General features: G+C 56.3%; 50 protein-coding genes and 1 pseudogene (2 of these 51 cut by a window edge). 33 read left to right on the top strand and 18 right to left on the bottom strand.

All coding sequences use genetic code 11. The features are described from left to right. From tssI to ABUK73_RS06520, 8 genes are all read left to right on the top strand, one after another. A protein-coding gene (gene tssI / locus ABUK73_RS06485) for a type VI secretion system tip protein TssI/VgrG (RefSeq protein WP_353576561.1) crosses the window boundary here: on the top strand, positions 1–1,982 show its 3' portion. 283 nt of this gene lie to the left of the window's left edge; only the last 1,982 of its 2,265 coding nucleotides appear in the window; the start codon falls outside the window, past its left edge; the stop codon is at positions 1,980–1,982. A gap of 14 nt (positions 1,983–1,996) precedes the next feature. Beyond that, positions 1,997–3,112: a DUF2169 family type VI secretion system accessory protein gene (locus ABUK73_RS06490; protein WP_353576562.1), complete on the top strand. Its 1,116-nt coding sequence runs from the start codon at positions 1,997–1,999 to the stop codon at positions 3,110–3,112. After that, a complete protein-coding gene (locus ABUK73_RS06495) occupies positions 3,109–4,587 on the top strand; it encodes a DUF4150 domain-containing protein (RefSeq protein ID WP_353576563.1) in 1,479 nt (492 codons plus the stop codon). The genes ABUK73_RS06490 and ABUK73_RS06495 overlap by 4 nt, the downstream gene beginning before the upstream one ends. Further along, entirely contained in the window at positions 4,587–5,702 is a 1,116-nt protein-coding gene (locus ABUK73_RS06500) for a hypothetical protein (protein ID WP_353576564.1), read from the top strand. Before ABUK73_RS06495 ends, ABUK73_RS06500 begins: the two co-directional genes overlap by 1 nt. A 128-nt stretch (positions 5,703–5,830) precedes the next feature. Beyond that, positions 5,831–6,475, top strand: coding sequence for a hypothetical protein (locus tag ABUK73_RS06505; protein ID WP_353576565.1), 645 nt, complete (start codon positions 5,831–5,833; stop codon positions 6,473–6,475). Then, entirely contained in the window at positions 6,402–7,505 is a 1,104-nt protein-coding gene (locus tag ABUK73_RS06510) for a hypothetical protein (protein WP_353576566.1), read from the top strand. The genes ABUK73_RS06505 and ABUK73_RS06510 overlap by 74 nt, the downstream gene beginning before the upstream one ends. 273 nt (positions 7,506–7,778) lie before the next feature. Beyond that, positions 7,779–8,396, top strand: a complete 618-nt coding sequence (locus tag ABUK73_RS06515; protein ID WP_353576567.1) for a hypothetical protein — start codon at positions 7,779–7,781, stop codon at positions 8,394–8,396. A gap of 41 nt (positions 8,397–8,437) precedes the next feature. Then, positions 8,438–10,402, top strand: a complete 1,965-nt coding sequence (locus tag ABUK73_RS06520; protein ID WP_353576568.1) for an AAA family ATPase — start codon at positions 8,438–8,440, stop codon at positions 10,400–10,402. On the opposite strand, the gene ABUK73_RS06525 is transcribed toward ABUK73_RS06520, so the two are convergent. Then, positions 10,358–10,939 (bottom strand): type II toxin-antitoxin system VapC family toxin, encoded by a 582-nt coding sequence (locus ABUK73_RS06525; RefSeq protein ID WP_353576569.1) that lies wholly within the window; start codon positions 10,937–10,939, stop codon positions 10,358–10,360. The two genes, ABUK73_RS06520 and ABUK73_RS06525, sit on opposite strands and share 45 nt — an antisense overlap. 460 nt (positions 10,940–11,399) lie before the next feature. Here ABUK73_RS06525 and ABUK73_RS06530 point away from each other — a divergent pair, with 460 nt between their 5' ends. The 8 genes from ABUK73_RS06530 (at position 11,400) to ABUK73_RS06565 (ending at position 20,017) form a co-directional block, all read left to right on the top strand. Next, a complete protein-coding gene (locus tag ABUK73_RS06530) occupies positions 11,400–12,509 on the top strand; it encodes a hypothetical protein (RefSeq protein ID WP_353576570.1) in 1,110 nt (369 codons plus the stop codon). A 330-nt stretch (positions 12,510–12,839) separates the two neighbouring features. Next, positions 12,840–14,249 carry a His-Xaa-Ser system radical SAM maturase HxsB gene (gene hxsB, locus ABUK73_RS06535; RefSeq protein WP_353576571.1) on the top strand — a complete coding sequence of 470 codons (1,410 nt, stop codon included), beginning with the start codon at positions 12,840–12,842 and terminating at the stop codon, positions 14,247–14,249. After that, positions 14,246–15,334 (top strand): His-Xaa-Ser system radical SAM maturase HxsC, encoded by a 1,089-nt coding sequence (gene hxsC / locus ABUK73_RS06540; protein ID WP_353576572.1) that lies wholly within the window; start codon positions 14,246–14,248, stop codon positions 15,332–15,334. Before hxsB ends, hxsC begins: the two co-directional genes overlap by 4 nt. Further along, positions 15,331–15,927, top strand: a complete 597-nt coding sequence (hxsA, locus tag ABUK73_RS06545; protein ID WP_353576573.1) for a His-Xaa-Ser repeat protein HxsA — start codon at positions 15,331–15,333, stop codon at positions 15,925–15,927. Before hxsC ends, hxsA begins: the two co-directional genes overlap by 4 nt. 20 nt (positions 15,928–15,947) lie before the next feature. Further along, complete coding sequence (locus ABUK73_RS06550; protein ID WP_353576574.1) at positions 15,948–16,628, top strand: vWA domain-containing protein; 681 nt, start codon at positions 15,948–15,950, stop codon at positions 16,626–16,628. Further along, complete coding sequence (locus ABUK73_RS06555; RefSeq protein ID WP_353576575.1) at positions 16,625–17,395, top strand: PP2C family serine/threonine-protein phosphatase; 771 nt, start codon at positions 16,625–16,627, stop codon at positions 17,393–17,395. The genes ABUK73_RS06550 and ABUK73_RS06555 overlap by 4 nt, the downstream gene beginning before the upstream one ends. Beyond that, a complete protein-coding gene (locus tag ABUK73_RS06560) occupies positions 17,392–19,302 on the top strand; it encodes a helix-hairpin-helix domain-containing protein (RefSeq protein ID WP_353576576.1) in 1,911 nt (636 codons plus the stop codon). Before ABUK73_RS06555 ends, ABUK73_RS06560 begins: the two co-directional genes overlap by 4 nt. Before the next feature lie 7 nt (positions 19,303–19,309). Continuing rightward, positions 19,310–20,017, top strand: coding sequence for an SH3 domain-containing protein (locus ABUK73_RS06565; RefSeq protein ID WP_353576577.1), 708 nt, complete (start codon positions 19,310–19,312; stop codon positions 20,015–20,017). On the opposite strand, the gene ABUK73_RS06570 is transcribed toward ABUK73_RS06565, so the two are convergent. The 4 genes from ABUK73_RS06570 to ABUK73_RS06585 form a co-directional block, all read right to left on the bottom strand. Beyond that, positions 20,018–20,608, bottom strand: coding sequence for a hypothetical protein (locus tag ABUK73_RS06570; RefSeq protein ID WP_353576750.1), 591 nt, complete (start codon positions 20,606–20,608; stop codon positions 20,018–20,020). 100 nt (positions 20,609–20,708) lie between these two features. Next, the gene (locus tag ABUK73_RS06575; RefSeq protein WP_353576578.1) at positions 20,709–21,743 is read right to left on the bottom strand and encodes a CHAT domain-containing protein; all 1,035 of its coding nucleotides are present in this window, start codon (positions 21,741–21,743) and stop codon (positions 20,709–20,711) included. Between the two features lie 183 nt (positions 21,744–21,926). After that, complete coding sequence (locus ABUK73_RS06580; protein ID WP_353576579.1) at positions 21,927–22,487, bottom strand: PIN domain-containing protein; 561 nt, start codon at positions 22,485–22,487, stop codon at positions 21,927–21,929. 241 nt (positions 22,488–22,728) lie between these two features. Further along, entirely contained in the window at positions 22,729–23,067 is a 339-nt protein-coding gene (locus ABUK73_RS06585; RefSeq protein WP_353576761.1) for a hypothetical protein, read from the bottom strand. 41 nt (positions 23,068–23,108) lie between these two features. On the opposite strand from ABUK73_RS06585, the pseudogene ABUK73_RS06590 reads away from it, so the two are divergent. Beyond that, positions 23,109–23,213, top strand: a pseudogene (locus ABUK73_RS06590) (transposase domain-containing protein); the annotation flags it as partial. On the opposite strand, the gene ABUK73_RS06595 reads toward ABUK73_RS06590, so the two are convergent. The 4 genes from ABUK73_RS06595 to ABUK73_RS06610 form a co-directional block, all read right to left on the bottom strand. After that, positions 23,164–23,790: a recombinase family protein gene (locus ABUK73_RS06595; RefSeq protein WP_454892331.1), complete on the bottom strand. Its 627-nt coding sequence runs from the start codon at positions 23,788–23,790 to the stop codon at positions 23,164–23,166. The pseudogene ABUK73_RS06590 and the gene ABUK73_RS06595 sit on opposite strands and share 50 nt — an antisense overlap. A 30-nt stretch (positions 23,791–23,820) precedes the next feature. Continuing rightward, complete coding sequence (locus ABUK73_RS06600) at positions 23,821–24,132, bottom strand: recombinase family protein (protein WP_353576580.1); 312 nt, start codon at positions 24,130–24,132, stop codon at positions 23,821–23,823. A gap of 927 nt (positions 24,133–25,059) precedes the next feature. Continuing rightward, on the bottom strand, positions 25,060–26,574 hold the full coding sequence (gene betC, locus ABUK73_RS06605) for a choline-sulfatase (RefSeq protein WP_353576581.1): 1,515 nt from the start codon (positions 26,572–26,574) through the stop codon (positions 25,060–25,062). A 16-nt stretch (positions 26,575–26,590) separates the two neighbouring features. Then, positions 26,591–27,544 carry a choline ABC transporter substrate-binding protein gene (locus tag ABUK73_RS06610; RefSeq protein WP_353576582.1) on the bottom strand — a complete coding sequence of 318 codons (954 nt, stop codon included), beginning with the start codon at positions 27,542–27,544 and terminating at the stop codon, positions 26,591–26,593. A 95-nt stretch (positions 27,545–27,639) separates the two neighbouring features. On the opposite strand from ABUK73_RS06610, the gene ABUK73_RS06615 reads away from it, so the two are divergent. Beyond that, on the top strand, positions 27,640–28,539 hold the full coding sequence (locus ABUK73_RS06615; protein ID WP_353576583.1) for a choline sulfate utilization transcriptional regulator: 900 nt from the start codon (positions 27,640–27,642) through the stop codon (positions 28,537–28,539). A 10-nt stretch (positions 28,540–28,549) separates the two neighbouring features. Here the strand turns inward: ABUK73_RS06615 and ABUK73_RS06620 are convergent, their stop codons facing one another. Then, positions 28,550–29,401 (bottom strand): AraC family transcriptional regulator, encoded by an 852-nt coding sequence (locus ABUK73_RS06620; RefSeq protein WP_353576584.1) that lies wholly within the window; start codon positions 29,399–29,401, stop codon positions 28,550–28,552. Positions 29,402–29,519: 118 nt separating this feature from the next. Between ABUK73_RS06620 and ABUK73_RS06625 the strand changes: the two genes are divergently transcribed. Continuing rightward, positions 29,520–30,725, top strand: coding sequence for an MFS transporter (locus tag ABUK73_RS06625; protein WP_353576585.1), 1,206 nt, complete (start codon positions 29,520–29,522; stop codon positions 30,723–30,725). Positions 30,726–30,781: 56 nt separating this feature from the next. Here ABUK73_RS06625 and minE read toward each other — a convergent pair whose 3' ends face one another. The 3 genes from minE to minC are packed head-to-tail and all read right to left on the bottom strand — an operon-like array spanning position 30,782 to position 32,615. After that, positions 30,782–31,042, bottom strand: coding sequence for a cell division topological specificity factor MinE (minE, locus tag ABUK73_RS06630; protein ID WP_113089075.1), 261 nt, complete (start codon positions 31,040–31,042; stop codon positions 30,782–30,784). Further along, positions 31,039–31,851 carry a septum site-determining protein MinD gene (gene minD, locus ABUK73_RS06635; protein WP_113089074.1) on the bottom strand — a complete coding sequence of 271 codons (813 nt, stop codon included), beginning with the start codon at positions 31,849–31,851 and terminating at the stop codon, positions 31,039–31,041. Before minD ends, minE begins: the two co-directional genes overlap by 4 nt. Positions 31,852–31,880: 29 nt before the next feature. After that, positions 31,881–32,615 carry a septum site-determining protein MinC gene (gene minC / locus ABUK73_RS06640; RefSeq protein WP_353576586.1) on the bottom strand — a complete coding sequence of 245 codons (735 nt, stop codon included), beginning with the start codon at positions 32,613–32,615 and terminating at the stop codon, positions 31,881–31,883. Between the two features lie 372 nt (positions 32,616–32,987). Here minC and ABUK73_RS06645 point away from each other — a divergent pair, with 372 nt between their 5' ends. From ABUK73_RS06645 to ABUK73_RS06675, 7 genes are all read left to right on the top strand, one after another. Beyond that, the gene (locus tag ABUK73_RS06645) at positions 32,988–33,761 is read left to right on the top strand and encodes an amino acid ABC transporter substrate-binding protein (RefSeq protein ID WP_353576587.1); all 774 of its coding nucleotides are present in this window, start codon (positions 32,988–32,990) and stop codon (positions 33,759–33,761) included. A 107-nt stretch (positions 33,762–33,868) separates the two neighbouring features. Continuing rightward, positions 33,869–34,549: an amino acid ABC transporter permease gene (locus ABUK73_RS06650; RefSeq protein ID WP_113089072.1), complete on the top strand. Its 681-nt coding sequence runs from the start codon at positions 33,869–33,871 to the stop codon at positions 34,547–34,549. Further along, positions 34,546–35,301 (top strand): amino acid ABC transporter ATP-binding protein, encoded by a 756-nt coding sequence (locus tag ABUK73_RS06655; protein WP_353576588.1) that lies wholly within the window; start codon positions 34,546–34,548, stop codon positions 35,299–35,301. The genes ABUK73_RS06650 and ABUK73_RS06655 overlap by 4 nt, the downstream gene beginning before the upstream one ends. A gap of 98 nt (positions 35,302–35,399) precedes the next feature. Then, positions 35,400–36,932, top strand: a complete 1,533-nt coding sequence (locus tag ABUK73_RS06660) for an acyl-CoA carboxylase subunit beta (protein WP_353576589.1) — start codon at positions 35,400–35,402, stop codon at positions 36,930–36,932. A 10-nt stretch (positions 36,933–36,942) separates the two neighbouring features. After that, positions 36,943–38,946 (top strand): acetyl/propionyl/methylcrotonyl-CoA carboxylase subunit alpha, encoded by a 2,004-nt coding sequence (locus ABUK73_RS06665; protein WP_353576590.1) that lies wholly within the window; start codon positions 36,943–36,945, stop codon positions 38,944–38,946. Between the two features lie 112 nt (positions 38,947–39,058). Then, positions 39,059–40,123, top strand: a complete 1,065-nt coding sequence (locus tag ABUK73_RS06670; protein WP_353576591.1) for a P1 family peptidase — start codon at positions 39,059–39,061, stop codon at positions 40,121–40,123. 10 nt (positions 40,124–40,133) lie between these two features. Then, positions 40,134–41,000: a D-amino-acid transaminase gene (locus ABUK73_RS06675; RefSeq protein WP_353576592.1), complete on the top strand. Its 867-nt coding sequence runs from the start codon at positions 40,134–40,136 to the stop codon at positions 40,998–41,000. A 21-nt stretch (positions 41,001–41,021) separates the two neighbouring features. On the opposite strand, the gene ABUK73_RS06680 is transcribed toward ABUK73_RS06675, so the two are convergent. Further along, positions 41,022–42,533, bottom strand: coding sequence for a serine hydrolase domain-containing protein (locus tag ABUK73_RS06680; protein ID WP_353576593.1), 1,512 nt, complete (start codon positions 42,531–42,533; stop codon positions 41,022–41,024). 118 nt (positions 42,534–42,651) lie between these two features. Between ABUK73_RS06680 and ABUK73_RS06685 the strand changes: the two genes are divergently transcribed. From ABUK73_RS06685 to ABUK73_RS06705, 5 genes are all read left to right on the top strand, one after another. After that, positions 42,652–43,689, top strand: coding sequence for a dipeptidase (locus tag ABUK73_RS06685; protein ID WP_353576594.1), 1,038 nt, complete (start codon positions 42,652–42,654; stop codon positions 43,687–43,689). Positions 43,690–43,904: 215 nt separating this feature from the next. Then, a complete protein-coding gene (gene mprF / locus ABUK73_RS06690; RefSeq protein ID WP_353576595.1) occupies positions 43,905–46,505 on the top strand; it encodes a bifunctional lysylphosphatidylglycerol flippase/synthetase MprF in 2,601 nt (866 codons plus the stop codon). After that, the gene (locus ABUK73_RS06695; protein WP_454892332.1) at positions 46,502–47,866 is read left to right on the top strand and encodes an AcvB/VirJ family lysyl-phosphatidylglycerol hydrolase; all 1,365 of its coding nucleotides are present in this window, start codon (positions 46,502–46,504) and stop codon (positions 47,864–47,866) included. The genes mprF and ABUK73_RS06695 overlap by 4 nt, the downstream gene beginning before the upstream one ends. 88 nt (positions 47,867–47,954) lie before the next feature. After that, a complete protein-coding gene (locus tag ABUK73_RS06700) occupies positions 47,955–49,097 on the top strand; it encodes a M24 family metallopeptidase (protein ID WP_353576596.1) in 1,143 nt (380 codons plus the stop codon). Positions 49,098–49,163: 66 nt separating this feature from the next. Continuing rightward, positions 49,164–50,501, top strand: a complete 1,338-nt coding sequence (locus ABUK73_RS06705) for a telomere resolvase TelA (protein ID WP_353576597.1) — start codon at positions 49,164–49,166, stop codon at positions 50,499–50,501. 2 nt (positions 50,502–50,503) lie between these two features. Here ABUK73_RS06705 and ABUK73_RS06710 read toward each other — a convergent pair whose 3' ends face one another. The 4 genes from ABUK73_RS06710 to ABUK73_RS06725 form a co-directional block, all read right to left on the bottom strand. Then, positions 50,504–52,108, bottom strand: coding sequence for an ABC transporter ATP-binding protein (locus tag ABUK73_RS06710; protein WP_353576598.1), 1,605 nt, complete (start codon positions 52,106–52,108; stop codon positions 50,504–50,506). After that, a complete protein-coding gene (locus ABUK73_RS06715) occupies positions 52,101–53,036 on the bottom strand; it encodes an ABC transporter permease (protein ID WP_353576599.1) in 936 nt (311 codons plus the stop codon). Before ABUK73_RS06715 ends, ABUK73_RS06710 begins: the two co-directional genes overlap by 8 nt. A gap of 4 nt (positions 53,037–53,040) precedes the next feature. Continuing rightward, entirely contained in the window at positions 53,041–53,955 is a 915-nt protein-coding gene (locus ABUK73_RS06720) for an ABC transporter permease (RefSeq protein ID WP_353576600.1), read from the bottom strand. 71 nt (positions 53,956–54,026) lie between these two features. After that, on the bottom strand, positions 54,027–55,535 hold the full coding sequence (locus ABUK73_RS06725) for an ABC transporter substrate-binding protein (RefSeq protein ID WP_353576601.1): 1,509 nt from the start codon (positions 55,533–55,535) through the stop codon (positions 54,027–54,029). Between the two features lie 288 nt (positions 55,536–55,823). On the opposite strand from ABUK73_RS06725, the gene ABUK73_RS06730 reads away from it, so the two are divergent. After that, complete coding sequence (locus tag ABUK73_RS06730; RefSeq protein ID WP_353576602.1) at positions 55,824–56,996, top strand: sialidase family protein; 1,173 nt, start codon at positions 55,824–55,826, stop codon at positions 56,994–56,996. Next, positions 56,993–57,671, top strand: partial view of a 4-hydroxythreonine-4-phosphate dehydrogenase PdxA gene (gene pdxA, locus ABUK73_RS06735; RefSeq protein WP_353576603.1) — the 5' portion only. 281 nt of this gene lie beyond the right edge of the window; 679 of the gene's 960 nt are visible here — the first part of the coding sequence; its start codon is at positions 56,993–56,995; its stop codon lies off the right edge, out of view. Before ABUK73_RS06730 ends, pdxA begins: the two co-directional genes overlap by 4 nt.

Raw genomic sequence — 57,671 nt, forward strand, 5'->3', positions numbered from 1 at the left:
AAGGCCCACCCATCACCCGTGGCCTGCGCTCATACTCGATGACCATCCGTCCGCAAATGTGGCTGCTATCGCGCCGCTCGGATTGCCGCATCTGGATGGACAAGACGAGCGTTGAGATTGCGGAAACACTGTTTTCCGAACACGGCATTCCAGCCCCGGATACATCGGGCATCATTTCTCCGCCACCACCGCAGCACTACAGCGTTCAGTTCAACGAACGGGACCTCGACTATCTCTTGCGCCGTTTCGAGGAAGACGGTCTTTTCTACTGGTTTAGCCACGAGGATGGTTCTCACAAGCTGCATGTAGCCGATAGCGCCAATGGCTGGCTCGGACCATCACCGTCTGCACAGGGCGAAGGCAAGGTGCGGCTGGCGCAGGGCTCATCGGACCGCAACCACATCAACGACTGGGCCCGCCGCTTTTCCTATGTGCCGGGCCAGCGCGCCGGTGCTGACTGGAATTTCGAGACACCGGGCATGGTACCGGGCACGATGACGCCATCACTGGTGCAGATGCCCGATGCAACCAAGCGCGAGCTTTACGAATACCCCGCCCGCATCAAGACGGTGGCCGAAGCAGAACGTGCGCAGAAACTCAGAACCCAGTCAACCGAAGCCGATCACGACCGTGTCTTCGGTGCCTCCACCTCCCGCATTCTCGAAGCTGGCCGCCGCTTTACCCCTTACGAGGTCGCGCATCCCGAACACGAATATGAAGAGCATGTGATCATAAGGGCCAGCCACACCATCGTGGACCGGTCATACGAAACCAACAGCAACGAACCAGAATACCGCAACGCCTTCGAGGCCATCCCCGCGCGTGTTCCGCTAACCCCACACCGCTCGACGAAGCGCCCTAAGATCGAAGGCACACAGGTCGCCATTGTTGCGGGCCCCGAGGGAGAGGAAATCCACCCGGATCAATATGGCCGCATCAAGCTGTGGTTCCCGTGGGACCGTAAGGCGAAGAAGGATGGGACGGACACGTGCTGGGTGCGAGTCAGTCAGGCATGGGGTGGAGGAACATGGGGTGCACAGGTCATTCCCCGTATCGGCATGGAGGTGATGGTGGCGTTTGTGGATGGTGATCCCGACAGGCCGCTGGTGACGGGTGTCGTCAACAATCCAGCCAATTCGGTCCCTTATGATCTCCCCGCCAATAAGACCCGCATGGTCCTGCGCTCCAATACCCACAAGGGCGATGGTTTCAACGAAATCACATTTGAGGATGAAGCAGGCAAGGAGAACCAGTTCTTCCATGCGCAGAAGGATCAGACGACACGTGTTCTAAACGACCGCACCAAGCGCATCGACCGCCACGAGGTGGCCTCGGTTGGCGGCAACCGTGCGGTGGAAGTCTCGGGCAATCAGAAGCATGAAATCGGCGGATCGGTGAATACGGTCGTAGGCGGCACAGGGCCGATGGCGATGATGGCGATGGCGGGCGTGCAGGCGCTATCGGGGCATACTGCAGGACTGTTATCTCAAGCCGCCCAAATCGCGGGCGGCGGTGGTCCCGGTGTAGCCTCTTTTGCGACAACTATCGCCTCGTCCGCACTCGGCTTTCTCGGTTCTGGCGGTCTATCCTCACGCGAAGGCGTTGTCGCTGGTTCCAGTCCCCGAGCGGACGCAGGTACGGCGCTTGCTGGTTCGGGCACAGGCATCGGCAACGATGCCTCCGGTCTATTCCCTCTCCCCGGCATTATGAACACGATCGTCAGCACGTTCAAATCGGACAGCGTCGGTGTCGCCCGCGCCGAACAAATCGGCGTCAGCAAGGTGACCAATGTAGGACAGACGTCTCTGGAGAGCGTCGGCAAGTTCAAAAAGATCGCCGTCGGAGAAGAGTTCGTCATTGAGTGCGGCGATTCCAAGTTCATCATGAAGTCGAATGGCGAGGTGATCATTCTTGGAAAGACGTTCAACTTCGTCGCCACGGACCATTTCCAGCTTCGCGGCAAGCCGATCGATCTGAACTAGGGGAGCGCTTGTTCGTGGAACTCGACAACCGTCTTCCTTTTCCAGCCATGGCGTTCCGCCAGTTCGATACCGAGGGCGATCTGGATTGCATCGTGTCCGTGCGCGCCACTTTCAATCATGTGCAGGATGGGGTGATGGAAATTGCCGATGAGCAAGAAAGCTTCCAGTGGGAAGACGCTTACGAAGGTGATCCCCACCAGACAGGTCTTCTCCGTCAGAGCGATTTGACCCCTGACAAGCCCGGCACCGACATCAGTTTTCTTGGGGATGCCTGGTCACCGTCGAAGGAGCCGGAAAAGTCTTGGCAGGCTTCCATTCGTGCCGGCGGCATCTACAAAGAGGTGGAGGTCTGCGGGCCGCGCTTCTGGCAGCCTGTGATCAAGGAAAAGTGGGCAGGATTTTCCGCCAAGGAGCCAAAGCGGGTCGTCAGTGATTGGACGCTGACCGATCCCGAGCCAACCCGCCAAGTCTCCGTCTGCTGGACAAACGCCTACGGTGGCGTCATCCCAGGCACGGGCGATGCTGCAACTGACACACCTGCCGATGTCGAACGCCGCAATCCACTGGGCTGCGGTATCGTCAATCTCGATATGCCCGCTGGCACGCCACCTGTCCATGCGCCACAAATCACGTCAGTCGGTGAACGGCTAGACTGGAAGGAAACGCCTGAACCACAGGGACTTGGCCTTGTATCGCCGTGGTGGCGATCCCGTCAGCAATACACCGGAACCTATGACGATACCTGGGTGGAGGAGCGGCATCCGTTTTTGCCACGAGATTTCGATAACCGGTTCTGGCAGGCGGCCCATCCTGACTTAATTGCTGCACCACATCTTCATGGTGACGAGGGTTACGAACTTCGCAACCTGCATCCAGAGCATCCCGTAGCCAAAGGCCAACTTCCGGGGCTAACGCTCGGGGTCCATTGCCAACGGGCCGATCGTGATGAGTGGTACGTCCTCAAGCTTGATGGTGTTCAGTTCGATTGGCGCAACTATGGGCGAGTTCTCCTAACCTGGCGTGCGAGATTTCCCCTTGCCGATGCTGGCGAGACGAAGCTGACGCTGACCCGAGTACGCCTGAAGGCTCCGGAACCCGAAGACCATCATGCTGAAAAGGAAACGGCATGAGTATTCCACGGGACAATTACATCGGCGATCCGGACTACCCAGCGCCATGGACGACGAAAAAGCCGCGCGAGGGCTTGAGAGATATCGATGAAGCGCGGATCGTTTCTCTGGCACCGGATGTATGCTTGACTCCGGTTGGCTCTTCGGTTGTTCCGATACCATACCCCGTTGTGGACTTTTGCGGTCACGACAAGAATTACACGCCATCCGTCCGCTTCACGGGCAAGAAAGCCATGGTCATGCGCTCGTGCACCACGCATGTCCATGGTGATGCACCCGGTGTTCGGAAAGGTGTAAAATCCGGCACGGTGGAGAGCATCTGCGAACCGATCGGCCACGCCGATCATGTCCGCGCAGAAGGCTCGCATGTTATTCGGCACCTCGACCGGTTCTGGATGAACAACAGGAATACACAGGGCGAAGCGATATTTGTCCGGGGAACAAAGACCTTCGATCCACCTCTAGACGATGATCATGTGCCTGGATCATTGAGGGCCGTTGAAGTAGCCGATGCTTCGCGCCCGGAAAACAAAGCGACCGACACTGGTGGTCCGGGCGGAACCTCACTTGGCTTTCTAGCTCCCGGTGCCGCCCGCGCATTGAGCGCAGTTGGTGGAGGTGGCGTTGGAACTGCTACCGCTTCGTCTACGGCGGCTGCGTCTTCCGGTGCAGGCGGTGCCGCCGCCGCTGCGGGCGGCGCAAGCTTGGGAACTATACTTGCTGGTATTGGCGTCTTCGCCGCTGGGATGCTGATCCCTACGAACAAAATGAATTTCTCCGACACAGTCCCGCAGGATGAATTCGAAGTAGAGTTGCTGCGCGATGCTCAAAAAAGAATCAACGGACTCCCCTTCTGGGACAGCGGCACTAATCTTAGAAACCAAACGATCGCAAAACTTCAAGAACATCGAAGAAAGAAGAAGGCTGCCGAAAGCACGGACCAATCACTGGCTCCCGTGTCACCGGCGGAAACGGTCCGGGTTGACGAGGAAGGTTCGCAACGTCGATGCATCGTCGGACCATACTCCGAGATAGAGCCGATGTGTAAGGGCAATGCTCACCACATCGTACCTGACATGGCTTATCGTTTAGGTAGACGTCCGACAAAGTCAGAATTTAACTCCACCGCAAATCGCATCCCTAATTCGCCGACGTTGAATCAGGGTATGTCAATCTGCCTTCTGAGCCGTCAGCACGGCAGCGATGCCGAAGGGCTGCATGGTCAACTCCGTGATAAATTTTCAAGAATGGTTAGTCCAGTCCCGGGCACTGCACCGATGGGCGCTATTCTGCGTGATAGCCTGCGGGTCATCGAGGATATACCGGATTTGCCGCCTGAGTGTAAAAAACTAGCAAAGGCGCTCGCAACGGGGCAAGTAATGACAAACACCGGCCTTGCGGCACCAGGCCGCATAAAGGAGAAACCATTGCCGAACGGTGAGGCAGAAAAAGTTTTGAGAAGAGGACACTATTGATGTATGGCAACGAATGGAATGCAACCTTGCAGGCTGCCGTCGCGCTTGACGAAGATCATTTCACCATTTGCCTCGGTGAACTCGAATATGACGATCCATTTACGGCAATCATCTCCTATGACGCGCAATTCTCGCAGCCATGGAGCCGAGTGGATGTCCAACGCGAAATCGTTGATGTCTCTTACATCGATATCGGTGGTTCCGACGGCATGTCTCCGGTCGCACTTAGCAACGAGGGAGACGTTTATGTCGTGAAAGAGGATCGGGCGGAACGCTCCAAGATACCGGGCGCTGGCGTTCTTAGCGAAGACGCAGAAGGGTTAGGTGCTGTGCATACGTTGGTAGTGAACGGCAGTCGGCAATACGTGGTCGGCGACAGCCGTCAACTCTATCAGCGGGATGGGCTGGGTGACTGGGAAAGATTATCGGCGGATACATCACGCGCTCCAGGCTATGAGGCGGAGCATTTCGCGCGTGCCGCTTTTATCGATGGTGGTCTCCTCGTTGTGGCTTTCCAGCGGCCGTATTCAGAGACGACGGCTGAAGACCTTGATCCTAAGCGCTGGGAGAACATGACTGCGGACCAATTCCTCGCAATGATGGACGAAGATCAAGCCGAGCGAAGCACGAAGCCACGCATCCAAAGCGTCTATCTTTACGAAAATAGCGAATTCTCGCGTCTCGCTGTGCCGGAGGACTGCGTGATATCTGGTATCTACATGGAGCCAGACGGGACGATTTGGTTATTAGGCGTGTCAGGCCTTATATTAAAAGGGAGTTCCCGTGGAGAATTTGAGAAGGTAGGTTTTCGCGGGGACACTGAAACGTTGTTCAGCGCAGCGAGACTAGATTCGAAATTTTACGTAGCGACGGATGACGGTCTAAGGCGCTTCGATGGACACAAACTCAATATAGTCAAACCGACGTTAAACTCGCCGTCGATAAATGATAATGTTCCTACTCCACTGAAAATCCAAGCCTTTGGCAGTACGCTAGTTTACTTTGATCGCAAGCACGGAGTCTCTCGATGGGACGGTTCGAGATGGACGTGGTTTGAGCTTCCGCGAGAGTTGCTTGAACGTGACTTCAAGGGGCTTTCGCGTAGTCGGCCTTGATATAATTCAGGCTTGCGAGCAATTGATGTCGAAACCCTTCGATTTTTTAAGAATCTGCTCACATCGAAGGGAGTGGTCACGTTGAACGACCTAATTCGGCTATTCGCAGGGAGTTGCGCGACGTCCGCGTGATACCGTCGTCGAAAGGCGATACAGGGCCTTCCTATGTCACGATCAGCCTGCAGGGCGACATTTACCTTGTCGGTCCATCCGGTTCACAGCATTTTATCATCCCCGGAACTCAAGCAGAATCCGATACCGCGCCCGACGTCGAATTTCGCTCTATTCTTCCTTACGACGATCGTTGGCTGGTGGCAGGCAGCGGGAACTTCTTGAAGCTCGGAAAGGGCGCGAGCTGGGAGGACGTGTCGCCGTCGGTTACAACTGAATATCCTTACTCCGAGACTGAATGGGCCATTCTCGGCGAGAACGGGAATGGTAAAATCTTTATAGTTGCGATCCAAAGACCGAACCAACGATACTTCAACCTCTACCCCGGCCATCCCCTATATCGAAGTGATATGCCGGAAGACGAACGCTTCGAACTGAAAAAGAGATTGATAGCTGAACAGGGTGCTCATCCGGTTCTAACCGCGCTTTACACGGGAACACCCGGCAGCTGGAAACGTCAGGAGTTGCCCGACCGGATTGCCAAGACTTCACCACCATACGCATGGATAGATGAACGGAGAGAGCCAAATGGATGCGCTAGAAAACTTCCGTTTAACTGCTGTAACCGTACTGTCCGAACAGAAATTCTGCATCGCCTTTAGCGAAGCGGATTACGACGACATGTATTCCATCGTGCTGGTTTACGAGGGAGGCTTCGACCAGCCTTGGACCAGATTCGACATTCCCCGGATCATAGACAGCGTGACGGGCTGGATGGGCGAAGACGGCAAGCCTGCCGTCTTCGCGAAGAGCGACGAGGGCGACGTCTACGATCTCTCCGCTGGAACCGAGCCGAAGCACAGCAAGATCGTCGGTTCTGGAGTGTACAGCGAAGACGCTGAGGGACTTGGATATACGAACCGAATCGTGTCGATCGGCGACACGTTGCTGGTAACCGGTCATAACTCCCAGCTCTACATCCGCGACGGCGACCAGTGGACATGGTTCAACAAAGACCGCCTGCCGATGCCGTCGGAGGAGTTCGACCACCTCGTGTTCGGCGCGCTTGCCGGACCTTCGCTTGACGACCTCTATATGACGGTCACCTGCATGCCCAAGGCTTCGGGAAGGACGTTGACCGAGGAAGAGGAGAACCGGGCAGCGGAACTGTTCGATCTGGGACGACCCGACGAAGCGCTCGCCATCCACCATGCGGCCGAAGGCGAGACCAAGGTAATGGAAGGCCGGCTTTACCACTGGAACGGAACCGAGTGGACGGTGGTCGCCACGCCGAGGGACGGTCAATACTACCCCCAGCCAGCTGTATTGTCGGACGTTTTCGTAGAGGCTGCCGACAAGGTATGGGCGGTCGGAGAGAACGGTGTCATTCTGGATGGCAACGCAGAGCGTGGCTTCAGCGACGTTTCATTCAAAGGAGACGACGAGGACTTGAGGTCGATCACCCGGTTTGGTGACAGGATGATCCTTGCGTCGGATTACGGATTACATTCCTTTGACGGGTACATCATGTCGCCGTTGAATCCCGCCATTAACAAGAACGTCCCCAACCCGCTCAAGGTGCAGACCATTGGCAACACGCTTTACTATTTTGACAGGAAGCACGGCGTTCAAACATTTGATGGAGACGAGTGGACTGCAATCGCAATTCCAGCCGCCCTACTCAAGCGATAGCACTGCTTGTTCGCACACAGCTATGCGCTCGCTCCGCCGAGTTGACGCCGCCGTTTCCGCTTGGCGGCCTTCGGCAGATATTGCCGAGCTACGGATGTGTTTGGTAAACGACCTTGCCAACACAAAAGTCAGTCTGCAGTATTGACTTGCGGATTTTTGTTCACTAATTGTTCGCACATGCAAAACATTACCCGCCTCATACGAATAGGTTGATCCCTTCCTCCGCCGCGCCGACCGCGGCGTCGATCAACCATGTTTTGTTGAGGTCCCTCGATGGGTATCGCGCAGCAAGCGAAGTCGCTTCGCTCTAGCCGTCAATCGGCATCCGTCCGCACATTCAATCCAACTGCAACCATCAAATGTGATGGCCCTGCCGTCTTCCGGTCTCAGATCGCACGCGACGCGGCATGCCTGTTTGACGTCAACCCGTCCATTTCTTCGTGGCACTGCATGCCGATGTCGCTTGATTACGGCGGAGGTGTTCATGTTCCAGATTTCGGCGTCCTGAACGAAGACGGCGGTCGGTTCCTGGTCGATGCCTCCGACAGGATCATGCCTGTGGATTCCGAGGAGATCGCAGTCGTCGCCGAGAACCATGGCATTAGATATCGGCGTCTCGTTGCCGAGGAAATCTACGACGGAGCGCGTCTGCAGAATGCAAAGGACCTTCTGAGATATGGCGGTTCCGTATTGGCGCTTGGTGACCGGCTGAGGTTGTTGGCCGCTCTGGACGACAACGGAAACCTGACCGTCGCCGAGTGTTTGACGGCTTTTACCGAAACAAGACCGGTTGCTGGGTTGGCGCAATTAATCCTGCGCGGTTTTGTAGAGGTCGACCTGGATATGGAACTGATCGGCCCGGAGACGGTGGTGAGGAGGATAAGACGCTGAAAGCCCGTCGTCGTCGCCAATATCCTTCTTACGAGGCTTCCATGTCCTTTGATATCCCCTACGTTAATCATGACCAGTTCCACCGGTCGATGCATGACCTAACCTTGCCAACGCACCTCGCGATCATCTCGATCTCACGCTCGATCCGTCAATTCCTCAAAAAACGACCGTCGTTTGTGGCGGCGTTCATCATTCCACCGGGGTCGGACATCCAGGCATATCGAACCGCCGCGAAATGGCTGCTCGAAGGTATCGCTAAAAAGGGTGAGGAATACGGAAGCAACCATGTGCTGACTGTCAACGAGCGTAAGGAACTTGTCGATGAACTAACGGGGTTCAAGAGGCTCAGGGACCTAACCCGCGCGATCATCCTTCTTGAAAGCGGCGAGTTGCTATCGAATGACATCCGCATCGTTGCCGACGTCGTCGCTGATCTTCGTCCACCTTTGGCCAAGGACTACCGGATCGCGGCCCGTCGGATGGGCTTCGGAAACGTGACAGAAGCAGATGCCGCCTATCTAGCTGAACAATCCCCGGCAAGGGTGGCGCTCGGTTGGCGGCGCGGACGATCCGTGGCGATGACCGTCGAGCGTCTGCGCCGGCACCCTCATATCGACAAGGAGGACCATCGGTCCAATCCTCTACCGTCAGACCCGTCACTCCAAGACCTATTCGGTTTTGGGGATGCGAAAGCCTGGGGCATCGAACTGGCCGAAGACCTAGCGCTATGGAGGGAGGGCAACCTTAAATGGGAGGATATCGACTGCGGCATTCTTTTGTCCGGCCCCCCTGGATCAGGAAAGACATCATATGCCGCGGCACTGGCGAAAACCTGTGGCACTCCGCTGATCCTCGGATCGGCAGCGAGATGGCAGGCAACGGGACATCTCGGAGATATGCTTAAAGCCATGAGGACGACGTTCGCCGAAGCGGCGAACCAAGCGCCCTCCGTCCTGCTGATCGACGAATTTGACAGCTTCTCAACCCGAAGCGACGGTTCCGATCACGGGGACAATTACAATCGCCAGGTCATCAATGCGCTTCTGGAACTCTTGGACGGCGCGCAGTCGCACGAAGGCGTCATCGTGATCGGCGCGACGAACTATCCGGACATCATCGATCCAGCGCTACTGAGGGCCGGCCGCCTCGAGCGCCACTTCGAAATCTCGCTTCCCGATGAGCGATCGCGCACTGCCATCTTCCGTTTCTATCTCCGAGGCGATCTACCGGAGAGCGACCTCACCGAAATTGTGCGCGCAAGCAATGGATGGTCAGGGGCGGACATCGAGCGATGCGCCCGCGATGCCCGTAGGAATGCGAGAAGGGCGAAACGGCCGCTGTCGTTAGCTGATCTTGAAGCTGCTATGCCGCCTACCATTACTGTACCACTGGCAGTACAGCGTTGCGCCGCCGCCCACGAACTCGGCCACGCGCTCCTCGGGGTTTTGCTGGAAGCTGATTCATTAGTTTCCGTTTCGATCGAAAAGACGGTGCGGGTCGTTGGTGGATCGGAGGCGCTGGGGGTGACAGTATTCAAAGAGCGACTGCTCACAAGGAAGACGTTTACGTACGTCCGGAACAAGATTGCCATCCTACTTGGTGGGATTGCGGCAGAAGAGTTACTATTCGGAAGCTATGGCGATGGGGCTGCTGGTGATCCCTCAGCCGACCTTAACCGCGCAACAGACCTCGCAACGATGTTGGAGATCAGGTGGGGTTTTGGTAGAACTTTATCAGTCGAGCCTGCCGACAATCCGCGTGAATTATCGGATTTCCGCCAGCGGCGCAAAGGCCTCCAAAAATCCGTAGATTCAACCCTGGAAACCGAATTCCAGCGCGCGAAATCGCTGCTTGACGAGCATAGGCTTACTCTTCTCGATCTTCACGATGTTCTTTTACGCGAGGGTTTTCTGTCGGCGAGTGCTGTCAGAGCAGCTTTGAAAACAAACGATACATCCGAGTCACCTCATGAACCCGAAGCCGCTCGAAACGAACTCCGGCAGTGAGGGTGGCGTGCTCATATACGGAAGATCAAGCTCACTGCCACGGTATGGAACATGCCATACGCTTTCGACGGGGTGAAAGACGCCAGGTAAAGGGAAGTATTTGTCTATCAGAATAAAATCCTTCACGTTGAAGGTGGCTATCGGCATTTTGTGGGTGATCGAAAGCGCCGCAAAGAGGAGATCATGGCTGATCTTGTTTTTTGTTTGCGTAGGACTCGGTACATACAAATGTCGGAGCGCTCCAATGGTGGTCATTTTCGCGTAGAGGTCGGCCGACTTCGAGGTGAGTTCCGCAAACGGGAAATTCACTGAGAGGATGTCGTCGATCCAGCTATGAAGGCGCGCCGCTTTTTGTGGATCGACTTGCAAAGCTAGGTGGGCACCTCTCTTCAACTCTGATATTGCGGGAAAAGAAAGTGCCAAGGAATTTGCACCTGTGGCTTTCATCCAGGATCGCAGACCAACAGGTGGACGCTTTAAACCGGCATTGCTAAGAATATTAGTATCCATTAAATAAATCAGGCTTCCCATTATCATGGACCTCTCGAATGCGAATCACGAGACGTTAACCGGTGAAGGCCGGTCATCGTTAAAATTTGAGACGTCAAAAATAGTGATTCAAATATTGGAGGTGTTTGGGTATGGCGCGTAATTGGACAGTCGATGAAGCTACGGAGGACCTAGCCGGTCTTTTAGATGCCGCGCGGACGTCGTCGCAATACGTCGTCGTTGACGACGGGAGTTTCGAAGTTTCTTTCAAAAAAGGTGGCGCGAAGCGATTGGACAACATCTTGGACAACGACGGCCCACTGGATCGTGATGATATCGAAAATTGAGGCTTGGGATTGCCTGGCTGGTTAGAATTCGGTTGATAGAAGTGCCGCCCAGAATGTCGTATTTTAAGAGATTGGTTTTCATGTGGACAGTTCCACGCTGTGCCTCGTCCATATCCTGAGCGTCAATACAGGCTTGCTCGTCCATGGGAGAGGACGCTTAGATGACATTTCCGGCGATTAGACTGATCATAATGTTGGCACTGCTTCCTGTTGCATCAGGTGCAGTCGCCCAGTCTATATCGGGATTTTATCTAGGTGAAGATAAGGGCGGGCTACAGCGCCTCGGTAATCCTGTGCGAACCAAGAGCGATGGTTCATTCACGACGCAGAGTTATCTTGGTTCCGATGGAATAGAACTCAAGGCCACCTTCGAAAACCAATCGAATCAAATTGTAGCGCTTGAAACGACCTGGCCAAGAGCCAGCATTGGCCCCCTGGCAGGCTACGGCGGATTGACGTTCGGCAAAACATCATTGGGAGAAATCCGATCACAGTTAGGGTCGAAAGGTATACTGTATGCCTCGCAGCCCCCGGTCGTCGTGTTAGGAGATTCGATCGCTGTTTTGAGCTATTTCGAGGTCAGCGGAACAGACGCTGTCGCGGCATTCTTCACCTCGATAAGTGGTAGCGACGCCGCCCTTCTGAAAGCATCCTTTGGCGTTAACGCCTACAAGAATTCCCCAGAAGCTGCCAAACTTCGGACAATAGGTGTTTTCAAGCGCGACTACTTGGAAAGAGGACAAGGTACCAAAAGAATACTCGACATCGGATATCGAGAAATTCCCTGGTCGCCGCCGTTAATGGCACCAAAGCAGGCTGCCATCTCGTTGGCGCGCATCAAGCCCGGACAGCTACCGGTCTTCCGCCAATATTCCGGGCCGAAGAACTTTCCGGATTTCACAGGCCGGGACAAAGAGTTTAGCAATTTTCGGACACGCATAACCGAGGGCATGGGTGCCGATCCCTCATTCGCCGGCGAGTATGCCGTAATCCAGATCGGTTGTGGTACCGGATGCTCGATTGCCTACCTAGGGAACAGCCGCACAGGCCAGGTCTTCAAAGTACCCGTTGGTGGCGAGAACAACATGTATCTGAGCCTACAGTACCAGCTCGATAGTCGTCTTCTTGTCTCGCAATGGGCCAATCACGACGCAGATAAATGCTTCGTACAGTTTTTCGATTTTGACGATGGCGAGTGGACTGAACTCTTGAAACACGAGGTCGGCCCAACAGATGATTGCTTCAAAACAATCGCGGAAAATCTTCGTTGACTGCCCATAATCTCGCAGATTTGGAAATGCTTACGCAACCCTCTGCAGATATCCTACCGTCAACTGCAAATACTCCGTGTGCAACATGCCCCAGAACTTCGAGATCGCGCCCGAATTGATGCCATACGTCGCCGACGCGGTTGTGCGTTTTCATTACCTCTATCCCGGTGTTAACGTGACAACCAATGGCTCTACGGTTGTTGCAATCGGGAATGAGACCGTCAACGCCACGGAAATCGAACAGCAATTCATGTTTTGCCTTTATCGTCAAAAAATTTACGTAGAAACCCTCCCCCTCAGACGCACTCTCCTTGCAGGTGTAGTCGGGCGATGACGGTCTTTCCGCTACGCTTTCGTCCATCTGTCTCTGGTGATCTACTGTTCGCCGATGAGGCAGGCGGCTATTTCAAGTCAGACCATGATTTTCTGACCCGCTATGCCTTGGACCGGTTGACCAACGAGGACCGGGACTATCTCCTAAGAAACGGCCATGGGTTTGTTGAGGTTGGCGACCTAGCTTATTCAGGGTTCGAACATCGTTTCGCGAGCCGCTTATATAGCCCCGGACAACTCGACTACGTAATCCTCGTGCCTACCCTTCGCTGCAACCTCGCCTGCGGCTACTGTCAGGTCTCACGAGTCAACGAGAACACCCCTGGTTTCGATTGGGACGAGCGCACGCTCGAGGCGGTTCTCACGTTTCTCGGCGGGCTCACAACCGCAAAAATCAAGATAGAGTTTCAAGGCGGAGAACCCAGCCTTCGCTTGGATATCCTCATCAGAATTCGGGATTTCTGTCTGGGTAAATTTGTGAGCTGCGAGTTCGTCGTATGCACGAACCTTCAGGAAATATCGGAGGACATCTGGCGGTTCTTTGAACTTCCTGGCGTCTTCGTCAGTACTTCTCTCGATGGTGACTTCATCACGCACGAGACACAGCGCACGCTCTCTAGCGACAAAACACTGGCATTCTCATCCAACCTTAATCGTGCACTTACGCAGCTGGGTTCTGAAAAAGTTTCCGCACTGCCGACAATAAATCCGCACCGCCCTCCCTCTGCCAGATCGGTGATCGAAACCTATGCGTCTCTTGGGATGCGATCGATCTATCTGAGACCAATCAACTTCCAGGGTTTTGCACGTAAAAAGTACGATGCCGCTGCGTCCGCCTCAACTTGGAACGGTTACCATTCAGACTTCATCGACGATCTGGTCGATTACAACTGGACAGCGGAGTACGCAGTGGAGGAGTATTACTTCGTCCACTGTCTTCGGCGGGTTTTAAGGTCTGGACACAACGGTCACGTCGATCTTAGAAACCCGAACATCGTCGGATATGGATATGTCGTGATTGATTACGATGGGAAGGCATACCCGACTGACGAAGCCCGTATGGTCACCCGTCTTGGACAGTTCGATCTGTCGATGGGGAATGTCTTCGAAGGGCTTGACCGGTCTACTATCGATACACTCAACTCCGAAGCGCTAAGCAACTACCATCCGGATTGCGTCCACTGTCCGTATCAAGCGTTCTGTGGCATCGATCTGGTCGACGACCTATCCCGCTACGGCAGAATCGACATGCCGAAACATCTCACCGATTTCTGTCAGCGGCACACTTACATCTTCGATAAAATCTTCTCTATGATCTATTCCGACGATCCTAAGGTCAGGAAATCAATGGCCATCTGGACGGGCGTGCCAAATTTCGATCAAGCACTTGCTCGGTGGCATCGATGATCAACCTCAGGGTCAAAATCGACCAGCTACCATTGGTAGAGCCTCTTATTGTTAGGCTTCGTCATTCGGACACAAGCGCGGTGACCGAAAACGACGCCATCCTCGTCGATCAATCGATCGGTCGCCTGGAATATGACCTCAACGGGTTCTCGGTCGTGCTTCATCCTGAGGGCGGTGAGGATTTCGATGGCGATGTTATTCTCGTCCTACCTGGCCAGGAAAGCGCCCACCGACTTATAAGGGCTTCGTCACAACACAATACTTTCATGGTAACCGAGCAGTGCGACCAGCTTTGCGTCATGTGTTCCCAGCCACCTAAACCAAAGCACATCGACCTGTTCAGCCAGTTCACGACTGCAGCGCTGCTCTCGCCAAAAGGAGCCGTTCTCGGAATATCCGGTGGCGAGCCGCTACTCCACAAATCACAGCTGTTCGACATGCTGCGGATAGTGAGTCGGGCACGGCCCGACGTGACGTTTCACATCCTGACAAACGGCCAGCATTTCGAAGCGTCAGATATTCCTGCCCTACTGCAAGTAGGAACCGGACGCATCCTCTGGGGCGTACCTCTGTACTCAGCCGATCCCACGACCCACGACGAGATCGTCGGGAAAGCGGGAGCGTATGGACGGCTCGAGAAGGGCTTAGGCGTTCTGATGTCGGCAGGCGCGTCCATCGAACTCCGCACTGTACTGATGCGTCAGAACATTGCCGGACTGGCTGACTTGGCGGATTTCGTGTTCACGAGGCTCAGCGTAGTGAACGTATGGGCTCTCATGCAGATGGAGCGGATCGGCTACGGACGTATGAACTGGCAGAAGTCTTTCTTCGACTCTTCCTCGGACTTCGCACCTATCGCTTCCGCGATAGACCTGAGCGTAGCGAGGGGAATTGACGTTTCGCTCTATAATTTTCCTCTCTGCTCTGTACCGACTGCGTACCGGTCATTCGCACCGTCAACCATATCGGATTGGAAGCGCAAATATCTCGATTTTTGCTCAGATTGTGACAAGCGCGCAGCTTGTGGTGGTTTTTTTGAATGGTATAGTCACAACGAGGGGTTTTCTGCGCTGGGTCCAATATGAAGAAAAGACTATTTCTTATCCCGTCGTTTTTCGCGGCGGGATTTCTGCCGTCCAAAGCGGACGCGATGATACCGGGAGACTTGGTGTCCAAGCCGAACCCGCAGCCTTCGGTAATCGAGCGCCTAAAGCTGAAACATATTTACACGTTGGCTGGCCACAGATCACACAGCTCGCACCGGTCCCATTCGAGCCATCGATCCAGCAGCGGTGGTGGTTACAGCTATCGTAGCTACAGTTCGCCTAGCTATAGTCCGCCGCCTGCCTCGACCTACACAGCGCCCAAGCCGACCTATACGCCGCCGCCTCCTCCGGCACCTTCTGCACCCTCACCTGCCTATGCGATCGCTCCGTCCGAACCTAAGCTGGCCACACCTCTCAAAACGCTACCGGGCAACAGCGAGAAGTTTACCCGCATCGTCATGCAGGTTCAGACGGCGCTTACGGCGTATGGGTACTACTCCGGTCTTATAGATGGGAAAGTAGGTCCTGCATGCAAAACCGCACTCATCGCCATGCAGACAGATTACAAACTCAGGGCGACAGGAACCATCACGCCGGAGGTGCTGGACGCCTTCGGCATCGCCGCGAACTGAATCCAACAGAAAGATAGTCGATGAGCAATCCGTTTGAGCAACAACCATTCGAAGGTGCAGAGTTCGTGGATAACCCGGAACCCCGCTGCCCGTGTCTGTTGCTGTTAGATGTCTCCGGATCGATGAACGGGAGACCCATTAGCGAGTTGAACGATGGCCTCGTGCAGTTCAAGGACGAGCTTTTCGCTGACGCCCTGGCTGCTAAACGTGTGGAAGTTGGACTCGTCACTTTCGGTCCGGTCACAGTCGTCAATGATTTCCAAAGCGTACAACACTGGTATGCACCTACCCTATCGTCCCAGGGCGATACACCCATGGGTGCCGCCATCGAGCAGGGGTTACAAATGCTCCGCGAGCGAAAAGACCAGTATCGTCAGAACGGTATTTCCTATTACCGTCCTTGGGTTTTCCTGATTACCGACGGTGGGCCGACAGACGCGTGGAAGAATGCTGCCAGTCTCGTGAAAGCGGGTGAAGAGGAAAAAGCGTTCTCGTTCTTTGCCGTGGGTGTAGAGGGCGCTAACATGGAAACGCTGGCGCAGATCAGCACGCGCGCTCCACTCGCATTGAAAGCGTTGCGGTTCCGCGACCTTTTCTCTTGGCTTTCCAGCTCATTGAGCTCAGTTTCCCAATCAAATCCGGGAGATGCGGTTCCGCTCTCGAACCCGACCACCCCGGATGGCTGGGCCTCCATTTCATGAACGGGACATGGCGGTGGGCGGGTGCTCGAGCGATCGGCACCTCCCATGTGAAAACGGGTACCCCGTGCCAAGACTACGCCTGCGCCAAGCTCTTTCTTACTCGGGATGGCGCTGTTATGGCGGCTGTCGTTTCTGACGGAGCTGGAAGCGCGTCACTGGCAGAATTCGGGTCGAGAACGGTCTGCGTCACCTTTCTAAGGGCATGCCAAGATTTCTTGGCTCGCTCGTCCTTGAACGACCTGGGCGAGGACATCGTCTGGGACTGGATAGACACGGTCAGGGAAGCAATCAACCAGAAGGCCAAATCGGCGTCAGCAAGGCCACGAGACTTTGCTGCGACTCTGGTCGCTCTGCTGGTCTCGGAAAACCGGAGCGTGGTAATCCATATCGGCGACGGTGCGGCAGTTGTCAGGCTCGAAGGGGCCGAAGAATGGGAAGTACCCTCGTGGCCCTTCCAAGGTGAGTATGCCTCGACGACCTCGTTCGTCACCGATGACCCTCAGCCACGCTTAGACATCGTATGGGTCGAGGGACGTGTTGAGGAATTTGCGGTTTTCTCCGACGGCATCGAGCGAATGGTGCTGGATCATGTTTCCAAGGTCGCGCATGGCCCGTTCTTCAATCGCATGTTGGCCCCTCTGAAATCCTCCACCGCTGATAAAGTCGACAAGTCTCTTTCACTTGCTTTAAAGGAGTACCTTGATAGTGCGAACGTCTGCGACCGCACGGACGACGATAAGTCGCTGATACTAGGTCTACGCACGTGACAACGGTTATCTGTTCGGATGGTAGACGTCTGACTCTAGGGGCAGTCCTCGGCAAGGGTGGCGAGGGTGCTGTGTACCACGTCGGGGAGTCTCCCGATATCGCAGCCAAAATCTACAATCCGGGAAAGGCAAAAGACCGCCGTGGCAAAGTCAATGCCATGGTCGCCGACCGCCTTCACCACCGGTCGGAGTACGTCGCATTCCCGATTGAGACCCTTAGCTCCCCATCCGGCGAGTTCCTAGGCTTCACGATGAAGAAGGTAGCAGGGTTCAAGAGCGTCCACGACCTCTATGGCCCCGGAAGCAGGAAGACGGAGTTCCCGACAGCGGATTCCCAATTCCTGCTAAGATCAGCGATCAACCTTGCCAACGCCGTCGCCAGTATCCACTCGACCGGCTGTGTAATCGGTGACATCAACCATTCGGGCATTCTCGTTTCCAACAAAGCTTTGGTAACGCTAATCGACAGTGACTCCTTCCAGTATCAGTCGGGATCGAACACCTATCGCTCCCTAGTTGGAGTGGCAGAATATACTCCCCCCGAACTTCAAGGAGCGACCTTCGACAAGGTCGATAGGACACCGAACCACGATAACTTCGGCCTCGCGGTTCTGATCTTTCAGCTCCTTTTCATGGGCCGCCACCCCTTCGCTGGACGGTACCTGGGCAAAGGCGACATGGACATCAAGACAGCCATCGGCGGTGGACGCTTCGCCTACAGCGGCCGGAAAGCCGAGACAATGATGGAGCCCCCACCATTCGTACCGGCTCTTGGCGATTATGGAGAGGACGTCCGCAAGGCGTTCGAAGGGGCTTTCATGCCGCCAGCACGGCAACCCGGAGGTCGCCCGACGGCAGCATACTGGTCCACTATCCTAAAAGGCGTCGAAGCCTCGCTCGCCGTATGCGCAGTCGACAAGTCGCACGCCTACAAGCGGGAAGTTGGCGTTTGCCCGTGGTGCAAGGTGGAGAAGACGATGGGACGCTCGCTCTTCCCTGCCCACGTCTCCCCATCAGCGCCCGTTATGGATATAGGGCAACTCCTACAAGCCATTAAGACCATGGCAGCTCCATCAGCTCCGCCAAGTGCAGAAGCCGTGATCGGGCCGATCTCCGGTTTGACGATGTCCCAGAAAGGAAAATCTGCGAGAAGTGAACGCAATGCAACGGTTGCAGCAGCCTTGATCGCGACCGGCGTCGGCATCTACCTCATGTCCCAAGTCAGTGGCTTTTGGGGCTTCGCCTTGACGCTGGGCACTATCGTGGTAGCCGCGAGGTCCCTCGATCTCAAATCCAGGTTTGCAACAGAACTTAGCGGGGCGAAGGCTGGTTGGGACGAGCAACAAAGGAACTGGCTCAAGAAGGCGGGGCCAGATGCGTTCGAGACACGTCGAAGCCACTATCTCGCATTGGGAGCGGAGCATTCCGGGCTATCCGCAAAGGAGCGCGCCAAATTGGCGGTGCTTGAGCAGAAGAAGCGTCAGCTTCAACTGGAAAAACACATGGACGCCCATTTGATCGACCGCGCAAAAATCCCCCGGGTCGGAGACGGACGCAAAGCAACTTTGGCCTCCTATGGTTTCGAAAGTGCACTTGATGTTCGGCAGCGGTCAGTAACAGGTGTCCCTGGTTTTGGACCGTCGCTGGCAAGTGACATCGAAGGTTGGGCACGATCTGTTGAGCGGAAGTTCGTCTTCAACGCTTCGGTCCCGACGGACCCTGCTGCCGTCCAGGCAGTGAAAAGCGAAATAGCCAAACAGCGTGCGGAATTAGAACGCGATCTTCTCAAGGCAACAGAAGACCTCAAAAACCTCGCGGACACCGCACGCGTGTTACGGACCAAGCCGCCACAACAGTTGATTGACGCCTACACCAGACTAAAGCAGATTGAACTGGACATCGGATAGGATCGTCATGTCCGCACCATACAAGGGATTTTGGATCATTGTTGGAATGACTGTCGGCGCGGTCGTTATCGCGAACTCGACAGCGAAACCTCGTCGTTCGTCGACCACAACAACCTCATCAGACTACTCATCCACGCACCGGGTTCCCGGTACACCATCGACGACGTTTTCAAAGCCGGTTGCGTCAGAACGGCTGCCGTCATCTTTGCCTCAGCCCACAGAAGAGGTCGCGGGTCTCAGCCCGGTCGTTAATCCGCCGACGTTGAAGACCGAGGTCGCCTCAACCAGCGCCGTTACGGCGGAAACACGCTCCATTGATGGTGACTTCCAGTTGGCATTCGACCGTGCGATGGAAAGCGTCGTGGCAATACCCAACCCACCGGCGGACCAAACCGCTACCGCGGCAAACGTCGCTCTGCCTCCACCTCTTCAACCCAGAGAGATCGCACCAGCACCCGCAATTTTCGTCCAGCCGGCTACTTCCCTATCAGTCGATGAAGACGGCGAACTAAACGGCAACGCTCGTGCACTTACGACTACCGATCTCAACCTACGTGCGGGGCCAGGGCCGGAGTATTCGAAAGTTGAAACCATGGCCAAGGGTAGCGAGGTGATAATTCTGGAACGTCCGGGAAAATGGTGGCGTGTGAAATCGAAGATGACGAACGCCGAAGGCTGGATAAACGGGACATTCGTGACCGCGGCGAAGGGCTGATTAAAGGATGCCTTTGGCTCTGAAATCCGCCCCCATCTTTGATGCGGTATCCTCGCGGGCGTCGAAAGCTGACACACCCTCCGCCAAAAGCTGCCGAAAGTGGTTCCATGCGCGAATATGTTCTTCAGGGTATTCTCGGAGAGCATCCGGCAGAGCTACGCCGCGGCGGTATGGCGCATTGAAGTCGCCGTCACTATTCAATCGCCACTCTATTAACGGGTCGGGGATAAACTGGAATTGGCTAGGACTGGGCACTAGCTGTGGTGTCATACAAAACCATTCGCCGTCGATCCTGACTACCGAATGCAGGATGAGGTCGACCCCATAGACGATCCATCCCGCAACGTGGCGGCTACGTCCCTCGGTATCACTAGCTTGTTGCGCGGCGCAGTTTGAGTGACAATGGTAAGCTACCATTTCGGCAGCAATCAGTTCATGATCAGGCGGGCGCATCACAGAGACGCGTGGGAAGTTCAAAACCTCAGCGAGTGTTGAGGCTTCCCATTCGCTGGCGGGAAAAGCCATATTTTCCATGTTGCGCCGCGCCAGTTCACCGAGTTCGCGATTCTCGCTCTCTGACAACAACTCCATACCGCGCACAGCCCTTTCTTCCCGGATATCACTCCAGTTCAAAAAATCAGTCGAGCAACTTGTGGGTTCGACGTCCGTCGAAACCGCGAATACCGAGCCGTCAATCTGGTGTCACTAGCATAAATGCGCCGATATCCACGTCCTCCCGGTATACGCATTCTGGAAGATGATCTTCGGCCGAGTCGAGCATTGAAAGTATCGCGCGACCTTGGTTTAAGGCACCTTCGACAGATTGGGCGCTGCCTATTGCGGAGTAGAACTTCGTAGCGAACATAGCGGCTGCGATATCGGTTATTGATTCCGACATCGCCACTACAACTGGCACCGAGTCCAGAAGCGTTTCTACGCCTTCCAAGGTATCACAGGCATTCAGAACGAGAAGTCGCGGAGGCTCATCAGTTGCAGATAGGAACTTGCCCAACCGGTCGAAATTCATGACGACGCCCGCTGGGTTTTCAACACTGCCGTTGTCGAAAAAAATTCCTCCGCCCCCTCCATGTCCAGAGAAGTGGACAACGTGTGGACGTACATCATTTAACCCACGCAGCATGTCATCGTAGGTAGCCGCCGGGAGATGGCTGATCTTAACTCGGTCGCGGTACAATGTTCCTTTCAGCTCATTTTGAACGTTTCTGATTTCAACGTCCGTTCGAAGTGCTCCCGGGCCGAAAGCATCCGAATTTGTGGTCAGATAAAGTACTCGAAGGGGTTCAGGTTTGGGGGCTTGGATCGCAAGCCTTGCCCTTCGCAAGGAGGTCACCTGCCTCACATGATTAAGTTCCTCTCTTCTCACCTTTGCTGTTTCCCGGGAAAGTTTGTCACGATCCGATTTTTCGGCCGTCGAAAGCGACTTCTGCTTGTTGGCTTTCTGCGCAGCCAACGCGGCGAGCTTTTTCCTTGCATCAGCCACTTTGTTTTCCGCCGCTGCAGACTTCTTCATCGAGCTCTCTGCTTGTCGGAGATATGATGATCTTGAAGATGTCGACTTCGACTTGAAAGCCGCCTCCGACCTTTTAGCCCCTTCCGAAGCATACTTGTTCGCTTCCCGGGTATATTTTGCCAGATCGGACTGGGCATCAGCCTCCTTTTTTAGGATTTGCGCTAATTCCCGGCGGAGAGACTCAGCTTGGCTCATTTCGATCTCCGGAATCAAAGTTTCTTTAATTTAGAACCTGCCCCTTTCTAAAGCCCAAATACAACCTCAGCCGGTACTTTATTAAGCTTTGCCATCCATAAAATGCGCAAGGCAGCCAACGCCTGTAAGACATTGGCTGCCTTTAAGGTCATCAATCAGTGCGAATGATTGATAACCGGATTGTTAGTCTGAGAACGGACGGGCAACTTCATTCTTCTTTAAAGTTGCCCGTCTTTCCGAGATCGACGTAACGTGTAGTTGCGCGGCGACACTGCCCCAATCAAATGTAAGGCTTTCTTTCGTGGCAGATCGCCAACCCTGGCTTTTGAGGTCGTAGAGCCCCGGAAGCTCGAAGTACCGATCGATCCTCAAAAAGGCATCGATCCCAAAGCAGGCGAGTGGCAGATCGTAAGTGATCGCGGTTGCGGCAATTGCAACATGGTATCCAAAACCTGGATGCGCGGCCTTCGGGTGCGGAAGCCAAAGCGTTTTGAGCTGCCGACACTCAAGCATTGCTGCCAGAACTTTTGCTTTTTGTTGCTCACGGCCAGAAACAAGTGGCCAGTCGCTGGAGACGGACGAAAGCCAATCACGAAGCTCGAATGCCTTTTGAGGATTCGTTTTAGTGATACGATGGATTCCACGCTGGATGTCGATCAAAGTCTCGTCGGAGAATACGAATGAGTTCCTGGAGAGGAATTCCAAGACGTGGGCATCTTGCCTTGGTTTGGAAATCTCACTCACGAGGCAGGTCGTAGCTAGATATTTCAATGATTTGCTCCGTTTTGTTCAGTCGTGATTGACTGCAGGAGCGAAAATGACCGCAAATCACCGGCGTTCGGTTAAAGTCACGAATTATTTCCAGTATTTTTGATTTTTTTGGCGAGGAGGGTCGCCGTGAGCGGCTATCCGCTGGGTGATCTGATTGACGCTGGATGTATGCGCCACCGACCTCTTCGACTGACCAAGCTTAGCACCCGAAAACTTAAATATGAGTAAAGACGTCCGGCACCGCGCAACGTTTAGCCGTGTCCGACTGCGCCCAGTGTTCACGCTTGGCCGTAAGTGCGGATGAAGCGAAAGAGAATTGCGACAGCGCTTGAGAGCAAAGTGACATAAAATAGCGCTTACTGACCAAGACAACCCAGGGAACAAAAGGAACAGCCCAGCAAAACACCTCTCGCCGATTTTGAACGTTGACGGAGCAGAAGCCGGCCTGCCGATCCAAACAAGAAAAAGAGACGTCAACCAGCTCCAAAGCAAAATGCCAAAATCGAAAACCGAGAAATGGCTCCATCAGGCAGCAGATGGGCAAACGATTCACGCGAAATCTATGGAGATAAACGAGTAGATCGCAACAGGCACAAGCTCAACGCCGTTGATCCATTTAGCTACCTGAGAAGTGCGCTACCGGCCCTCGTTAATGGCCATAAGCAGAGCCAAATCGCTCATCTCCTGCCTTGGAATTACCGGGTGGATTAGACGGTCGGAAGGTCGTTTTCCGGAAGCGAGGTAGAGCTTGCCTCCGTTTTGCTTTTTTCCAAAGTGAATCCGACACAATCCGAAGCGTCGGAACCTCTTGAATGATGTGTTGCTCTGGCGAGTTGAGCCTAGACACTCGGAGTTCGGTCACTGGGTTCTTTCGGTACACGAGCCTATTGAACACCAGGCGACCGATGTACATCTGATTATTCAGAATTCCGCTACCTCTTCGCCGATGTCCCCGGATCGCCGTTCCTCTCCAAGCCTGCCCGCGAGGGCCAGGTATACCCTGCCCATTGAGAATTTTTGCAATGGCGTCGGGACTTAGGCCCTTCACATATTGCTCAAATATCCACACGATCACGGCCGCTTCGGCGGCAATGATGTCCCTCAGGCCACGGATCGGTTCGCCGTCCGCTCCAATCACCTTTTTGACCGAATAGCCGTAACAAATGCCGCCGGGAACTCGGCCCGTCTTCGCTACGGTTTTCATGCCCTCCCTGGTTCGATATCGAACCTGCTCCAGCATCTCGCTATTCAGGACCGCCCTCAGGCCAAGTTCCATAGCTGACACTTGAGAACCACCGTGCACTGTTCAAAGTTCAATGTCGTGGAACTGGAGCAGCTTCAACACTTTTGCACTGTGTTCCAGGTCTCGCGACAGCCGATCAAGCGTAAGACAAAGCAGAATATCATAGGCTGCTTCTCGCGCCCCACTCAGCGCAGCTTGAAGGCCCGGCCGTGTTTCGAAACTAGCGCCGCTAATGCCAGCGTCAACAAATGTCCCGCTCAGCTTCCAACCACGCGCCACAACGAACGACGTCCCCAGATCAAGTTGGGTCTCGATTGAAGCTGGGTTCTGTTGATCTGTTGAATACCGCGCGTAAATAACCACCCTCTTGCACATATTGGCCTCCCGATAACTATGGCAGGCAAAGGTATCACGACGGAGATTTGCTCAAGTGTTTATCGACATGTGTAGTGTTCAAAAGTTGAGCCAAGGTGTGAACGGGGCTTCGCTACCACATATCAGAACCCTTCGGTTCCGAACCGCCTATATGGCCAAGCCGGTAGAGTTGAGTTCAGCGGTAGATTCCGGAAACATTGGAGACGGTCCACATGTATCTGCTGCTGCATACTTCAAGAAGTGATCGAGCACGTGCACAACTGACGTGCCACGCAGACAGCCCCAGTGCCTAGTTTCAGCGCCCCGTGACCTTTGCCGATGCATCGAAAAAGATGGTGCAAATTGGCGAACAATAAAGCTCTACGGTGCTTGAGGGCGAAGTCGCCTTACGGCCTTTTAAACGTCGGACGAGCTCAAGGGAAAAGTGCCCACATCAAATTCCGCGAAACGACCCCGATCAGCCAGCAAATGGACGAACCAATCCAGCAAAACCAGATACCGCACTTCGCAAGCACACCCATACGAGCGAATGGTGTCTACGAGAGGATTCGAACCTCCGACCCCAGGATTCATACCACTTCGACTTTTGCCGCCGCTTGCGCGTTCGTGGTCTGGACTGTCCCTTCACCATGGACCTTTTGGTCTTTAGGTGCTGCCCATCCAGTCTCTACACCTTCACCGGATTTCTCCGGAGCTTGGCTCGGGATTGGCATGCTGAAAGTTCAGCGAAGCGTTCCCCGAATTTGAGCAGATCGATTACGGCGTTTCCGACCGTAACCCCCAATTTACAACTAGGAATCCTGTGCTCTATCCTGCTGAGCTACGTAGACATTTCTCGTTTTTCACGGGGCTTGGATACCTCATTAGAGAAATTTGGGCAACGTCCTTTTGAGATTTAAGCGCAATCAATCCGGTGCCGCGTGGCATTCACTCGCCTCTGGGGTATCGCTGGTTTTCTTCCAGCACGTTGAGGTCCATGTGGTTTCGCATATAGCGCTCGGAGGCTTTCTGGAGGGGTTGGTAGTCCCAGGGGTAGTAGGCACCGTTGCGTAGCGCCTTGTAGACCACCCAGCGGCGCGCCTGACTTTCCCGAACGGATGTGTCGAAGGACGCCAGATCCCAGCGTTTGTTGATCTGTTCCATCAAGGAAGCCAGTGTCTCGGCATGCAGGGGATCGCTGCCAAGATTGTTGCGTTCTTGCGGATCGGCCTCCAAATCGAACAGCATCGGTGGGTCCTGCTCGCAGATGGAAAGCTTGTAGCGGCCATCGCGGATGGCAACCAGCGGGGCGATTGAGCCTTCTGCGGCATATTCCATCGGCACGGGGCTGCGCCCTGCGGTTTCCTGCGCAAGGCCGGACAGGTCTTCGCCATCCGTCCATCGTTTCAGCGACGTAATGTCGAGACCTGCGAGTGCGCACAAGGTTGGCGTCACATCGAGTGTGGAAACCGGGGCGTCGATGCGTTTTGGTGACCAGCCGGGCGCGGAAATCATCAAGGGTACGCGGGCGGAGCCTTCGAAGAAGCACATCTTGAACCACAGACCGCGCTCGCCCAACATATCGCCGTGGTCGGACAAAAAGAGGATGGTCGTGTTCTCATCCATTCTCGTGCGCTTCAGCACATCGATGATCTCGCCGATCTTGTCATCGACATAGGATATATTGGCGAAATACCCCTGCCGCGCCCGGCGAACCTGTTCGGGCGAAATATCGAACGCGCGGTGATCGCAGGCTTCCAGCAGGCGTTGGGAATGCGGGTCCTGCTCGTCAAAGGGCAGTGCCCCGACCTGTGGATCGAGTGCTGGGCTATCCTCGTATAAATCCCAGTATTTCCGTCTAGCGACATAGGGGTCGTGCGGATGGGTGAAGCTGACGGTCAGGCACCAGGGGCGGTCATCGAGCCCGCGTGAGAGATCGTAGAGCTTGCGGGTTGCGTGGTAGGCAACCTCGTCGTCATATTCCAACTGGTTGGTGATTTCGGCCACGCCCGCACCGGTAACGGAGCCGAGATTATGATACCACCAGTCGATCCGCTCCCCCGGTTTGGAGTAATCAGGCGTCCAGCCGAAATCCGCTGGATAGATATCCGTGGTCAACCGCTCTTCAAAACCATGAAGTTGATCCGGCCCGACGAAATGCATCTTGCCGGAAAGGCCTGTGTAATATCCCGCCGAGCGCAAATGGTGCGCATAGGTCGGGATATCTGACGCGAATTCCGCGGCGTTGTCATAGACGCGCGTGCGGCTGGGCAGTTGACCAGACATGAAGGACGCGCGCGCCGGGGCGCAGAGCGGGCTGGCCGTATAGCTGTTGGCGAAGCGCACCGAGCGCTCCGCCAAGGCCTTTAAGTGCGGCGCGTGGAGAAAATCCGCTGGTCCATCCGGGAAGAACGTGCCGTTCAACTGATCGACCATAAGGATGAGAATATTCTGACGCGTCATGCACTTAATCCCGAAATTACAGACCGATGGAAGCCTTTACAGCCTCTCCACCCGGTTTGCCATCCAGCGTGGTAACGCCGGAGAGCCAGCCATCGACGGCCTTTGGATTGGCCTTCAGCCATGCCGTTGCCGCCTCCTGTGCGCTCTGCCCGCCAAGGATTTCGCCCATCAGCTTGTTTTCCATGCCGACATCGAATTTTAGGTTCTTGAACAGGGCCGCCGCATTCGGGCACTGCGCCGTCCAGCCGGTACGCGCCAGCGTGTAGACCTGCGCGCCACCGAAGTTCGGGCCGAAATAATCGTCACCACCGGAGAGATACTCGATGGAGAATTTCTCGTTCATCGGATGCGGCGCCCAGGCGAGGAACACGACGCCCTTTTTGGATTTGCCTGCACGGTCCACCTGCGCCAGCATGGCCTGCTCCCCGGATTCGACCAGTTCCCAGCCTTTCAGGCCGAACTTCTCATCGGCAATGATTTTCTGAATGTTCTGGTTGGCTGGGGCGCCGGGCTCAATGCCGTAAATCTTGTGGTCGAATTCATCGCCATGCTTGGCGAGATCGGAAAAATTCTTGATGCCTTTTTCCGCCATGTAGGACGGCACCGCGAGGGTAAATTTTGCGCCTTCAAGGTTCTGACCGATGATCTCGATGGCCTTTGCGGAGTTCAGATCGTCGATGAAGCTTTTCTGCGCGGGCATCCAGTTGCCGAGAAAGACGTCGATTTCCTTGTTCTTCATAGCCTGATAGCCAATCGGCACGGAAAGCGTCTTGACGTCGGCCTCATAGCCCAGTGCGCCGAGCAGGACGGAAGCGACACCATTGGTGGCCGTGATGTCTGTCCAACCGGGATCGCTCATTCGGATGGTCTTGCATGCAGCGTCATCGGCGGCCTGCGCATTGCCGGCGAAAGCAGCAGCGATAAGAAGAAGGCTCGATGTCAGCTGACCTATACGAAGTTTCCTGTTCATTGCTGTCCCTCCTGATTTTCCAGAATTTTAGTCAACAACAGATTGATCTCTGCCGTGAAGCGGATAATTTTTGATATCTGGCAAAAGGAATTTTTATGGCAGAACGACCGATTGATCTGGGATGGATGAGAATGCTGGTGGAAATCGGCAAGCGCGGAAGCCTGACGGCAGCTGCACAGGAACTCGGCCTGACCCAGCCCGCCGTGAGTTACCAGATGCGCCGTCTGGAGGATGAGTTGGGCGTTAAGCTTTTGAAGCGCCAGCATCGCGGCGTGGAACTGACGCAGGAAGGCACGAGGCTCTATGAACTGGCTGCGCGCAATGTGGCCGAGATCGATCAACTGACGGGCGAATTCAAAGCCACGGAACGGCCCACCGTTCGGCTGCACATGGACTATGCTTTCTCGTCGCTCTGGCTCATTCCGCGCATGCAGGATTTCCGGGCGCGATATCCCGATATCAACATGAAAATCGCCGCGACCCAAAACCCGAGAAGCCAGAGCGCCGATGATGATGACGTGCTGATTATTTTCGGCAGCCGACTGGAGGCAGGAGACAATGCCACGCTTCTTTTGCCGGAGAAAGTCAGACCTGTTTGCGCGCCAGGTTTTCTGGACTGTCTGCCTGACGAAGCCAAAGCCGAACAATTCGCCAAGTTGAAACTCGTTCATCTCGACAGTTCATGGGCATCGACATGGTTCGATTGGGCGAGCTACTTGACCCATGTCGGGGTGAAGAGAAGCTCAAGCCAAGGCCGGGGCGACATCAGCTTCAATACTTATTCGCTCGTCGTTCAATCCGCAGTCGAAGGTCAGGGGGTGGCGCTTGGCTGGTCCGGTCTGGTGGACAATCTTTTGGAAAGTGGTGCGCTGGTTGGCGTCGGGCCAACATTGGAAGCGCCGGAGCGGGGCTACTGGTTAGTCGGCTCCAAGGACAGAAAGGCGGCGGCATCGAAACTGGTGAACTGGCTTCTGGAACAGGCGAAAGACAGCTGATTTTGCATGCTCACGCCTCGGCAGATGCCAGCGTATTGCGCATGCCCGATGACTTCAGATAGGCACTGGGCGAACTGCCCAGCATGCGGCGAAACATGGTGGTAAAGGCAGATACGTTCTCGTAACCCGCATCCAGCGCCACATTCGTCACCGTCTCACCGCTTGCAAGGCGCGGCAGAGAGGCGAAAATACAGGCTTGCTGACGCCAGGTCACAAAGCTCACACCGGTTTCCGCCCGAAACACCCGGGTGAATGTGCGGCGGCTCATGCCAAGCGTCTGCGCCCAATCATCGATGCTGGCATTGGCTTCCGGCGCCAAAAGAAAGTGGCGGCAGAGTGCAGCAATGTTGGCGTTGGCTGGAAAAGGCAGCCCGAGTGGCTGTTCAGGCAACTGGCTGATTTCATCCATCATCAGTTCCATCACCAGCTCCCGCCTGCGCGCATTCGACCTGCTTGGATCGTCACGGACCAGTTCCTCGATCAGATTACTCGCCAGAACCGTCACCTCCACCACACGCGGGCGGTCGGAAGTGATCACATCCGGATGCACATAGACGGAATGCATCTCGACCGGGCTGATCATCTCGCTGGAATGCTGCAAACCGGCGGGAATAATGAGGCCGTGGCCGGGTGGGATCATCCAGCGCCCATCGGCTGTGCTGACGATGACGACGCCGCTGCGGGCGAACCAGAGCTGGGTCTTCTTGTGCGAGTGGACAGGCCCTTTTGAACCGGCAGGATAGATGCGGCGCAGAGCCAGCACTGACTCATTAGTGCCGTCGATGAAGGACAGAAGCGCGGTATGGGCCTCGTACTCATCATCATGGCGTGGATAGTCTATAGCGGATCGACGGCTGCGCATTTGGCCCACTCTCGAAAGAAATAGACCAAAGCACAAAAGCAGGCCGCGAGCAATGGGCGTACAAGAGCCGCAAATTGAAGACTTGCCGTCCTGTGACGGATATGCGGAGAAAATCAACATGGCGAGTGTGACCAGCACGAGCTTCACAGCCGAAAAAACGACGTTTTCCATCATTGCAGCGGCGAGCTTTTGCCACATGCTCAACGACATCATGCAATCCCTGCTGACGTCGCTCTACCCGCTTTTGAAGACGAATTACGCGCTGGACTTCGTCCAGATCGGCTTACTGACCTTCGCCTTTCAGGTCACCGCTTCGCTGTTGCAGCCAGCCGTAGGCATTGCGACGGACAAATGGCCGATGCCGTTTTCGCTACCCGTCGCCATGCTCTCCACCTGTGCGGGTCTGATAACGCTTGCCTATGCTCACAGCTTTCCAGTTCTCGTTATCGGCGCTTGCATGATCGGCATCGGTTCGGCCATTTTCCACCCTGAAGCGTCCCGCGTTGCGCGCGTTGCCTCCGGCGGTCGCCACGGTCTGGCACAATCCTTCTTCCAGGTCGGTGGCAATACGGGCACGGCCATCGGGCCGCTTCTCGCAGCCTTCGTCGTGCTACCCTATGGGCAGGAAAGCCTCAGCTGGTTTTCGCTGATTGCTCTTGCCGGTTTCGCCGTTCTGTCATGGGTCAGCGTCTGGTACAGCCGCCACCGCCGCAGCAATGCAGGCCGCCCACCCGTCAGCCGCACTTTGCCCCTGTCCAAAAACAAGGTGCTGATCACACTGGTCGTGCTGCTTATTCTGACGGCCACCAAGAATGCCTATCTCGCCAGCCTGTCCAGCTACTTCACCTTCTACACGATCGAGAAGTTTGGCCTTTCAGTTCAGGATGCGCAGTTGCTGCTCTTTCTGTTCCTCGGCGCGTCGGCTGCGGGCGTGTTCTTCGGCGGCCCAATCGGTGACCGTTTCGGATCGCGCATCGTCATCTGGTTTTCGATCTTGGGCGTCATTCCCTTCGCCCTCATGCTGCCCTACGCCAACCTGTTCTGGACGGCAGCGCTTGTCGTGCTGATCGGCTTCATATTCTCCTCGGCATTTTCGGCCATCGTCGTTTTTGCTCAGGAACTGGTGCCGGGACGTGTGGGGCTGATTGCCGGCATGTTCTTCGGCTTTGCCTTCGGCTTCGGCGGCATCGGTGCTGCGGTTCTCGGCGTCTTTGCAGACCGCGAAGGCATAGAGTTCGTCTACCGCCTTTGCTCCTACATGCCGCTGCTTGGCCTGCTCACGGTTTTCCTGCCGCGTCTGCCCAGCCGCAGACACGCACATTAAGCCCACAAAAAAGCCGCCCGGACGATCATCCGGGCGGCTTTTTCATTTGGCGTTTATCAGGCGGCGCGCAGACTGGCGCTCAGTGGAATTTCAACGTCGATTTCCAGAAGCGAGACATGCTCATCGCTGTCCATCTTGACGTGAACCTTGTCGCTGTCGATCTGCACGTGCTTGGCGATGACAGCGAGAATTTCCTCACGTAATACCGCGACCAACTCGTTGCCGACGCCGTTTCGCTCATGGGCCAGCAAAACCTGCAAACGTTCACGGGCAAGAGGTGCCGATTTCGGCTTGCGGAAAAGGCTGAAGATGCTCATGCGGCCCTCCCGAATATCTTGGAGAATATGCCACGCTTTTCACCCGGAATAACGATAGGCAGATCTTCACCGCAAAGACGGCGCGCCGCATCGAAATAAGCCATGGCAGGTGCCGACTTTGCATCGGCCAGCGTCACAGGCGCACCGACGTTGGATGCGCGCAGAACGTCCATGCTTTCAGGAATAATTCCCAGCAGCGGAATGGAAAGAATTTCCAGAACGTCGTCTACCTTCAGCATGTCGCCACGCTCAGCGCGAGCTGAATCGTAACGGGTCAGCAACAGGTGCTTTTCCATGCGCTCGCCGCGCTCGGCCTTCAGCGTCTTGGAATCCAAGAGACCGATAATGCGGTCAGAGTCGCGAACGGATGAGACTTCCGGGTTGGTTACGACCACAGCAACATCCGCATGGCGCATGGCAAGCGTCGCACCGCGTTCGATACCGGCCGGGCTGTCGCAGATGACCCAGTCGAAATGCTTCTTCAGTTCAGCAATGACCCACTCGACACCCTCAGGCGTCAAGTTATCCTTGTCGCGCGTCTGCGAGGCGGGCAGCAGAAACAGCGTGTCGAGACGCTTGTCGCGGATCAGCGCTTGAGGCAGCTTGGCGTCGCCCTGAATGACATTGACCAGATCATACACGACGCGGCGTTCCGCACCCATGACCAGATCGAGATTACGAAGACCGACGTCGAAATCCACGACGACGACTTTTTCTTTCTTCTGTGCCAGCGCTGCACCGAGCGCGGCGGTCGACGTTGTTTTACCAACGCCTCCTTTACCGGAAGTAACGACGACTACCTTCCCCATCCTGCTCTCCTGTTCTTGCCGCATGCGGCTTAATTGAGTTTGTCCGCCTTGATCGTATCGTTTTCCAGCCACAGCTGGACCGCCTGACCGCGGAGTTTCGGGTCTATGTCTTCTGCCACCTTGTAGACACCATCGATGGCCAGCAATTCGGCCTCCAGCTTCTTGCAGAATATGCGTGCCGACGCGTTACCGAGCGAGCCCGCCATGGCGCGTCCGCGCAGTGCGCCGTAAATGTGGATCGATCCGCCCGCGATGACTTCTGCACCAGAGGCAACGGAACCGACGATGGTCACATCGCCTTCCGGAAAGATTACCGACTGGCCGGAACGAACCGGCTCGCTGATCATCAACGATTGAACGACGCTGCGAATCTCCGTCACCGGAGCCTTCGTCGGCTCCTCGGCAACCTCGACGGTGGCCAGCGACACCGGTTCGACTTCAATGTCAGACGCAGCCTTACCGCCCTTCAGCGCAGGCGGCATGCCCTGCTCGATCATGGAAGGGCGTGCGCCCTCGATGCCCATGATGGCGACATTGCGCGACACGAGTTCGGCCAGAAGCGCTTTCAGCCCGCCCTTGTCGAGCTTCAGCTCCGCCACATCCAGCACCACGGGGCGCGACAGGAAGAACCCGGCAGAACGCGCCGCCAGATCATCGAGTCGCTCCAGCCATTGGTCGAGCGGCTGCTCGGGAGACAGCACGACCGCCAGAAATGAACGGCCTTTGATACGGATTGAGCGTGGGTCTGTTAGCACTTTGGTCATCTTGGTAAACAAATCATTGACATTAGGTACCCCAAATGTGGTTAACAAAAGGTTAACGGAGCCCTTTTCCAGCCGCAGAAATTAACCTCACTCACCCCTTGACAGGGCCGGAGTTCCCGTCCTTCAAAAACTGGCCATGCGACTGAAATTCCATGCGATTCTGCAAGCGACATGGTTTGTCGCGCCGGTGTTTTAGAGGGTTTGGAGAGGCCGCTGAACCTCCCAATCACCAGCCGCTGTGGCGATGCATAAAGAACCGCCAGATAAGAGAAAAATATTCTCTTATTTTGCATCTTTTTGCGTCTTTCTGCCGTTTAAACGCGCATGTTTTGTGGGATGAGATGTGCTTAGAAAATCCTGAAAGGAATACCAATGAACTGGCTCAAGACAATCACCACTGCCGCTGCGTTCACCGCCGCTACCGCCTCTTACTCTTTCGCTGGCGAGAACCTTGACCAGATCAAGTCCGCAGGTGTCATCAAGATCGGCACCGAGGGCACCTATGCGCCCTTCACCTTCCACGATTCTGCCAACAAGCTGGTTGGTTTCGATGTGGAAATCGGCGAAGCCGTCGCAAAGAAGCTCGGTGTCAAAGCCGAATTCGTTGAAGGCAAGTGGGATGGCCTGATCGCCGGTCTTGATTCCAAGCGCTACGACGCTGTTATCAATCAGGTCGGAATCACCGAAGCGCGCAAGCAGAAATATGCATTCTCCGAGCCCTACATTGCCTCCAAGGCCGTGCTGATCGTCAGCGAGAAGAACACTGACATCAAGGGCTTTGCAGACCTGAAGGGCAAGAAATCGGCACAGTCGCTGACCAGTAACTTCGGGAAGCTGGCAACCGAGGCAGGCGCTGAGCTGGTCGGCACCGACGGTTTCGACCAGTCGATCCAGCTGGTTCTGACCGGTCGCGCCGACGCAACCATCAATGACAGCCTGTCCTTCCTGGATTTCAAGAAGAAGCAGCCGCAAGCTCCTGTGAAGATCGTGGCTGAACAGCCGAATGCGGATTATTCCGGCATCATCGTGCGCAAGGGTGACGAAGACCTCGTTGCTGCCATCAACAAGGCGCTGACGGACATCAAGGCAGACGGCACCTACAAGACGATTTCCGACAAGTATTTCGGTCAGGACGTCTCCAAGTAAGGCGCTACCCAGGGGTCTATTATCCCCAGGTAAAATAAGCCATTATCCGAACCAGATCAGACAGTCCGGCGTTAGCGCCGGACTTCGTTTTTATTGAGGGGTTTTCCGTGCCGCACTGGCTTCAACTGATGATGGATTCCCTGCCCACACTACTTTGGGCAGGCGTGAAGTTCACCATCCCTCTGACATTGCTCTCCTTTCTGTTCGGCCTCATCCTTGGCCTCGCAACCGCCGTCGCCCGCCTCTTCGGGCCAACGCCGCTGAGGCTGATTGCCCGCTTCTACGTCTGGGTTATCAGAGGCACGCCGCTGCTGGTGCAGCTTTTCGTCATCTTCTACGGCCTGCCGAGTGTCGGAATTCTGCTGGATGCCTTTTCGGCAGCGCTGATCGGTTTCACCCTAAATGTTGGCGCCTACACGTCTGAAATCATCCGCGCCGCCATTTCCTCCGTGCCCAAAGGCCAGTGGGAAGCGGCGTTCTCGACCGGCATGAGCTGGCGTCAGGCCATGCAGCGCACCATTCTTCCGCAGGCAAGCCGTGTAGCCGTGCCGCCGTTGTCCAACACCTTTATCTCGCTGGTCAAAGACACGTCGCTTGCCGCTGCTATCACCGTGCCGGAGCTTTTCCAGTCCGCACAGCGCATCGTCGCCACCACTTACGAACCGCTTATCCTCTACATCGAAGCAGCCCTCATCTATCTCGCCCTCAGCTCCGTGCTGTCCAACTTGCAGGCCCGGCTGGAAGTGCGGTTTGCGCGTTATGGCGGCATGATGGAGAACAGCCGATGATCGAGCTTTCCAATATCGAAAAACGCTTCGACGACGCTGTCATCCTCAAAGACATTTCACTGACATTTCCAGAGGGCAGCGTCACGGCGCTGGTTGGCCCCTCCGGCGGCGGCAAAAGCACGCTCCTGCGCTGCATCAACCTGCTGGAGCTGCCGACCGAGGGCACGGTGCGCATCGGCACCGACTCGATTGCATTTACCTCAGACAAGAAAGTGACGTGGCAATCCATCCAGAAAATCCGCCGTCAGACGGGTATGGTGTTCCAAAACTTCCAGCTGTTTCCGCATCGCACCGCGATTGAAAACGTCATGGAAGGCTTGCTGATCGTGCAGAAATGGTCGCGCGAGAAAGCAAGAGATCGCGCCATGGAGCTTCTTACCAAGGTCGGCATGGCGCACAAGGCCGACGCCTGGCCCGCCAACCTCTCCGGCGGCCAGCAGCAGCGCGTTGCCATTGCCCGTGCGCTCGGCCCCTCCCCGCAGGTGCTGCTGTGTGACGAGCCGACTTCGGCGCTCGACCCGGAGCTTTCAGAGGAAGTCGTTGACGTGCTTGGCCAATTGGCCCGCGAGGGAACGACCATGGTTATGGCGACACATGATTTGCGCCTTGCTTCCCGCATCGCCAACAATGTCGTGTTTCTGGAGGCTGGCAAGGTGGTGGAAACAGGCACTGCCGAAGCCATTTTCCGCGCACCCGAACAGGAGCGTACGCGCCGCTTCGTCTCCTCCATCAATGCGGCGCAATCTCTCTGATCCGGATCGAAATCCGCACATCTGGCCGTAATAGACTGTTTTCAATTCGAGATTTCACGTCTAAGCCTATGTGACGATATCAGCATGAGGGAGGTTGCATGCCGACGGTTCTCGAGGAATTGGACGCGCGCCGGGCCGAAGCAAGGCTTGGCGGAGGCCAGAAGCGCATCGATGCGCAACATGCCAAGGGCAAGCTGACGGCGCGGGAGCGCCTTGATGTTCTGCTCGATGAGGGCTCCTTCGAAGAATACGACATGTATGTCACCCACCGCGCGGTGGATTTCGGCATGGCGGAGCAAAAAGTCGCTGGCGATGGCGTCGTTACCGGCTGGGGCACCATCAACGGTCGCCAGGTTTACGTCTTCAGCCAGGATTTCACCGTTCTGGGCGGTTCGCTTTCCGAAACCCATGCGCAGAAAATTTGCAAGGTCATGGATATGGCGGTGCGCGCCGGTGCGCCGCTGATCGGCCTTAACGATAGCGGCGGTGCGCGTATTCAGGAAGGCGTGGCGTCGCTGGCCGGTTACGCAGAGGTCTTCCGCCGTAATGCCGAAGTATCCGGCGTCATCCCGCAAATCTCCGTCATCATGGGCCCCTGCGCTGGCGGCGCGGTCTATTCGCCAGCCATGACGGATTTCATCTTTATGGTGCGCGATACCTCCTACATGTTCGTCACCGGCCCGGATGTGGTGAAAACCGTCACGAATGAGATCGTCACCGCGGAAGAACTGGGCGGCGCGTCCACCCACACCAGAAAATCCTCAGTGGCCGATGGCGCGTACGAAAACGACATCGAAGCGCTGGAAGCCGTCCGCGCCCTGTTCGATTTCCTGCCGCTCAACAATCGCGAAAAAGCGCCAAGTCGCCCGTTTCATGACGACCCGGCACGTCTGGAGCAGCGGCTGGATACGCTGATTCCTGACAGTTCCAACAAGCCTTATGACATGAAGGAACTGATCCACGCGCTGGCTGATGAAGGCGATTTCTTCGAGATTCAGGAGGCCTTCGCCAAAAACATCATCACCGGCTTCATCCGCCTCGAAGGCCAGACCGTCGGTGTCGTTGCCAATCAACCAATGGTGCTGGCGGGCTGCCTGGATATCGATAGCTCGCGCAAGGCCGCGCGCTTCGTGCGGTTTTGCGATGCCTTTAACATTCCGCTTCTGACGCTGGTGGATGTACCAGGCTTTCTGCCGGGTGTGGCGCAGGAATATGGCGGCGTCATCAAACACGGCGCAAAGCTGCTATTTGCATATTCGGAAGCGACCGTACCGATGGTGACGCTGATCACCCGCAAGGCGTATGGCGGCGCTTATGATGTCATGGCCTCCAAACATATCGGCGCCGACGTCAACTACGCCTGGCCGACGGCGGAAATTGCGGTGATGGGCGCAAAGGGCGCTGCGGAAATTCTCTATCGCTCCGAATTATCCGATCCGGACAAGATCGCTGCACGCACCAAGGAATATGAAGAGCGTTTCGCCAATCCCTTCGTGGCGGCAGAACGCGGCTTTATCGATGAGGTCATCATGCCCCATTCCTCCCGCCGCCGCATCGCCCGCGCCTTTGCCTCACTGCGCAACAAGCAGGTGACGACGCATTGGAAGAAACACGACACGATACCTCTGTGAGGACAAAACCATGATCTCCAAAATCCTCATCGCCAACAGAGGTGAAATCGCCTGCCGTGTCATCCGCACGGCCAAGGCCATGGGCATAAAGACTGTCGCGGTTTACTCCGATGCCGACGCCAATGCGCTGCATGTGCGCGAGGCCGACGAGTCGGTCCATATCGGCCCTGCCCCGTCCAACCAGTCCTATATCGTCATCGAGAAGATTCTGGAGGCGATAAAGCAAACCGGGGCCGATGCTGTGCATCCCGGCTATGGCTTCCTGTCGGAAAATCCCAACTTTGCGGCAGCGCTTGATAAGGCCGGCGTCATCTTCATCGGCCCGCCGGTAAAGGCCATCGAAGCGATGGGCGACAAGATCACCTCGAAGAAGCTGGCGCAGGATTCCGGTGTTTCCACCGTGCCGGGGCATATGGGCCTGATCGAAGATGCGGACGAGGCCGTGAATATCGCGTCTTCCATCGGTTATCCTGTGATGATCAAGGCATCCGCTGGCGGCGGCGGCAAGGGAATGCGGATTGCCTGGAACGATGCCGAGGCGCGTGAAGGCTTCCAGTCCTCGAAGAACGAGGCCAAGGCATCCTTTGGCGATGACCGCATTTTCATCGAAAAATTCGTCAACCAGCCGCGCCACATCGAAATTCAGGTGCTGGGCGACAAGCATGGCAACGTGCTTTACCTCGGAGAGCGCGAATGCTCCATCCAGCGCCGTAACCAGAAAGTCATTGAAGAAGCGCCCTCGCCTTTCCTCGATCAAGCCACCCGCAAGGCCATGGGCGAACAGGCCGTCGCCCTTGCCAAGGCCGTTGGCTATTATTCTGCTGGCACGGTTGAATTCATCGTGGATGGCGAACGCAATTTCTACTTCCTTGAAATGAACACGCGGCTTCAGGTCGAGCACCCGGTAACGGAACTGGTCACGGGTATCGATCTGGTGGAGCAGATGATCCGCGTTGCCTCCGGCGAGCGCCTTGCATTCAGTCAGAATGACGTGAAACTCAACGGCTGGGCCATCGAAAGCCGTCTCTACGCCGAAGATCCTTACCGGAACTTCCTGCCTTCCATCGGTCGCCTGACACGTTATCGGCCTCCGAAAGAAGGCAAGCAGACCGATGGCACCATCATTCGCAACGACACGGGCGTTTTCGAAGGCGGTGAAATCTCGATGTACTACGATCCGATGATCGCCAAGCTCTGCGCTTGGGGAGAAGACCGGACAACCGCTATCGATGCCATGGGCGAGGCGCTGGACAGTTTCGAGGTTGAGGGCATTGGCCACAACCTGCCTTTCCTTTCCACCGTCATTCAAAATCAGCGTTTCCGCAGCGGAAACCTGACGACTGGCTTTATCGCGGAAGAGTTTCCCGAGGGCTTTGCGAGTGTCGAACCGGATGCGGAGACCGCGCGGAAACTGGCCGCCATTGCCGCACTGATCCATCACCGCGTGCAGACCCGCGCCACGCAGATTTCCGGCACCATCGGCAATCATCGCCGCGTGGTCGGCAAGGATTGGGTAGTCACCTTCTCCAAAGCGGACCACAGCCTCTCTCTCGATGCCGCCGAAAGCATCGTGACAGCGACCTTCGAGGATGGCACCGCCCTGCCAGTCGAAACAAGCTGGCAGCCCGGGGAGACGCTGCAAGTGTTCACGGTTGGCGGCCAGGCCATGGCAGTGAAGGTCGATCTTTTTCCATCAGCAATCCGTCTGCGCTGGGGGGGCATGGATGTCACAGCGCGGGTTCGCACGCCGCGTGTGGCAGAACTCGCGCGCTTGATGCCGGAAAAGCTGCCGCCGGATACGTCCAAGCTGCTGCTTTGCCCGATGCCGGGCGTCGTCACCTCCATTTCCGTGCAGGCGGGTGAGCAGGTGGAAGCGGGCCAGGCACTGGCAACGGTGGAGGCCATGAAGATGGAAAATATTCTGCGCGCAGAACGCAGAGGCCGCGTCAGCAAAATATCCGTGAGCGCTGGAGACAGTCTCGCAGTGGATGAGGTGATTTTGGAGTTTGAGTAGGGAGAGCCCGCCTTTTGCGCTGCCGTTTTGCCACAAATCGCGCTAAAGCTGCCGCATATGAGTCTCTGATACCCTTCTTCCACCTCTGGCGAATGCCGAACGAGTAATGCCGATGCCTGACGACACCCGAGTGAGACTGCGCGATATCGGTTTTGTTCCGGGTGTTTACGAAGCAGGCAGGCTAAACGCCATCACTGATGTTTCAGGCCTGCGCGTCGGCCATTCGACCGTCATCGAGGGCGACGCAATCCGCACCGGGGCAACCGCCATTTTTTCCCATGGCGGCAATCTGTTTCAGGACAAGGTTCCGGCGGCGCTCGCGGTCTATAACGGCTTTGGCAAATTCGTCGGCGCAACGCAGATCGAGGAATTGGGCGAAGTCGAAACGCCGATCATTCTGACCAACACGCTTGCCACAGGCCGCGCCATCGAGGCCATCAACCGCTACACGCTTGCCCAACCCGGCAATGAAAAAGTCGTGTCGCTGAACGCCGTGGTTGGCGAAACCAATGATTCCCGCCTGAACGATATCCGCGCCGGTCGCCCGACCATGGACGAAATCGCTTTGGCTTTGGACAATGCCCGCGAAGGTGCGGTCGATGAAGGCACAGTTGGCGCAGGTACCGGCACCGTCGCTTTCGGCCTGAAGGGCGGCATCGGCACCAGTTCCCGCGTCCTGTCCATTGCGGGGGAACGCTATACGCTGGGCGTTCTCGTGCAATCCAATTACGGCGGCAACCTTCTCGTCTGCGGAAGGCCCTATGTCAGCCCGCAGCACCTGGATAAGGATGGCTCCATCGTCATCGTGCTGGCCACCGATGCGCCTTTGTCGTCACGCAATCTGAAGCGGCTGGCCGCGCGTTCATTCGGTGGACTGGCACGCACGGGCGCAGCGCTCAGCAACGGTTCGGGCGATTATGCGCTTGCCTTTTCAACCGCAGAAGATGTTCGCCGCACGCCGGAGCGCCGCAAGGAGCTTTACGCTTATCCGGAGCTTTCCAACGACGTCATCTCGCCCTTGTTCGAAGCCGCTATCGAAGCGACGGAAGAAGCAATTTTGAACTCGCTTTGCGTGGCATCGCCCACAAGCGGTTTCAATGCCGCTACGGGCAAGCCATCGACCATTCCCGCCATTTCCATCGAAGCGCTGAAAGCGCTGCTTTCCTCTCGATCCTAAAGGACCCATCATGCCCAGCGAAAACAGCCGTATCGTCTATCTCAACGGCGAATTTCTTCCCGAAGCCGAAGCCAAGCTTTCCATTTTCGACCGTGGTTTTCTGTTCGGAGACGGCATTTATGAGGTGACGTCGGTGATCGGTGGCAAGCTGATCGATAGCGATCTGCACATGGCGCGCTTGGAGCGCAGTGCCGGCGAAATCGATATTCCGCTACCCATCACCACCCAGCAGGTCGTGGACGCAGAGCGCCGTCTGATCAAGGACAACAATCTGGTGGAGGGCCTCATCTATCTGCAACTGACGCGTGGCGCAGAAGACCGCAACTTCCTGTTTTCCGACGATCTTGCCCCGACACTCGTCATGTTCCCGCAGGTCAAAAAGCTGGTCGGCGGTCCGCAAGAGGCAACAGGGCTTTCGGTCAAATCCGTTCCGGATCAACGCTGGGCACGTCGCGATATCAAATCCGTCTGCCTGCTGCCACAGGTCATGGCAAAGCGCATCGCCAAGGCGGAAGGCTGCGATGAGGCATGGATGATCGAGGATGGTTTCGTCACCGAAGGCGCATCTTCCACCGCCTATATCATCACCGCCGACAATAAGCTCGTGACACGCGGCAACAGCAACAAGACGCTTCCCGGCTGCACCCGCGCGGCTGTCTTGCAGTTGGTCGAAGAAGCAGGACTGACGCTGGAAGAACGCGCCTTCACACTTCAGGAAGCGTTTGAAGCAAATGAGGCAGCGCTTACGAGTGCCGGCAATTTCGTCATGCCCATCACCACCATCGACGGCAAGCCCATCGGTAACGGCAAGCCCGGCCCCCTGGTCACGCGTCTGCGCGAGCTCTACCTCGAAAACGCATTGCGCACGGCGATCTGATACTCAGCGGCGCTCGATCTCTCAGGTCGAGCGCCGATATTCGATCATCCGGGCGCGGCTGGAAACCAGTTCGACGCGATCCTGATCCAGCACGTTCAGGCATACCCTTTTCGTCCACGGACCATCGATCAGCGTGAACAGAAAACGCCCATTCCCCAGCGCGGTGAGTGGCATTGTGTGGCGCACCGGGCCGATACCCATAGACAAGGCCCCGTCCGCAATCACGAACTCCGCCCCCTCGGGCGAGCGCCAGCAGCCCGAAAGTGCGGCCGGAACCTCCTGCTGACCAACCGGCAGAAAACGGCGCTGCGCGTGTCCCGCCTCTCCCAGCAATGCATTGCCATCCAAACGCAAGCGCATGGGCGATGACGCGGAACGGGAGGAAACCCAGTCGTTTTCATCCTCATAAAGCGTGTCGTCCGCATCGATAAAGGTGCAGGTGCTGCCCTTGATTTCCAGCCACCACGGACCTGTCTCGGTGACATAGAGACCATCCGGCAGCGTATTAGCCGGTTTCGGAAGCGGTAGACCGGTCAGCGCCGCCATGCTTTCCAGCGCAATATTGAACCCATTGGTATCTTCGCGGTTGGACACCACGACAAAGCCTGTACCATTCTCCGGGTCGAGCAGGAAATAGGTCTTGTAGCCGGGATGTGACCCGCCGTGACCGACAAAACGGCGTGAGCCCAGATGCGACCAACGCAAGCCAAGTCCGTAGTCGCTCATTCTTCCGTTACCAAGCGGGCGTTCGGCAGCCATTTTTTCGAGAATGCCTGAAAAACCGTTTTCGCCTTGCAGCAACGCCTGTAACCAGTGCACCAAGGCCTCGGCACTGCCTGTCAAACTTCCTGATGCGGAAATGTGCAAGCCCGCTGAGGACAGCTGCCAGCCTTGCTCGGCTTTCCAATAGCCCGGCACGAGTTCCGTCACCGGATCGTTCCAGACATCTGGCGCCTTCAAGAAAATCCCGATTGGTTCTGCAATATGTTTCTGGACGAAGTCATCGAAGCGCAGACCCTTTCGTTCCAGCGCCGCCTCCACCAGACGATAACCGGTGTTGGAATAGGACACTTCGCTGCCTGCCGGAAAATTGAGCCGCGTCATTCGCGAGAGATAGTCTAGCAACGGCCCCGGCTTCGTCTCCGTATAGACGGAAAGCCCAAGCAGTGAGAGGCATTCACGCACGTCCGGCAGACCACCGCTCATATCCAGCGCCTGACCGACAGTAACGTCGCGAAGTGGCGATTGAAGTTCGGCTATGTGTTGCCCAAGGGGATCATCCAGCGAGATCAGATCGCTGTTTTCCAGCACCATGGCGCAGAATACATGCTTGGTGACGGAGGCATAGCGCACAATGCTTTTTGATGTGAAGGGCGTGAGCATGGACAGGCTCTCGACACCACCAGCGTGAGCAAAACGGATGCCGGATCGATCAAAGCCAATAACGGAACCGCCGGGCTCCTGGCTTCCCCATTGAGAAACGAAATGCGCTGCTACATCGGATGCAGCGCTCCAGTCTTGATCGTCCAGCATGTCTTTTTCCATTCAAATGGCCCCGTTAACGCAACGGAGCCCTGTTCGGGCATTGCATTTGCACCTATCTGACGCTTACAGCAACGCCTGTCAGACATTATCCGAAAGTGACCGCCCCATGACCAGCCCCAATGCCGTGCCCGTATTCGACGGCCACAACGATGTCCTCCTGCGCCTCAAGCTTTCCGGCAATCCGTCCCCGGAAACGCTGTTCATTGAGGGCGACACTGTCGGACACATCGATTTGCCGCGCGCTGAAAAGGGTGGCTTGGCAGGCGGTCTTTGCGCGATCTTTGTTCCGTCACCACAGGGTTTTGACGCCAACCGCGACTTTCTGCCGCCCAGCCAGCCGGATGCACTGGCTACGACGCTTGGCATGGCCAGCCTGCTGTTTCGCATCGAGGCGGCGTCCAACGGCAAACTCAAGGTCTGCCGTAGCGCTGCCGATATTCGCCACGCCATGGCAAATGGCGCCTTCGCCTCGGTGCTGCATATCGAGGGCGTCGAAGCTTTCGATGCCAATCTCGATGCGCTGTATGTTCTGCATCAGGCTGGCCTTCGCACGCTGGGTCCGGTGTGGAGCCGCCCCAATATTTTTGCGCATGGCGTTCCGTTCCGCTTCCCATCGACACCCGATATCGGCCCCGGTCTAACGGATGCCGGACAGCGGCTGATCAAGGCCTGCAACGAACTAAAGATCATGGTCGATCTTTCCCACATGAATGAGCAGGGTTTCTGGGATATCGCCAAAATCTCGAATGCTCCGCTGGTCGCTTCGCATTCCAATGCGCATGCTTTGTGCAACCACAGCCGCAACCTGACCGACCGCCAGCTTGATGCCATCAGGGACACCGGTGGGCTGGCCGGCATCAATTTTGGCGTGCTGTTCATGCGCCAGGATGGCGTCAAGAATCCCGACACCGATCTTGGCGAGCTGGTGCGGCATGTGGATTACATGGTTGAGCGCATGGGCATAGACCATGTTGCCATGGGCTCGGATTTCGACGGCACCACCATTCCAGCCATCATGAAAGACGCGTCCGACCTGCAACTGCTCGTTGATGCCCTGCGCAAAGCAGGTTACGATCAGGCTTCGCTTGAGAAGATTTGCCACGGCAACTGGATCAGAACGCTGGAAGCCACCTGGGGAGCGTGACGCTGGCCAAAAATATCTTCGCGCACAGCCGCCGGTCAGTTGCTTTCATTTCAGCGAAGGACCACAAGCCTTCGCGGTAATACTGCATGCTGCTTCGCTGTGCGTTCGAAGAATTTATGAAATAAAAATCAAATCTTCGTATTTGTGAAAACACAACGAACTAGCGTCACAATGCTGTGGTTGGCCAGACTCAATCTGATCTTGTGGAAAAGCATATGACAGAGAAGAACGACGTAGCGCAGATCGAAGACGCAGAAGCCGGGCTCGAAGGGTTTTTTGAGCGGTACAGACCTCATCTCACATCGATTGCGGTGACGCTCGTCTTCGTGATGATGACCTTCACCATCTACAAGCTGACCTCGGAAGTTCGCTATGACGAGATCGTCGATGCGCTGGCCGATACGAGTTGGCGTGCTGCCGCACTGGCCGTTCTTTTCACGGCGCTCAGCTTTGCCGCGCTGATCTGTTATGATCTCAACGCCATCGAATATATCGGCAAGAAGCTGCCGACCCCCTCCGTCATCACCACCGCCTTCATCGCCTATGCTGTCGGCAATACCGCCGGTTTCGGCCCGCTCAGCGGTGGCGCGATCCGGTTTCGTGCCTATTCACGGCTGGGACTGACACCGTCGGACATAGCCCGTATCATCGCCTTTGTAACGCTGTCCTTCGGTCTTGGCCTGCTGGCCGTCAGTGCCCTCTCCACCCTCATCGTCGCCCCACGCGTCGCCAGCATTCTGGGGATCGACCCGGTTTGGCTCAGAGGCGGCGCACTGATCGTCATCTGCGTTATGGCGACTTTGCTGTTTCTGGGCCGCAATGGCAGGGTCATCCAGATCAAACGCCTGAAGTTGCGCCTGCCCGACAGCCGCACGTCATCGCGTCAGTTTCTGGTGTCCGCGCTGGATATCGCGGCGTCTGCCTCCGTTCTTTACGTGCTGCTACCGGAAACGAATGTCGGCTGGCCGAGCTTCTTTGCCATCTATGCGACAGCCGTGGGCCTTGGCGTTCTCAGCCACGTTCCCGCCGGTCTTGGCGTTTTTGAGACTGTCATGGTCGCAGGCCTTGGCAACGCCATCAGCCTCGATCAGCTGCTGGGCGGGCTCGTGCTTTACCGCATGATCTATCACGTCCTGCCGCTGCTGGTCGCCATCTTCCTCATGCTTGCGTCCGAAATGAAGCAGTTTGCCTCGAAGCCTGTCATGGCGGATATCGGCAATCTCGCCGCCCGACTTGCCCCGTCCCTGCTCTCGGCCTATGCGCTCATTCTCGGCACCATGCTGATTTTTTCGAGCGTGACGCCAACGCCGGATAGCAATCTCGATTTCCTCTCCGGCTTTGTGCCGCTGCCTATCATCGAAGCAGCCCACTTCTTGTCCAGTATTCTCGGCCTCGTTCTGGTCGTCGCCTCCCGCGGCCTTAGCCAACGGTTGGATGGCGCGTGGTGGGTAGCGTTGGTTGCGGCGGCTGGCGGTCTGTTCCTGTCGCTTATAAAGGCCATCGCCGTTTTCGAAGCGATCTTCCTTGGAATATTTATCGTTGCGCTGTTTTTCAACGTGCGCAGCTTCAACCGCCACGCTTCGCTTCTACGTCAGGCCCTGGGCCCGACATGGCTTGCGGCGATGGCTGTCATCGTTGCCGGTGCTGCCACTATCCTTTTCTTCGTTTACCGCGATACGGACTACAGCCAGACGCTGTGGTGGCAGTTCGAGTTTTCCGAGGAAGCACCGCGCGGCCTGCGCGCGCTTCTGGGGCTGGTGCTGGCCTCATCAACCATTGCCATCTTCAGCCTCCTGCGCCCGGTCATCTATCGTCCGGAAGAAATTCATCCTGACGACATCGTGCGGGCAACCTCGATTGTCGAAAAACAGGATGTCGCCGACGCCAATCTGGTGCGCATGGGCGACAAGCACGTCATGCTGTCGGAAAGCGGCAATGCTTTCATCATGTACGGCATTCGTGGGCGCTCATGGATTGCGCTTGCCGACCCTGTTGGCGACGAGAAAGACTTTGCCGACCTCGTCTGGCAGTTCGTGGAAACCGCGCGCTCATCCGGTGGAAGAGCCGTATTCTACCAGATTTCGCCAACAGTTCTGCCCTACTGCGCCGATGCCGGCCTTCGCGCCTTCAAGCTGGGTGAACTGGCCATGGTCGATCTCACCCGCTTTGAGCTAAAAGGCGGAAAACTCGCCAATCTACGCCAGTCTCTCAGCCGTGGTGCGCGCGATGGCCTCACCTTCTCGGTTGTCGATACGCCAAACGTCCCGGAGATTTACGAGGACCTGAAGCGCGTCTCGGACTCCTGGCTATCGCATCACAACACCCGCGAAAAGACCTTCTCCCTCGGCTCTTTCGAGAAGGATTACATCCTTTCGCAACCGGTTGCCGTTCTGCACAAGGATGGACAGGTAACCGCATTCGCCAACCTGCTGATGACTGAAACCAAGGATGAAGTTACCGTCGATCTCATGCGCTTCTCGCCGGACGCGCCGCGCGGCTCGATGGATTTTCTGTTTGTCAGCATTATTGAATATATGCGGGAACAGGGTTACTCCTATTTCAACCTTGGCATGGCACCGCTTTCGGGCATGTCCAAACGGGAGGCGGCCCCTGTGTGGGACCGAATTGGCGGCACCTTGTTCGAACACGGTGAGCGTTTTTATAACTTCAAGGGTTTGAGAGCGTTCAAATCGAAATTCCACCCGAAATGGGAGCCCCGCTATGTCGCGGTTTCCAATGGTACGAGCGCAGCTTTGGCCCTTATGGACGCAACCGTTCTCATCAGCGGCGGCGTCAGAGGAGTAATTGGTAAATGACGGGCATGAAACACCTGAAAGCCGCACTGCTGGCAGCTGCATTCCTCATACCCGCCTGCGCTTCGGCTCAGGATGCCAACGGTTTCCAGACAGGCATGATCCCGGCTGACCACATCATGCTGCCCAGCGATGACCTTACCGCCAATATCTTCCTGATTTCAGGTGCAAATGGCTGGGGCGAGGCGGAGCAGACGGAAGCGGATGCACTGGTGGAAAAAGGTGCCGCTGTCGTCGGCATCGATCTTCCGAAATATATCGAAGCGCTCAAGGCCGATGATGATGACTGCATTTACATGATCTCTGACATCGAGGAACTTGCGCAGGAAATTCAGCGCAAGGCCGGTGTCTCGAATTACCGCCCACCGATCATTGCCGGTATTGGCGATGGTGCGACGCTGGCGCTTGCCATGATCGCGCAGAGCCCAGCCGCCACCATCGGTGAAGCCGTGGCTGTGGATCCCGTCGCTGGCATTCCGCTTGATAAAATTCTCTGTACTCCCGCTACGAAAGAAAAGGACAATGGCCGCACGATCTACGGCCTGACCGATGGTCCCTTGCCGGCCCCCGTCAGCGTCGTCTTCACGCCCAAGGCGGATGCCAAGGGTCGCGCCCATGTCGAAGACCTCGTGAAATCCCACTCCGATATCGACGTCAAGGATGTGACTGACGATGCGCAGGCGGCGCTTGCGCAGACGCTGCAGGACCGCATCGATGCGGCCGGAAATTCCGACAACCCGCTCGGCCTGCCGCTCACCGTTTTGGAAGCAAAGCCGACCATGGACACCATGGCCATCATCTATTCCGGCGATGGCGGCTGGCGCGATCTGGACAAGGATGTCGGCAGCTTCCTTCAGCAGGATGGCGTGCCGACCATCGGCGTGGATTCCCTGCGGTATTTCTGGTCCGAAAAGAAACCGGAAGAAATCGCCGCCGATCTTTCGCGCATCATCGATACCTACCGCAAAGAGTGGAAGGTGAAGAATGTCGTGCTGATCGGTTATTCCTTCGGCGCCGACGTCCTGCCCGTCACCTTCAATGCCCTGCCGGAGAAGGACAAGAGCCGCATCGTGCAGATGAGCCTTCTGTCTCTCTCGCATGAGGTATCCTACGAGATATCCGTCGGCGGATGGCTTGGTGTCTCCGGTTCAGGAACGCAGGATCCTGTCAATGATCTGGCGAAGATCGATCCGAAGATCGTTCAATGCGTTTATGGAACCGATGACGAGGATGCCGCCTGCCCGGCACTGAAGGACAAGGGTGCAGAAATCATCGGCATCGATGGCGGGCATCACTTTGACGAGGATTACGAGGCGCTGACGAAACGCATCATCGCTTCGCTGAAAAAGCGTCTTCAGCATTAAGCCAGACTCGATTTCTTTGTCGACATATTGAATACAGAGCATTGACTCTGTATTCCCTGCTGTCATCACGTCAATGAAAGATCGACGCATGCTCTCTGCCAAGCCAGCCCCCATCACCAACGAAGAACGCCAGCAAAGACTGGAACGCCTCCGCCGTCTGATGCAGGAGCAGGGTGTTGCCGCGCTGCTGCTGGGCTCGACAGAGAGCCTGCGCTATTTCACCGGTCTGGTATGGCATCAGAGCGAGCGCCTATTGGGAGCCGTCATCACCTCCACCAGCCTGCATTACATCGTTCCCGGCTTTGAAAAGAGCCGCGTCGATACGCTGCCGCATCTCGAAGGTGAGGTCCACATATGGCAGGAAGAGGAAAGCCCGGCAGCCCTCGTCGCTTCATTGATCGGCGACAAGGGTCGGGTTGCGCTGGATGATGCCTTGCCGCTGTTCATCTATCACAGCCTTGCAAAGGCGCTTGGGCAGGATAGGCTTCTCGATGGCGGCCCGCTGATCAGCAACCTGCGTAGTCGCAAGTCTTCGAGCGAAATCGCCATCATTCAATATGCCATGGATCTGACGTTGGAGGTGCAGAAGCGCGCTCACGGCATCATGAAGCCTGGCATCCGCGCATCCGAGGTGGTTCGTTTCATAGACGAACAGCATCGCGAACTGGGTGGTGAAGGTGGTTCCTATTTCTGCATCGTCTCGTTTGGCACCGCCACGTCGCTTCCGCATGGCGCGGATGGCGACCAGACCCTGCAAGAAGGCGACGTCATTCTGGTTGATACCGGAACGCGCACCGATGGTTATCACTCCGATATCACCCGCACCTATGTGCTGGATGAACCCAAAGCAGATTTCGCCCAAGCATGGACCATTGAGCGTGAGGCACAACAGGCCGTCTTCGATGCGGCAAAGCTGGGCGCACCGTGCGGGAGTCTGGATGATGCGGCGCGCAGCGTGCTCGCAAAGCATGGGCTAGGGCCGGACTACGCGCTGCCGGGCCTGCCGCACCGCGCCGGTCACGGCCTAGGCTTGGAAATTCATGAGGCGCCCTATATCGTGCGCGGAAATTCTCTGCCGCTCTCGGAAGGCATGTGTTTTTCCAACGAACCCATGCTTGTTTATCCTGACCGTTTCGGCATTCGTCTGGAAGACCATATTTATATGGGTGAGGACGGTGCAAAGTGGTTTACGCAGCCTGCCATATCGCCCACCCAACCGTTTTCTGAATAATTTGGACGTTGGCATCCAACATAAAATATAGTTTTCATACCGCGAATCATATTGCTGGAGCCGATGATGTCCGTTGCTGAAAAAAGAAAAACAAAAACACCTATTTTGGTAGACCGGATCGCGGATTTTATCGAGAAAATTCAGGCGACTAAAAAGCCGGATGGCACCTTCGACACAAAAAAGATCGGGGCGCTCTGGAATGAAGAGGTACGCTTCCATTTTGAAAATGGGAGAACCGAAAAGACGCTGGAACTCTATATTGTAAAATATAGATATGCGTTGAAAGATGCTTTTGGCCCGAAAACGACGCCGCTTGCCATCTGTAACATGAAAAAACTCCGTGAGCGGCTGGACACCTATATCAAGAGCGAGAAATACGCCGTGGTGGGCGTTGCAAGCTCTATTCAGGAAAAGCTGGAACGCGCCGAATACAATATGGCCGGACGCAAGCCACGCTTCTTGCTGCGCGTTTCGAACTTTATTGCCGCAACCAATGGCCTCACCACCAAGGCGGAAATGCAGGCATTGTGGGACGCAGAGATGGCGTCCATGGGAGACAAGGCGCAGGCAACCGTTATCTCCTACATCACCAAATACCGCAACGCGCTACGCGAGGCCTTCGGTGATGACCATCCCATGCTGCGGATCGCTGCTGGCACGCCGCAGCTTTACGATGAAGCGCGCAAGATCAAGATGGCGAAAATCGCCAACAAGCATGGCTCTCTCATCACCTTCGAGAACTATGCAGAGGTCATGCGGCGGTGTCGTCGTTACCTGCATTCATCCGACCCCATGACCATCGCCATCGGCCTGATGGGAACCACCGGCCGCCGTCCCTATGAAATCTTCACGCAGGCAGAGCTGACGCCCGCGCCCTACGGCAAAGGCGTTTCCAAGTGGAGCGTGCTGTTCAACGGACAGGCCAAGACAAAACAGGGCGAAGGTACGAAATTCGGCGTGGCCTATGAAATCCCGGTGCTGGAACAGTCGAAAATCGTTCTGGACGCCTATGAACGCCTGCGCAACAGCAGTGATGGCAAGCTGTGGCTCGGCCTCAATGTCGATGATTTCACAGCCGAGGTCCGCCTGCCATTACGCGACGCCGTCATTGCCAAGTTCGAGGACATCTGGCCCAAGGAAGAACCACCGAAGCCCTACGGCCTGCGCCACCTCTATGCGGAAATCGCCTATCGCAATTTCGCGCAGTCCAGCGTGACGAAGAACAGCTACTTTGCGGCGATCCTTGGCCACAACAATAACGACCTCGAAACATCCCTCTCCTATATGACCTACACATTCCCGGAGGATGTGGAGCAGTCCAAGGCCCGCGCGGCACGGGTGGCGGACCGAACCATCCGGCAGATGATCGAGGTCAACCGCATTCCGGGCATGCCGGAAGGCTGACGTTAAACGGCAGTTGCCCGCGCCGCCTGAACCCTTGGATCAGGATCGAGGCCTGCTGCCAGAAGCCTGCGCGTATAGTCTTTGGCAGGTGTTTCGAAAATCTGTCGGACCGTGCCCATCTCCACGATCTCACCGTGTTGCATGACCATGACGTGATCGGCAAAATCCCGCACGACAGGCAAATCATGGGCGATGAAGATGAAGGCGATGCCGAGTTCCTTTCGCAGCCTGTCCAGCAGCGCGATGACCTGCGCCTGAATGGAAACATCGAGCGCGGAAACCGCTTCATCGCAGACGATCAGTTGCGGCTCCAGCGCCAAAGCGCGGGCAATGGCGATGCGCTGGCGCTGACCACCGGAAAACTGGTGCGGGTATCGCTGCGCATGGGCCGGTGAGAGACCGACCTGCGCCAGCAATTCATCGACCCGTGCGCGCCATTTGGCCTTGGGCAAAATTTCGGGGTGGATGACCCAAGCCTCGGAAATCAGCTGATAGACCGACATGCGCGGGTTGAGCGATTGCGTCGGGTCTTGAAACACCATCTGTATCTGTCGGCGAAGGCCGTAAAGTTCCTTTGGCGGCATGGTCAGCAGATCACGGCCCTTCCAATAGGCCTTGCCCGAGTCCGAAGGCTCCAGCCGCAGCAGAGCGCGGGCCAGCGTCGATTTGCCGGAACCGCTTTCGCCCACGATAGCAAGCGTTTCTCCCGCCATCAGATCGAAGGAAACGCCTTTCAGCGCTTTGAACGCACCGTAGGATTTTTCGAGATTTTCGACATGCAGAAGCGGCTCGCCCTTGGCGTGCGGCTCATGCATCTTGCCCTTGCCGGGCGCTGCAGAGATGAGCTTTAGCGTGTAAGGGTGTTTGGGGTTGTCATAGACCTCGTCCGGCGTGCCGGATTCAACGATCTCGCCTGAGTTCATGACGACGACACGGTCGGCAATTTCAGCCACCACACCCAGATCATGGGTGATCAGCAGAAGACCCATGCCGGTTTCTTTTTGCAATTCGCCAAGCAATTTCAGCACTTCGGCCTGAACTGTTACGTCCAGCGCCGTCGTCGGCTCATCCGCAATGACGATATCGGGCTTCATGGCCAGCGCCATGGCAATCATGATGCGCTGGCGCTGACCGCCGGAGAACTGGTGCGGGTACTTGTCCATCGCAGCTTCCGGCGAAGGAAGACCGACGCGGGCGAAGAGTTCCAGCGCGCGTTTGCGCGCCGTATCCGCCGTCACACCGTGGATGGTCATGACCTCGATGATCTGCCAGCCGACGGTATAGACGGGGTTCAGATGGCTCAACGGATCCTGAAAGATCATAGCGATGCGCTTGCCATTGACGGCGCGGCGTTCCTCGCTGGTCATTTTCAGCAGGTCCTGGCCTGAGAACAGGATTTCTCCATTGGTGATTTCACCCGGCGGCATATCGAGAATGTTCATGATAGCGGAAGCCGAGACCGACTTGCCCGAACCGCTTTCGCCCAGAATGGCCAGTGTCTCACCGCGATCCAGATACCAGTTGATGTTCTTCACCGCATTGACGATGCCGCCTGCCGTATGAAACTGGACAGAGAGATTGCGGACTTCCAATAGATGATCAGCCATTCTTCTTGCCTCCGATTTCCAGTCTCCAGCGCTGCACGGGATCGAGCGCGACACGCATCCAGTTCGACAACAGGTTCAACGACAGGGTGGTGAGGATGATTGCCAGACCCGGCCAGAAGGCCAGCCACCAGGCATTGGTCAGGTACTGCTTGCCCTGCGCAACCATCAGACCCCAGGTGATTTCCGGCGGCTGGATGCCGATGCCGAGGAAGGACAGCGAGGATTCAGCCAGCATGACGAAGGCGAAATCGAGCGTCGCAATCGTCACCAGCGTTGGAAAGACCATGGGCAGGATGTGACGGAAAACGATGCGCATGGACGACGCACCCATGACCTGCGCCGCCTGCACGAACATACGCTGGCGAATTTCCAGCACCTCCGCGCGCGTGGTGCGCAGATAGATTGGAATGCGGGTGATAGCCAAAACGATGATGATGTTACCGACCGATGGTGCCAGCATGTAAAGCACGATCACCGCCAGAAGCAGCGATGGGAAAGACATGATCACATCGGCCAGACGCATGATGATGTTCGACACACGTTCGGAAGCGTAACCGGCAATCAATCCCAGCAGCGAGCCGATAATGGCGGAACACACCACCGCACCTGCGGCAATCATCAATGTGTTTTGTGCTGCAACGATGATGCGAGCCAGCAGCGAGCGACCCAAGGCATCGGCACCCAGCACGAAGAGCCAACCCTTATCGACGGTAAAGGGCGCAAGATTGCGGGCGCGCAGGTTCATGGAAACTGCTGAATCACCCATCAGCATCGGGCCGAACAAAGCGCAGAACACGGCAATGATCAGGAAAATGGCAGCGCAACAGGCGAACTTATCGTGCCACAGCATTCCAAGAATGACGGACACACGGCCGCGAGGCTTGGCGTCGATTGTCTGGACGTGGGGAAGTGTACTGGACATGGTCATGACCTCAAGTCCGCAAGCGCGGATCGAGTGCCGCATAGGCAAGATCGATCAGCAGGTTCATGATGAAGATGGCAATCGCTGTGACCATGATCGCCGCGAGGATGACGTTGAAGTCACGCTGGAGAATGGAATCGATCATCAGCTTGCCGACCCCGGGAAAGCCGAAAATGGTTTCCACCACCACGGCACCGTTCAGCATGGCAGCCGCCTGGTCGCCAATGACGGTGATGACCGGCAGCATAGCGTTGCGAAGCGTGTGCACGAAGATGATCGTGCGGTTGTTGACGCCCTTTGCCCGCGCGGTCTTCACATAAGCCGAGCCGAAAGCAGACAGCATGGAGCCGCGCACGATTTGCAGGATGAGGCCGAAGGGGCGGATGAAGAGAACCGCAATCGGTAATATCCAGTGCCAGACGGTCCCGGTGCCGGATGTCGGCACCCAGCCGAGCGTGACTGAAAACACGACGATGCCGACGATTGCGATCCAGAAATCCGGTGCGGAGGCGCCGATAAGCGAGATCAGCGATACGAAGCGGTCGAATACGCCACCGGGACGGAAGGCAGCGATGGAACCGATGACGATGGCGGCTACCGTGACCAGCGTGATGGTGATCAGCGCCAGTTGAAGCGTCCAGGTGAAGGCTTCCAGCACCACATCGATAGCGGGGCGGGCCTTGCGCAGGCTATCACCGAAATCCAGATGCAGCACGTCCCAGACGTAGCGTCCGAATTGTTCGATAAGCGGGTCGTTGAGACCATTGAGTTCACGGAACTTGTCCAGCATCTCTTGGGAGGCATCGACCGGCAGGAACAGTGCCGCCGGGTCGCCTGTGAGACGCGAGAGGAAGAACACGATGACGATGAGTGCGACGAGTGAGAACAGGCTCGCCACGATCCGCTTGAAAATCTTCTTTCCCATCGAACTTTCTCCGGTGATGGAGAAAAGGCGGAGAGAAATTCCGCCTTTTCCGATTGGCTGGTTGCGACGGATTACTTGAAGCTGATTTCAGAAAGCTGCAGCTGCGAGTTTGTCGCGATGGTGGGGGTGAATGCGATGCGCGGATTGACGCGGGCAAAGCCGACCATGTGGAACATCAGAACATCGGCAACCTCATCATTATAGAGGTAGGCGATGAGCTTCTTCCAGTCTTCCACACGCTTGTCGCCGGTGGCGGCGGTCGCATCCGTAATCATCTTGTCGACTTCGGGGTTAGCAATGCCGGACTGACGGCCCTTGCTATCGTACTTGAAATACATCGAGAAGACGGGATCGCCGCGAGAGTTGTCGTGCTGGGCAGCAACGAGCTGCGGACCACGATTTTCCGGGTAAGGCTTGGAATACTGCTTTTCGAACTCCGCCACTTCATACATCTGAAGCTTGATCTTGAAGCCGGCGGCCTCGAACATCTGCTGCGCGGCTTCCAGAACTTCCACGACGTTCGGGAAATTGTTGGTGCGTCCAACGATGGTAATCGGCGTATCGACAGGTACGCCATCGGCCTTCGCTTCTGCCAGCAGCTTCTTGGCACCTTCCAGATCAAACGGCAGCGGCTTTACATCCGGGTTCCAGCCTATTGTGCTTGGAGGCACCATGGCAACGGCCTTGAGAGCACCCTTTGGCAGAAGCGTGCCGATGAAGGCATCCCGATCCAGCGCCATGTTGAGCGCCTTGCGAACCCGCACGTCATCCAGCGGCTTGATGGAGGTGTCGACGCGCATGTAGAAGGTTTCGGAATTCAGATAGTTGAAATCGATCTTCGCGTCTGTCGCGTCCAGTTCGGAAATATTGGGTGCTAGATCGGCCTCGCCCGCCTTGACCATGGCAGCACGAACGGATGGATCGCCACGGAACACATAGGTCGCCTTGGCAACATCGGGTGCCTTGCCCCAATAATCGCTGCGGCGTTCAAGCGTAATGTTCTGACCAGCCTTCCATTCGGTCAGCTTGTAAGGGCCGGTACCGACAGGATTGCGGGTGAATTCCATAGGCGTTTCCGAGGGAACGATGGTCACGAGCGTCATCAGCAGCGGCAGGATCGGCTGGGCCGGATCTGCGGTGATGTCGATGGTGTTATCGTCCACCACATTGGCGGAAATCTTGGTTTCACCGAAATAGCGCGGCGTTTCGCAGGAAAGCTTGCTGCTCATCGCGCGTTCGATGGAGTATTTCACATCGCCAGCATCGAAAGCGGAGCCATCGGAGAATTTTGCGCCCTTGCGCAGATGGAAACGCCAGGTGCCCGGCTTTGCCTCTTCCCACTTTTCGGCCAGACGCGGCTGAAGGCCCTTGTTGTTGCGGACATCCAGTTCGGTCAGCGTCTCGGAAATATTCTGCAGAACGATACGGCCGATATTCGAGCGCGTGGCCATGCACGGCTCGACCAGATCGACTTCCTCGTCCAGAACAATCGTCACATCCTTACCCGCACTTTGCGCGTAGCTGGGCGTAATTGACGAGGCGGCCAAGAGCGCGCCGATGAGCAATGTTTTGCTTGTCATAACTTTCCTCCCTGATGAAACAGCGTCGCGCCATTGAAAGCGTGCGACCGCTCGTCGATGCTCCTCACATTAACTGATACAAACTTGGATCAAAGGGCATAATTTGTCAACTTAACATCTCAAACAAATAAAAATCGCCGTCGACAATTTAATTATAACATTGTTTTTATTGATTTATTTATAGATAATACAAGTTGATTACGGCAAATGACAAATCAATCCAACTTGACAACATTTGTTTGCAAGCGGATTATCCCCGTTAATAACTGATACGACGGGAGGAAATTTATGACGCCTGAAGAGATTGCGGCAAAGATGGATGGGCATCTTTTTGCGGCAGGCGAAGGACGCAAAGAGGCTTACCTGCCTTCACCGAAAATCCAGAACCACGCGGCATTTTTGAGCTTCCTGCCGGATGGCACGCTGGCCTGCGCCTGGTTTGGCGGCACGCTGGAAGGCAAGTCCGATATTTCCATTCACATTTCCACTCTGGGCGATGGTGCAGACACCTGGTCGCAGGCCGCTTTGGCGAGCCATGACGAGGAACGCTCCGAACAGAACCCGATGATTTTTGTCAGGCCCGATGGAAAGATCGCGCTTTTCCACACAGCGCAGCCTTCCGGCAATCAGGATGAGAGCCGCGTGATGGCGCATGATCTTGCGTTTGAAAACGGCAAGATCACCTCCGGCCCGGCGCGCGACATCGGCCTTGCCAACGGCACCTTTATCCGCGCGACCATCGTGCGCCGTGATGACGGCGCGTGGATGCTGCCACTGTTTCTGTGCAACCCCCGCCCCGGCGCGAAATGGACCGGCACGCATGACACCGCAGCCGTCGCCGTCAGCACGGATGAGGGCAAGACATGGTCCGTAACCGAAGTGCCGGATAGTTTTGGCTGCGTGCACATGACCATCGTGCCGCTGGACGGGCAGGAGATGGCCGCCTTCTTCCGCCGCCGCCAGTCGGATTTCGTCTATCGCACGGAAAGCCATGATGGCGGTCGCAGCTGGTCTGCGCCCGTGGCGACCGATGTGCCCAACAACAATTCCTCCATTGCCGCAACGCGTCTGGCCGATGGTCGTGTTGCGCTGCTGTGCAACCCGGTCTCTGCCGCTACGTCCGATGCACGGCGAGAGTCGCTGTACGATGAATTGGGCGAAGACGACCATCGCCCCAATGCGGAAGGTGGCATTACGCCCATTTGGGGTGTGCCGCGCGCACCGGTTACGCTCTGCGTCTCCACGGATGGCGGCAAGAGCTTTCCACAGCGGCGCATCGTTGAAGACGGCCCCGGCACCTGCCTGTCCAACAATTCGGTGGATGGCCGCAACAAGGAAATGTCCTACCCCGCGCTCGTGGAAGGCAAGGATGGTGTTCTGCACCTCGCCTATACCTACCATCGACGCGCCATCAAATATGTCCGCCTCGACAAGGGCTGGATCGACGGAGAAAACGCATGAGCGATATCGTTGGCATAACCATGGGCGATCCGGCTGGCGTCGGCCCCGAAATCACCATCAAGGCATTGGCTGAAATGAGTGCGCAAGACCGGGCCAACACCCGCGTCTTCGGTAACCTAAAGCAACTAGAGGCCGCCCGCACCGCGCTAGGCTCCGATCTGGACCTGACCGGCCTTGTCGAAAACATCGACATCGAAGGGGCACCGGTTGAATGGGGCAAGCTCAGCGCCGTCTCCGGTGATGCCTCGTTCCGCTTTATCGATAGCGCGGTGAAGGCGGCAACCGCTGGCAAGATCGGCTGCATCGTCACCGCGCCGATCAACAAGGAAGCCTTGAATTCGGCAGGCCACCATTATGATGGCCACACCGGCATGCTGACATCGCTCACCGGTTCCAAATCGGCCTTCATGCTGCTGGCATCCGACCGCCTCAAGGTTATCCATGTTTCCACCCATGTTTCCCTGAAGGACGCCATCAGCCGCGCTAAACCTGAGCGTATTCTGGCAACCATTCGCGCCGGAAACGATCACCTGAAGCGCATCGGCTACGACAAGCCGAAGATCGCGGTTGCGGGCATCAATCCGCATTGTGGCGAAAACGGTCTATTCGGCACGGAAGACGATGAGTTCATCGCACCAGCCGTCGCTGAGGCCCGCGCCGAAGGCATCGATGTCT

Source organism: Agrobacterium vacciniicorymbosi (assembly GCF_040427045.1).
Classification (GTDB): Bacteria; Pseudomonadota; Alphaproteobacteria; order Rhizobiales; family Rhizobiaceae; genus Agrobacterium.

Excerpts from the sequence above, each read along its gene's own strand:
- ABUK73_RS06495 (WP_353576563.1), top strand. The coding sequence starts at position 3,109 with ATGAGTATTCCACGGGACAATTACATCGGCGATCCGGACTACCCAGCG.
- ABUK73_RS06500 (WP_353576564.1), top strand. The coding sequence starts at position 4,587 with ATGTATGGCAACGAATGGAATGCAACCTTGCAGGCTGCCGTCGCGCTT.
- ABUK73_RS06510 (WP_353576566.1), top strand. The coding sequence starts at position 6,402 with ATGGATGCGCTAGAAAACTTCCGTTTAACTGCTGTAACCGTACTGTCC.
- ABUK73_RS06515 (WP_353576567.1), top strand. The coding sequence starts at position 7,779 with ATGGGTATCGCGCAGCAAGCGAAGTCGCTTCGCTCTAGCCGTCAATCG.
- ABUK73_RS06520 (WP_353576568.1), top strand. The coding sequence starts at position 8,438 with ATGTCCTTTGATATCCCCTACGTTAATCATGACCAGTTCCACCGGTCG.
- ABUK73_RS06525 (WP_353576569.1), bottom strand. The coding sequence starts at position 10,939 with ATGATAATGGGAAGCCTGATTTATTTAATGGATACTAATATTCTTAGC.
- ABUK73_RS06530 (WP_353576570.1), top strand. The coding sequence starts at position 11,400 with ATGACATTTCCGGCGATTAGACTGATCATAATGTTGGCACTGCTTCCT.
- hxsB (WP_353576571.1), top strand. The coding sequence starts at position 12,840 with ATGACGGTCTTTCCGCTACGCTTTCGTCCATCTGTCTCTGGTGATCTA.
- hxsC (WP_353576572.1), top strand. The coding sequence starts at position 14,246 with ATGATCAACCTCAGGGTCAAAATCGACCAGCTACCATTGGTAGAGCCT.
- hxsA (WP_353576573.1), top strand. The coding sequence starts at position 15,331 with ATGAAGAAAAGACTATTTCTTATCCCGTCGTTTTTCGCGGCGGGATTT.
- ABUK73_RS06550 (WP_353576574.1), top strand. The coding sequence starts at position 15,948 with ATGAGCAATCCGTTTGAGCAACAACCATTCGAAGGTGCAGAGTTCGTG.
- ABUK73_RS06555 (WP_353576575.1), top strand. The coding sequence starts at position 16,625 with ATGAACGGGACATGGCGGTGGGCGGGTGCTCGAGCGATCGGCACCTCC.
- ABUK73_RS06565 (WP_353576577.1), top strand. The coding sequence starts at position 19,310 with ATGTCCGCACCATACAAGGGATTTTGGATCATTGTTGGAATGACTGTC.
- ABUK73_RS06570 (WP_353576750.1), bottom strand. The coding sequence starts at position 20,608 with ATGGAGTTGTTGTCAGAGAGCGAGAATCGCGAACTCGGTGAACTGGCG.
- ABUK73_RS06575 (WP_353576578.1), bottom strand. The coding sequence starts at position 21,743 with ATGAGCCAAGCTGAGTCTCTCCGCCGGGAATTAGCGCAAATCCTAAAA.
- ABUK73_RS06595 (WP_454892331.1), bottom strand. The coding sequence starts at position 23,790 with ATGGAACTTGGCCTGAGGGCGGTCCTGAATAGCGAGATGCTGGAGCAG.
- ABUK73_RS06600 (WP_353576580.1), bottom strand. The coding sequence starts at position 24,132 with ATGTGCAAGAGGGTGGTTATTTACGCGCGGTATTCAACAGATCAACAG.
- betC (WP_353576581.1), bottom strand. The coding sequence starts at position 26,574 with ATGACGCGTCAGAATATTCTCATCCTTATGGTCGATCAGTTGAACGGC.
- ABUK73_RS06610 (WP_353576582.1), bottom strand. The coding sequence starts at position 27,544 with ATGAACAGGAAACTTCGTATAGGTCAGCTGACATCGAGCCTTCTTCTT.
- ABUK73_RS06615 (WP_353576583.1), top strand. The coding sequence starts at position 27,640 with ATGGCAGAACGACCGATTGATCTGGGATGGATGAGAATGCTGGTGGAA.
- ABUK73_RS06620 (WP_353576584.1), bottom strand. The coding sequence starts at position 29,401 with ATGCGCAGCCGTCGATCCGCTATAGACTATCCACGCCATGATGATGAG.
- ABUK73_RS06625 (WP_353576585.1), top strand. The coding sequence starts at position 29,520 with ATGGCGAGTGTGACCAGCACGAGCTTCACAGCCGAAAAAACGACGTTT.
- minE (WP_113089075.1), bottom strand. The coding sequence starts at position 31,042 with ATGAGCATCTTCAGCCTTTTCCGCAAGCCGAAATCGGCACCTCTTGCC.
- minD (WP_113089074.1), bottom strand. The coding sequence starts at position 31,851 with ATGGGGAAGGTAGTCGTCGTTACTTCCGGTAAAGGAGGCGTTGGTAAA.
- minC (WP_353576586.1), bottom strand. The coding sequence starts at position 32,615 with ATGACCAAAGTGCTAACAGACCCACGCTCAATCCGTATCAAAGGCCGT.
- ABUK73_RS06645 (WP_353576587.1), top strand. The coding sequence starts at position 32,988 with ATGAACTGGCTCAAGACAATCACCACTGCCGCTGCGTTCACCGCCGCT.
- ABUK73_RS06655 (WP_353576588.1), top strand. The coding sequence starts at position 34,546 with ATGATCGAGCTTTCCAATATCGAAAAACGCTTCGACGACGCTGTCATC.
- ABUK73_RS06660 (WP_353576589.1), top strand. The coding sequence starts at position 35,400 with ATGCCGACGGTTCTCGAGGAATTGGACGCGCGCCGGGCCGAAGCAAGG.
- ABUK73_RS06665 (WP_353576590.1), top strand. The coding sequence starts at position 36,943 with ATGATCTCCAAAATCCTCATCGCCAACAGAGGTGAAATCGCCTGCCGT.
- ABUK73_RS06670 (WP_353576591.1), top strand. The coding sequence starts at position 39,059 with ATGCCTGACGACACCCGAGTGAGACTGCGCGATATCGGTTTTGTTCCG.
- ABUK73_RS06675 (WP_353576592.1), top strand. The coding sequence starts at position 40,134 with ATGCCCAGCGAAAACAGCCGTATCGTCTATCTCAACGGCGAATTTCTT.
- ABUK73_RS06680 (WP_353576593.1), bottom strand. The coding sequence starts at position 42,533 with ATGCTGGACGATCAAGACTGGAGCGCTGCATCCGATGTAGCAGCGCAT.
- ABUK73_RS06685 (WP_353576594.1), top strand. The coding sequence starts at position 42,652 with ATGACCAGCCCCAATGCCGTGCCCGTATTCGACGGCCACAACGATGTC.
- mprF (WP_353576595.1), top strand. The coding sequence starts at position 43,905 with ATGACAGAGAAGAACGACGTAGCGCAGATCGAAGACGCAGAAGCCGGG.
- ABUK73_RS06695 (WP_454892332.1), top strand. The coding sequence starts at position 46,502 with ATGACGGGCATGAAACACCTGAAAGCCGCACTGCTGGCAGCTGCATTC.
- ABUK73_RS06700 (WP_353576596.1), top strand. The coding sequence starts at position 47,955 with ATGCTCTCTGCCAAGCCAGCCCCCATCACCAACGAAGAACGCCAGCAA.
- ABUK73_RS06705 (WP_353576597.1), top strand. The coding sequence starts at position 49,164 with ATGTCCGTTGCTGAAAAAAGAAAAACAAAAACACCTATTTTGGTAGAC.
- ABUK73_RS06710 (WP_353576598.1), bottom strand. The coding sequence starts at position 52,108 with ATGGCTGATCATCTATTGGAAGTCCGCAATCTCTCTGTCCAGTTTCAT.
- ABUK73_RS06715 (WP_353576599.1), bottom strand. The coding sequence starts at position 53,036 with ATGACCATGTCCAGTACACTTCCCCACGTCCAGACAATCGACGCCAAG.
- ABUK73_RS06720 (WP_353576600.1), bottom strand. The coding sequence starts at position 53,955 with ATGGGAAAGAAGATTTTCAAGCGGATCGTGGCGAGCCTGTTCTCACTC.
- ABUK73_RS06725 (WP_353576601.1), bottom strand. The coding sequence starts at position 55,535 with ATGACAAGCAAAACATTGCTCATCGGCGCGCTCTTGGCCGCCTCGTCA.
- ABUK73_RS06730 (WP_353576602.1), top strand. The coding sequence starts at position 55,824 with ATGACGCCTGAAGAGATTGCGGCAAAGATGGATGGGCATCTTTTTGCG.